Genomic DNA, 57,671 nt, shown 5'->3' with positions numbered 1-57,671 from the left:
TTACATCAAAGTTATTTGAAACGTACAGACTAATCTGGCTCATTTTGCTGTTTAATTTTTTGTGCCAAGCTATCTGGTCGAAACCATCGCCAAGGTTGTAAGGCACCCACTCCCATTCCAACTAAACCGACAACAATAGATGGGCTTAACGCCTCCCCTAACAGAGGTACGGCCAATATGGCTGCAATAAAAGGCGCTAAAGTGACAATGCTTCCTGTTTTAAAAGCACCTAAACGCTGAATCGCTGCCACATAAGTCAAAGTTGCAATAATAACGACAAACACACCATGGAAGATGCCTTGTATGGCTAAATGAACAGGACTGACTTCCATGAAATGCTTAGGCAAAAATAAAACATAGATGGGCAAATAAATAATTGCAGACCAAATCGCAACACTTGCCATTGAGTGCCATGCAGACAGTTTCCACTGTTTAAGTAACACAGTGAAAATCCCCCACCAAATCGCACTAATAAAAAGGAGTAGATCACCTATTCCAAAAGCAGAAGCATTACCTTGCAGCATCAAAACACTCATGAGCCCTAAAGCAGCGATCATGATTGCCAGACTAGCCCATGTATGTTTATCAAATGGTTGTCTAAATAAAATATATGCTGCGAACGCAGTACAAATTGGGATACAGCCATTTAAGAAAATTGCAGCATGAGCGGCGGGAGCATAGAGAAATGCGGTGTAGACGGTAAGACAATAAATGACCCCACCAATCAAGGCCAAAATAACCGCATGCTTACTCCATAAAAAAGCGAGATCTTTCTTATAGATCAAAATAGGCATTAAAATTAGGAAGGCTATAGCGAAGCGCAGTGCGGCAATATCCCAAGCACTGATGTGCCACTGTGCATTTAAACGGGCAAAAAGCGTAAACCCGCCCCAAATGCACATAGTCACCAATACAAAGAAATAACCTTGCTTACGGGGAGACATATCAAGATGACTTAAAACTAGAAAGGCAGCTAAATTATACCTCAGAACGCTGGCGGCAAGCCTCATAAAGAGCCATACCAGTCGCTACACTGACATTTAGACTTTGTAGATTTCCTGACATAGGAATATAAACTTTATGATCACACTGTGCCTGTGTAATAGGACGTAAACCGGTATCTTCAGCTCCCATCACAATCACAACTGGGCCAGAAAAATCGCACTTTTGAAGTGGCAACGCACTTTCATCAAGCATGGTGCCAATCACACGCACATGAGTTGTTTCTTTAAGATGAGCCAATGTACGAGCTAAATTTGTGACTTGAATGAATTTAACTTTCTCGGCTCCACCTGCTGCAACTTTACGAGCAGTTGGCGTTAAACTTGCCGCACGATCACGAGGCACGATGACCGCTTGCACACCCATCGCAGCGGCAGTACGAATACAAGCCCCTAAGTTATGTGGGTCTGTCACTTGATCTAATGCCAACAACAAGGCATCTGGAGTTTCACTTAAGATTTGATCAAGATCTTGCTCATTTAAGACAGGATGCGGACGCACTGCTGCAACTACGCCTTGATGAAATGGTAGACCTGCAAGTTTTTCAAGACTATCGCGGCTTGCTTTTTGTACACTGATTCCAAAAGGCTCTGCCAATTGCAAAATCTTTTGCAAACGCTGATCATCCCGTCCTTTTAAAGTAAACAGGGTTAGCACACGCTCCGGCTCAAGTTCTAGCAATGACTCCACTGAATGAACGCCATAATAATATTCCTGTTTTGCCATGCATGACCTCTAACAACGTTTGAGCAAAAAAATAAAAATCCTGCAAAGCCAACTTCACAGGATTTCTTTGGGCATAGTGTACCCGATTTGAACAGGAATTTCTTAGCCTTCTAAATGGCACACGTAATCGAGGACTTCATCAGTTTCGATTTTAAAAACACTATTTCCAGGCACGTAAAATGATTGGCCTGCACGGAACAATTCACTTTCATTACTGTCCGCAATTGTTACGCGACATTCGCCTGAAATAATTTCCATACGCTCAGGGACATGCGTTTCAAAAGTTAAGGCTTGCTCAGTCGGCAAAATAACACCTAGTGTTTTTTTCGTTCCATCTTCAAATTGCACGGTATGGCTGATACATGCTCCACCAAAATAAACGTTTGATTTTTTGATGACCGTTACATGATCAAATTGGTTTGTACTCATGCACATTCTCCAGATAATGCCATATTTATATAAATTATGATGAATGTAGTTTAATTGTGCCTAAATAACTAATCAATCAGTTTTCATACGGATAGACTTGTAATTTCCACTGCTCGGCCTGAATTTTTTTGGCAAAAGCATGAGGTAAATTAATCTCAATATTTCGACTATTCGACACAATTGCATCGTATCTGCAAACTTCGACCTGATTTTCATCTAGGAGTACCCAACACACTCTTTGTGCTGTTGGATGGGCAACTGCTGTAGCAACTACCGGTGAACCGTCATTCATTCCTACATGAAAATTTTCACTGTCATTTTGCATTAACGCCAGATCATACGCTGGAAAATCGATAGCATCTGAATCGAATTGCTGGCTATCGTGTATCAGCACACTCTGTTTTAAAGTCGGCCAAATACAATAACGCAAATAATGCTGATCCATCACCCGATTATCCAGATAACGTCCGGTGGCAACATAATCTCTGATATGTGCTTCAATATTATGAAAAATCCCCGTACATCCACCCCACATTCCAGCCAGAATTAGCTCAGTATGAGAATAGTTATCTCGCATTAAATGAAACCACTTATCACTCTTGAGCCACGCATCTACAGCCGCCTTTTCACGGTACGACACAATCGAGTCAGCATCACGTATAAGAAAGCGCTTAATTGTTGGATCATCCATCACAAAAAAACGCCAAAACAGCCCTGATAGTTGTTTTTGAGAGTCCGTCACTGGTACCACTTGCGCACCTTTCTCTTTTAAGCGCTGTTGTACAAGTACTGGTACGGTATCATCGACATAGAACCGACACGTCCATTCTGGATAAATTTGTTTGGCTAACTCAGTATTTAAAATAGAGGTTTCACAATAACGCGGGTTTGCTCCAAATAAAGAGAAAGCAATAATATTTTCTTGAGGGTTTGAACTAAACTCTGGGGCCGCATGATTGGGAATAGGCAAAACAGGTTCGTTCTTAGCCAATTCTTTTTTAGTTGTAATTGCCAAGCGTCCAAATTTGATTGTTTCTTCTTTTTTATTTAAATGATGACAAACTTCTGTTAATCCATCATATAAGTTTGTATTTACGTTAGATCCACTTGCCTGAATCGCTTGCAAATAGTGTTGATAGGCATCGTTATAACGGCGTAAGCGTAGCTCGGTATATGCCAAATCGGATAATGCTCCCGGATGCTTGGGAACTAAATTAACAGCCTGTTTAACATGTTGATAAGCTTTGGCATAATCTCCTTGTGCGGCTGCTTGTTTAAATGCATTAAAATGCTGATTTAAAATTTTATTCATTTCCGCAGGATTGTTTTTTTTATGGCGGTTGATCATCCCTATCGGTGGTTTCGGTAAGCTTAATGTTTTTTTCATTGTAAATATCCGCAATCTTGCTGTTCTATAATTTCAGTTAGAATAATAGATCACTTGTAGCAAATTCAAAACTTCTCTATCTTTAACCCATAATTTGGCGCGTTGGATGCGTTTATGCTCACACATTTAACTTTAATTAATTTTGCATTAGCTGATCATTTAGCTATTGATATAGAACAAGGATTTAATGTTCTAACAGGCGAAACAGGTGCCGGAAAATCATTATTACTGGATGCACTTTCTGCCTGTCTAGGGGAACGTACCGATACGAATTATGTCCGTTATGGTTCAGACAAAGCGGATATCACCGCTGTTTTTACCTATCAAAATAATAGCCCTGAAGAAAAATGGCTACAAGAACACGAGCTAGATGATGATTCTGGGGAAATTCATTTACGTCGCGTTATTTTTGCAACTGGACGTAGTAAAGCATGGGTTAATGGCCGCCCTAGCAGTTTGTCTGAGCTCAAAGAATTGGGCCGTTTGCTCGTTCAACTGTATAGTCAGCACAGCCAACAGCAGCTTCTTGAGCCACCATATCCAAAGCATTGGCTAGATCGTTATAACAATTTCTATGTTGAAGCGAATGATGTACGTGAAGCCTATAGTATGTGGCAACGCACAATTCGTTTGCACCAAGCTGCCTTAGATGCACAAGCAACACGTTTGCAGCGTATTGGTACTTTAGAGCATCAAATCGAGGAACTCGAAGACGTCATTCAAACCGATTACAAAGAAATTGAGCAAGAATTTGATCGTCTTAGTCATCATGAACATATCATGCAAGACTGTAGCTATAGCTTAAATGTTTTAGATGAAGCTGAGCAGAATATTACTCAAGAAATGTCTTCGATTATTCGCCGTCTAGAATCTCATGCCGGGCGTAGTGATCAACTTTCTGAGATTTATAATTCTTTACTGAATGCTCAAAGTGAAATAGATGATGCAACGGCGAACTTGCGTCAATTTATTGATCGTCAGAGCTTTGATCCAGAGCGAATGGAAGAGCTCAACTCGAAACTTGAGGTTTTTCATCGTCTGGCACGCAAATACCGGACTCAACCAGAAACACTTAAAGAAGAATATGAAGCTTGGCAACGTGAGCTTGAGCAACTACATCAACTCGAAGACCCAGAAACACTGGCAGAGCAAGTTGAAAAGTCGCATGAGGAGTTTTTAGAAAAAGCTCAGCATTTAGACAATATACGTCGTGAAGCTGCCGCTCCGCTTGCTAAACAATTAACTGAACAAGTGAAACCTTTAGCGTTACCAGAAGCACACTTCGAGTTTAAGTTCGAACCATTAGAACAACCAGGTGCAGAGGGTTTAAGCTTTATTCAACTTTTATTTACTGCCAATAAAGGTATTCCTCCACAACCACTGGCACGAGTGGCATCTGGTGGTGAGCTTTCTCGTATTGCACTCGTGATGCAAGTCATGAATGCTGAGAAAACCGAATCCGAAGTTTTGGTGTTTGATGAAATTGATGTCGGGATTAGTGGCGGCACCGCAGAAGTTGTGGGACGTTTACTTGCCGACTTAGCGCAACATGTCCAGCTCTTATGTATTACTCACCAAGCACAAGTTGCTGCACAATCTGATCAGCATTTATTAGTGAAAAAACAACAAACTGACCCAGCCAGCAGTACAATTGTAGAACTTGATGAAAATCAAATCATTTTTGAGTTAGCTCGCATGTCAGGTGGTGTTGAAATTAATGAAACAACCTTGCAGCACGCAAAACAATTACGCCAACTTAAATTTCAGGCTTCTTCAAATTAATAAAGAAAATGAGAGAAAAAGATTGGCGAAATCCGATTAACTCTTGTATGTTGATAAAAAGAACCTATATAGATAAAAGGGTCGAGAGGCCCTCTAGTGACATTTTTTGAGGGAGAACCGCTTAGGTGACCAAACAATACCTGACTCACCGTTGTCTGATTGCCCCGCCAGAAATGGCAGATGACTTTTTTGCAAACACTGTAATTTATCTTGCTCGTCATGATGAAGAAGGTGCTCAAGGCATTATTATTAATCGTCCTTCCGGTATTCAAATTAAAGAATTACTCAATGATCTCGACATTGAAGCTGACAATGTAAATCCACATGCGGTTTTACAAGGTGGTCCTTTACGTCCTGAAGCTGGATTTGTTCTCCATACGGGGCAACCAACATGGCATTCATCTATTGCTGTAGGTGAAAATGTTTGTATTACGACCAGTAAAGATATTCTTGATGCGATTGCTCATAACGAAGGTGTCGGTCGATACCAAATTGCATTAGGCTATGCAAGCTGGAGCAAAAATCAGTTAGAAGACGAAATTACGCGTGGTGACTGGCTCATTTGTGATGCTGATATGGATCTGATTTTTAACCTGCCTTATGACGATCGTTGGGATGCAGCTTATAAAAAAATTGGTGTAGATCGTGCGTGGCTAGCATCTGAAATCGGACACGCTTAATGACCGAAACACAATCAAAATCGATTATGGCTTTTGACTTTGGTACTCAAAAAATGGGAATGGCGATTGGTCAGTCTTCAATTGAAAGTGCCAACCCTCTCCCTCTATTTGTCATGAAAGATGGTATCCCGAACTGGGATCAACTCTTAAAAATCGTGAAAGAATGGCAACCTGATTTATTTTTGGTTGGCCTTCCCCTAAATATGGACGATAGCGAGTCAGAACTCTCTACACGTGCTCGCAAATTTGCGAGACGTTTACGTCATCAAACCAACATAGAAACCTTAATGGTAGATGAGCGTTTAACGACACGTGAAGCGAGAGAAGAGTTAGGTTTTTACCAAGAACAAGGTCGAGCAAAAAAGCTATCAGCAGATAGTTTTGCAGCTGCACTACTCATTCAGAGTTGGTATCGAAATCCAGTCGGTTTAACACCCTAAGAGTAAAAAAAAGAAGGAAGGCTAAAGCCTTCCTTCTTTTTTTACTTCTCAACAATATGTACGGTAGCAGTTCGTCCCGAGACAAAAGCAAGCTGATTCTTCGGTGTTTCATCTAACACGATCTTCACGGGTACACGCTGCGCTAAACGAACCCAGCTAAAGGTTGGGTTTACATTGGCAAGAAGCTTAGAGCTACTTGAACGCTCACGATCTTCAATTCCCGATGCAATACCTTGTACATGGCCTTTAATTTTTTGGTTATCACCCATTAACTGTACAGTGGCCTGATCACCGACATGAATACGATTTAATTTAGTCTCTTCAAAATAACCCACAACATAAAGTTGTTTACGGTCAAGTAATGCAGCAACCGCTTGGCCTACTTGAACATAGTTTCCTGGGCTCATATCAAAGTTAGATAAAGTACCATCAGCGGGAGCAATTACCGCAGCACGATGCATATTAAGCTCAGCCAAATGTAAACTGCTCGTTGCTGCCTCAATCAAAGCCTGCTGTTGCTTAACAGTTGCTTCTGCTTGCTCAATTGCTGCTTGTAGTTGCTCATGCTCTGCATGGGATTGATCACGTGTTGCAAAAACCTGATCTTGTTCTTGTTTTGAAATCGCCCCATCCATTAAGTTTGAATAGCGGCTCGCATTTTTTTCAGCTAAACGAATATTGGTATCTGATTTAATCAGGTTTGCTTTTGCTTGAGCTAAGCCTGCTTGTGATTGAGCAAATGCTGCTTTCGCTTTTGCTAAATCAGATTTTGCTTGCTCTACATCTAAAGCTCGACGAGACACATCAATTTTAAAGAGTACCTGCCCCTTCTTCACACTCTGGTTATCTTGAACCAAAACTTCTGTGACAAGACCCGCTACATCCGAAGATACTTGGATGACATCACCACGAACTCGACCATCTCGTGTCCACGGCGCTGCATTGTAGTAGTTCCACAAATGCACAATGGTATAGACCGCAACCATTAATGCGACAATCAAAATTACTGGACGGATGACTTTTTTCAAATCCACCTGATTCATTTCACTCACCTAACTCAATCTTTAATTTCGCAATCATCTCTATGCACCAACCCCAACAAAAATTTGATGTATCACCAAGAGCAATAAAAGGTAAAAACACAAATTAAAAATACTAGGTAATGCAATCCAGCCTTGTGCAATCCACTTGTTGGTTAAAACACTTAATCCACGGAAACATATATATGCCAAGAGGGCTTGAACGAGCAAAGAAGGCACGTAAATGCCATAAACATTAAACTCACCCATTTGCTGTGGCTCCTCTAAAGGTACTGTTTTCATTCATTTGATCTGATGAAACATGACACATGCTATAAGCAATATTGTTAAGTGAAATGAGTAATCTTTGTCGCATAGTCATATCGTCAACATTTGAAGCAAGCTGTTTTAGTTCAAATAAAGCTCGATGGATTTTTTCCACTAAAGCTACAGTATTGTCTGCATCATTTTCTTTAGCTCTAAACAGTTCATCCAGATTTTGTTGCAGATTTCCGATGTGATGAGCCAGTTCTGAATTTTGAGGGAACTGATTCGCCAGTTCTTGTAATCTACTTAAATCGACAATACTGCTCGACTCAATCAATGCTTGATGAATTGAGGTTTTAATCTCGCCTGATTGCACCATTTTGCTGTTTAGAATCCCTATCCGATCTAACATGCTGCGTAAGTGAACTTTAAAATCAAGACCATATGGCAAATAAATCGCCTGTCTCATTGCGCGATAATGCAAGGCCAGAATACGGCTTGCACTCGTGTCTGGTGACATTGCACGAACCACGTCAATGACAACTAAAGACACTAAGACGCCCAAGATCATGGCAAAAGAACCATCAAGATAAGACACTGCATCCATGCTATAAGCATTGTGCAGGTTTAGGCCCATCATGGTATTAATACCCAAAACCATACCCACTGGCATAAGCATCTGGTTAGCCATCATAGAAACTGCAAACAGGAACATAGGTAATAAAACCAGTCCAAGCTCCCAGAATGTGGTGACATGAGGGAAAATACCAAACGCGTAAACGAAGACTAAAACTGCTGAGGCGATACTGCCCCAGATAAAAATACGCAAAACTGGAACGGGGTTATCTAAGGCCGTTAAAATACAGGCCGTTACTGCGCCCATTTGCGCCATCATAAATCCAGCTTTCCAGCCTGAAATAATCCAGACCCCAGTCACAATAAATGTAATAAGGACTGCACTAATACCACCTCGTATAGCCACACCATGGTCACGGTGTAAACTCGGATATTTGGTGGTCATTGGAGTAATGTTGTCAGGAATTTCTTTATTACCTTGCTGAATTCTTTGCCACAAGACTTTAACCGCTAAAACATTGCTAATGAAATGGCGCACATCCATTTTCATGGCTGCGACCAAAACTTGCTGATGGGTAGAAGCCGATTCCATCAAACTTGCAAAATCACTTTCAAACTCATCAGGTAACTGCAAAATATTTTCATCAACAATTAGATCTTTTTGCTCCAGAAAATGTACAACATGGGCTGAGAGCTGTTGCAGTTTTTCTGAATGAGTTTCGATAAACCGAAGTTCTTGAAGCTGCTTAATACGCTCAGATAAAGCGACCAGATTAGCAACCACCATTGAGATTTGATGAAGCATTTCTTGCAAAGGTTTGGTCATGCCATGCAACTCACCCTTTTCATAACTCAAATGTACTGCCAAAGCATGAATATCTGTGGTGTCGCGAGTAATGGTCGCTAAAAGTTGAGTATTATTCTGCTGCGGGTCAGCAGTTAATAAATTAGCAAACAGATTCTCTGTATCTTTCAGCGTTTTGATGACGCGTTGCTTAATCGCAGAACCAATGTGCATTGGAAGAATAGTGGCAGAAACCACAGCACTTGAAATCACCCCAATCGAAATCTCTATGACCCGAGCTAAAGCAATATCAAAAATATTGTATTGATCAATATACGTAATCGCATTAAAGACAATCATGGCTGTCGAGTAACCCGCCAGCATAAAAGCATAACTGCGTGGAGTCCGGTCAAGTAAAGACACATAAAGCGCAAAACCTACCCACAACGACAACACCACAGTAAACAACCAAGGTGTATTAATTAGATGTGGCGTTAGCGTTAAGGCAATCACAGCCCCACCAATCGTCCCTACCACGCGGTAGACGCACTTAGAGGACACCATTCCTGAATAAGGATTGGCAATAATCAGGACCGTACCAATCGACCACATCGGATTAATCAGATCTAATTCAAATGAAACAAATAACGCCAACATTCCGGCAATAAATGTTTTTATTGCAAAGATCAGATCAAGCCTACTCGGGCGAAACGCCAGTATTTGCTTTAATAACATGAACTCATCTCAAATACAGATTTGAACTGATGAGCATGCCCTTCAATGTTAAATTGCCTTTCTAGAGACAACAAAACTGTGCCATTTGCCTAAAAGCGAATGAGATGAGGAGCATCCTTCAATACAATGATTTTTCCACATCCTGCCTGATTGGCCCAGATGATTTCAATTTGGACGTTATTTAAACGGCCAAACTTTGGAAAGAAGAGGCATCAAGAAATTCGCCTAGAATCGACCAATTTCTCGATTAGATATTTTGTTTGGCAATTTTTTCAAAATAAAGCAATTTAGTCAACTAAAATATCTCTATTTGATAATTTGATATATTTTTTGATAATCGTATATGATGTATAAGCCAAGAGAAGTTTTCTCTTTGTCAGAGTAAAATACTCAAATCAGGCATTTATTTTAGAATTGAGACAAATTTTCTTTTTTTCTGTTATAAGAACTCAAACATGACTCTTTGTTAAAGGATACGAACAAGACGCTATGGCAATTTCAAGTTTTGGCAAAATTTTAACCGTACTGGACCTATTTTCAGTTTCGCGTCCAATAATTAATGTCGATATTATTTGCGAAGAACTTGGCTTGTCTAAACCAACCAGTTACCGTTATCTGAAAGAACTGGTGTCTACCGATCTATTAAAACGCATTAATGGAACGTCTGGCGATTATACCTTAGGCTCAAAAATTGCAGTTCTTGACTATATTTCCCGAACTACTGATCCGTTAGTTCAAATCAGCACACCATTTATGCGAAACATTGTGGAGCGTACCGAACTGTGCTGCTTGCTCACCTATTTAAATGATGACTATTGCATTGATATTCACCATGAAATATTTAAAGACACCGAATTACTGTCATATGGCCGAGGCTGCCCAAGACCTATTTACGTGGGGTCATCTCCAAAAACGATGGTTTCGCATTTAAGTAAACAACGGATGCAAGACTACTATCATCGTTACCAGCAAGAATTAAAACAATCAGGTTTTGCTGAAGATGAACCAAGCTTTATTCAGCGTATGCGTAAAATTAAAAAACAAGGGTTCTATTTCTCACAAGGTGAGATTGACCCGAATGTTTCTGGCCTTGCCGTTCCAGTTCGTTTTTCGAACAAAGAGGTGCCTTTAGCTTTAACTTTAGTTGCTTCTAAAAATCGTTTTGATTTTTTAAATGTTGAAAAGCTCACCGAAATTTTGCAAGAAAATGCAGCACTTATTGAACAACGTTTTATGGAGTTATCTGAAAAAGGTGAAATTTAAAACCCGACTTTATGATAATTTAACCTTTTCTTACATTTTAATGCATTGAATAGATCACAATATTCTCATATTATGATTTTAGCTCTTATTGATGATTCTTTTCATCAGCAGCTCATCAATAGAAGCATCCCCCTCAGAGGAATAAGCTCATGTTGCCATCATGGGCTTTTTTCTTGCCCAATTTTTAATGAAAGTTATGAAAACTGAAACTGCCTGAAAGTAAGATTAATACGCGGCTGTAAAATCTTTGTTGAGCGATTTAAACGATGTTGCCAATGTTGTTGCGTTTCACCACGCATCACGATGAGTTGGCCGGGTTGTAGCCACAATTCAACTTTTTCTTTACTTTGAATGTGTCTAAAAGAAAATTTACGGGTAGCTCCAAAACTTAAAGATGCAATCGTTGTGGTTTTCGCTAAAGAAACATCCGAATCACTATGCCAAGCCATACCTTGTGTTCCATCTTCATAAAGGTTTGCCAAGCACGAGTTAAATTTTTCTGAAACTCGCTGTTCTACCAATTGTTTGAGTTTGGCAAGCGCTCGATCCCAAGGCAAAGAATCACGAATGACACCCGAATATTTATATTGATAATAATTATCCCCATACCATGCCACTTTTCGGGGGGTGATAAAGTGCTTGCCATACAACTTAGCCTCGTCATGTTTCCACGCGAGATGTTGGTAAAGATAGTGAAAATATTGTTCAGCTTCTTCTGGGCTTAAAATACAACCATAGTCCTGAACTTCACCATCGTAGGGTAATAAATTCTCACAAGGCTCTGGAGCAAATAAATCCAAGGTCATGCGGTCTCTCCATGTTGCTTTGACATCTCCCAGGCTAACAATGCCAATTTACGCCCCTTTTGCCAATGATATTCTCCGACCATACCCGTTGCACGAATCACCCGATGGCAAGGAATTAAATATGCAATCGGGTTTTGTCCAATTGCTGTAGCAACAGCTCTGACAGCCTTAGGCTTGCCAATTTGCTCTGCAATATCTTGATAGGTCCGCAATTGCCCTTCTGGAATGGTCAGTAACGCTTCCCAGACTTGCAATTGAAATGGAGTTCCAGCCAAATTAAGCGGAAGTTTCCGCTGTAAGTGTTCTGAGAAATCTTGATCAAACCACTGTGCAACTTGTTGATGCCAAATCGGCGATTGATTTTTTAATTGAGCTTTAGGGAACTGCTGTTTAATTATTTCTTCGATATTCTCACGAGTATTGATAAAGCGAACAGAACATATTCCCTTTTCGCTGCTTATAACCAACAACTCACCAAATGGGCTTGCCTCAATCGAATAATTAAGTATAACCCCTTCACCTTGCTGTTTATATTCACCAGGCGTCATGCCTTCAAGCTGAATAAACAAATCATGTAAACGGCCAGTACCAGACAAACCCGTGTTTAAAGCAGTCTCTAATAAGCTGCGTTGCTGTAATAAATAATATTTAGCCTGCTGCAAACTCATATATTGAACAAATTTTTTCGGGCTAATACCTACCCATTCTTGAAACTGGCGTTGAATATAACCTGAACTTAAATTCATATGACTCGCAACATCATCCAGACTAGGTTGCTGGTCCAGATGTTCATATAAATATTCAATTACAGTGGCAATTACAGCAAATTGCCGAGAAGAAAGCATTTGCATGTGTCACCTCCTTAGCACTTATATCTTACATTAAAGTACCTAAAGCTCGGTGACGACCCGATTCTTGCACTATCCGAAAATAAAAAAGCCTTTCATTATAGAAAGGCTTAATCATTCAATCTGAAATTAAGGTTGCTTTAAATAAGGCCAAGCGGCTCTTAGGTAAATAAACATTGACCATAAAGTAAGAATCACAGCGGTATATAACAAGGCATATGCCAGCATTTCTAAAGGCTGCCAATTAAGTAAAAACACACTGATGGCAATCATCTGAAAAGCTGTTTTATATTTACCTACTGTCGATACAGCCACACTCGTTCTTGCGCCAAGTTCTGCCATCCACTCACGCAAAGCAGAAACTGTAATCTCTCTTGAAATAATGACAATTGCAGCAAAAGCCATTGATATGGTCGGGTTCCATTGCACCAAAACAATCAGTGCTGCCGCCACCATAAGCTTATCTGCAACTGGATCTAAAAAACGGCCAAATGCTGAAGTCTGGTTTAAAGTTCGTGCCAAATAGCCATCAAACCAATCGGTAATAGCAGCAAACACAAAAATTGCAGTCAAGATAATATGACGACTCATACTTCCTTCATGCTCACCAATACCCATTGCAGGCGGCCAATACGCAATCACCAAAAATACAGGAATAAGCGCGATACGCGCCAAAGTTAGGATATTTGGGATATTCAGGATTCGCCCTGTGGTCATAAACACCGCCAATTTAGTCTTCAAGCATCTTGTAACAGACAAAAATACATTCTTCAATATTGTATCTATCTGTAACAGCCACTTTATACGAAATATATGAATCGAGGAAGTAGACTGCTTAGGTAAATACCGTAACAGTTTGCCGTAAAATTGCAATTAAATGATCATTTTGATCCCATAAATGCGCATATTCTGTGGAATAACCTTCACCAGCATATTCAGTTACCACTTTATATTTAAACCAGTCACATAGTTGATGCTGGATCGGATGCACATAGGTGATGTGCCAAGTTAAAGAACTTGCAGGAGCAACTTGTTTAAACATCGGCAATACACCAGGTGGCCAAATATCCATCAGAACAATTAAATCTGGCAAAGTCATTTGACGATTTTCATGCTTCTCTGGGGAAAATCTTGACCATCCTCCAAAGTCAGCATACTGACTTCCTGTAACAGGATAATGACCTTCTGCCCAGCATACATCAAAATGTTGATAGCATTCTGGCATTTGTCTAGCAAAAGGAAGAGGCTGTAAGTCTTCTGGCTGTGCATATACTGGAACCATAGGTTCTTGGCGTACTTCAATAGTCGAAGTGCGAGGCACACCAAAGCTTGCGACCAAAATAGTTTGTACCGCGCCATCTTGCCATAAACGGGTTTCAAGCGTAGTGACCGACTTTCCTTCCCTTAAAATTTCAATAGTCAATTGGGCAGGTCCCTGCTGTACAGGGCCAACAAAAGTAATACTACAACTTAATAATCTTTTATTTGGGTCGTGAATATTTGAACATGCTTTTTGCATCAACAACCCTGCAACAAAACCACCAAAAACCGTGCGGCCTTGTAACCATCCTTCAGGTATTTCAATCCATTCCTTTTCTTTTATTTCTTCAAATATTCGCAGTAATGACATTCCTTCCCCTAAAACGAAAGTGTTATTAGGAAATATCTTTCATCATTTTGATTGGAATGTGAATGGTCAATCATTTAGTAATTGGCGAATTATTTTGTCACTCACATTATTCGCATGATTATTCATGGAGAATTTTATAAATTGTTCTGGCCATCATCTCACCAAAACCAGGCACAAGTGTGAGCTCTTTTTCTGAAGCTTTCAAAACACCTTGGATCCCACCAAAATGAGTCAATAAATCTCGACGGCGTTTCGGTCCCAACCCCGGAATTGCTTCTAAAACTGATGTACTACGACGTTTATCACGTTTAGCTCGGTGTTTAGTAATTGCGAAGCGATGGGCTTCATCACGCACCTGTTGAATCAAGTGCAATGCTTTATTGTCTTCTGGTAATTGAATTTTCGTGCCATCAGTAAAATGTAGGGTTTCAAGCCCTGGTTTACGCCCTTCACCTTTCGATACCCCCACCATAAAAGCATCTAGCCCAAGCTCTTGCATGACATCCATCGCCATGTGGAGTTGACCTTTACCGCCATCAATCAACAACAGATCAGGCAATATGGCTTTTTTATAACGTCGTGTTAAGGCTTGGCGCATGGCAGCATAATCATCGCCACCAGTAATATCTTGAATGGCAAATTGGCGGTAATCACGCTTACGAGCACCACCTTGGTCAAACACCACACATGATGCAATTGGAGCTTCACCCATGGTGTGACTAATATCAAAGCATTCAATACGATCGACGGGTCGTCCAATCACTTGTTCTAACTGATGAAAACGTTCATTGAGTTCTAAATGATTACTCAACTGCCCCTTAATGGCATGTTGAACATTCATTTCAGCAAGCTCTAGCCACTCCGCACGAGTTTCTCGCACACTACTCTTAATTTGGACCTTCTTCCCAAACTGCTGTGCCAATGCTTCTTCTAACTCTTTACGGTCAGGTAAAGCAATATTCACAATGAGTTCATTTGGAACTTCATCTGCAACCTGAAAGTAAAAGTTAGCCATAAAGTCACTGAGCATTTGACCAAGATCATCGCCAAGCATGTCTGGGAAATAACTTTTACCTCCCAACATTCGCCCATTGCGTACATACATAATTTGTACGCATGTCACGCCAGCCTGATATGCAATTGCCAGAATATCCGCTTCACCTTTAACCTTAAAAACAGCTTGTTGTGCTTGAACTTCACGAAGCAAAGACAATCGGTCACGGTAAAAAACAGCTTTTTCAAATTCGAGTTCAGCCGCGGCTTGCTCCATTTTGGCAATGAGCTCTTGATTTAACTCTTTGGTGTCACCCTGCAAAAAGCGAATACTGTTATTAACGTCTTCTTTATAATCTTCGGGTGAAATCAGGCCTACACAAGGTGCAGAGCAACGCTTGATCTGATATTGCAAACATGGGCGCTTGCGCTGTGAGAAGTAGCTATTTTCACACTGACGAACATTAAAAAGCTTTTGTAAAACCAGTAAAGTATCGCGAGCGCTATAGGCGCTTGGATAAGGTCCAAAGAACTTACCAATTTGATGCTTCCCTTTGCCACGACCGCTCGCAAGTCGAGGATAGGGCTTATCTGACGAAACAAAAATATAGACATATGACTTATCGTCCCGCAGCATGATGTTATAAGGCGGACGATGTTGTTTAATTAGGTTTTGTTCTAAAAGTAATGCTTCGGTTTCTGAACGAGTCACCAAAGTTTCAATATTATAAATTCGTGCAACCAAAGCCTGAGTTTTAGGATGCTCAATCGTTTTAACAAAGTAACTCGATACCCGATTTTTTAGGTTTTTTGCTTTGCCGACATATAACAATTCGCCCTCTTTCCCTAGCATTTTATAAACGCCTGGAAGTTGGGTCATGTGGGCTAAAATTTTTTCAATATGGGGACGAGCGTTTTGATTCACTATCGGCAGACATGGCTTAATACTGAATAGCTAATGTGATGTTTTAACCACTACTTTTCAAGTGCTTTACTGTGCCAGAAGCCAAATTTGAAAAGAGATTTTGATAGGCCCCGACAGACTATGTCGTACTATTTTAAGAATCGAGACGATAGTAGCTATATTTCACATCTTTTTCTTTATAGACCGCATAGGTTTTTTGGCGAAAATCTGAGAACCAGCCATTACCCGTATAACCCGCAATATGACCATATGTGTGGCCACTTGTCCGCTCAATAATATAGATATCACCTTCTTGAGGACGGTTAAAAGCAGGTTTAATTTTCTTATAGCCATTCTTCTCAAGCGTATGCCCCCAATCAGAGGCAGCTACTGGGTGCTTAGACACATCGGCTCCTGCGGCTTGTAAAGCAATACGAATATTCTTGGCACATTTTTCTTTACTATGCTGTGCCGACATGCTTTCAAGCTTACTTGAAAACTTATGCAAATTAATATTTTGATCTTCAGATTGCTGTCTTTTAGCATCAGATTTTTTATGTTTTTCAGACGTCGGAGCTGCTTGTCTTAACATCACTTTCATTTTTAAATCATCTTGAGAGCTTTCTTCTTTTCTCTCTGCGATATGATGAACATGTGCATGAACTGCGTGATGAGCATGAGCCATTTTAAAACCTACTTGCGCTAACCAGTCTTCGGAAAAACCGCGTCATTGTAGAATCAAAATTGCTTATTGGTTTTTAATAGTTGTAACAAATTGCCAGTACTGTGAAATGAGTCACAAAATATATTAAGTACTGTACAGCATAAAAAACGCCCTTTCGGGCGTAATAAAACTATTCATTTATCTATAATTACTGGGTTAAAGCTCTCACTCATAAAAGTCAGAGTAATTACCTATAATTGGTCAATCCCATCCATTTTAAACACGATTGACCAAGTATTTATAGAGAGTTCCAGATTAATTTAAATTATTTAAATAAACCGTTCGCTCTATAGTTTTTTGGGTAAAGCACTGTGTATATTGCATCTCTTGGTTTTGCTGACGCATTTCAGCAGTCCAATAATTTGATTGTTTCTGATAAGTTTCTAAATCTTTTTCAGGAATATCATCAACACTCTTTTGTGCCAGTACCTTACACTCAACATCACGTTTTTCAAACCAGTCGGATTGATCTTGTTTAAATTGAGTTTTTTTCTCAGCACTCAATTTATCCCAATTCTGATTTAAACGTTCTACTTGCTTAGCTTTATCAGCATCCAATTCTTTTTTACGAACATCCATGGCTTTCTGTGCCAATTCAGTCTGTGCATTATAATTTTCTGCAGATTGCTTATCATCCTCTACACGACTTTTTTCATAACGTTGATTTTCTTCAACATAAGCCGCATATTGCACAGCTTTGGTTGCAACAAAAACCACTCCTTCAATCACAGTATTTTGACTTGGCAAATTAAACACCAAACCCTCTTTATCTGTTTTCGTGATGTTATAGAAAAAGTCACCTTTCAATTGATCATGTTCGAGGGTCAAAGGTGAATCACTATTAGAAAAATGGTCATTGAGTATATCTGATTCTTCATCAGAGTAGCGCTGTTCTTCAATATATGCTTTTTCCGCACGTTGTTGTAAACCTTTCGGAAATGAAACGACCAATTGGCTTTCACAACTTAATTGTGTATTTTTTTGACTATCGTCTTCTAAGGGTAAAGTGCGAATATTTTTAATTTCAAACTTCAACCCTTGATTAATTTTATTAAGGATATCCGCATCAACCTGATATTGACTTTGTCTTAAACTGCGTTCGATTTGTTTCAAATACTCTTTTTTCAATGAGGTTTGAATCTGATTCAAATTCTCAGGATGCGTACAGCTCCAATCCGAAATTGTCTCAACTTTATCTGTTTTTGATTTTGGCTCTGGCTTAGATTTTCCACATCCAGTCAATATTACTGCTGCGCTGAATGTAGTTATTACTAAAGCTTGTTTCATCACCGTATTCATTTATATTCCATGCAAATTTTTAAATTTATCAAGTACAAGAAAGGTATATATTTACCAGTTGCATTATCATCCCAATAATTAATATAAAATTCACCTAAAATTTTAAATAAAAATACTATCCGCTCTAATAATCATCTTTTTAAGTGCGAAAAAATAAATGCAAATTATTTAAATAATCAAAATAATCAAAATAAAAAAACGCCCTTTCGGGCGCTTTAATTAAAATACATATGGTCGAACAAAAATCAGGAAGAAAATCCCAAGCATCAGGAACCATTTTAAAAAGTAATATAATTTACGATTTTTAGCTTTTAATGCTTTGGCTTTAATACGAATTTGGTAAACATAACCAAAAGCTTTATTTAAACCGCCTGTTTGATCACCTGTTTCATTCGGTGAGCTTGCCGCGGTCATCACACTACGACCGAACCAATGGTTAAAACGTTCCATCCATTTCACTTTCATTGGACGTTCAACATCTGCAAAGAAAATGATACGGTTTTGATCTGTCTTATTTTCAGCATAGTGAATATAAGTTTCATCAAACACTACACTTTGGCCATCACGCCAAGAGTATCTTTCACCATCGACATCAATAAAACAACGGTCATCATTTGGTGTAATTAAACCCAAGTGATAACGTAATGAACCTGCATATGGGTCACGGTGTCTTACCAAACGGCTATCGGGTGCAAGCTCAGTAAACATTGCGGCTTTAATCGTCGGCAATGTTTTAAGAAGAGCTGTGGTCTTTGGGCAGAGCTCAGCAGCAGATGGATGACTTGATTCGTACCATTTTAAATAAAAACGTTTCCAACCTGTTTTAAAGAACGAGTTAAAACCTAAATCGTTATAAGTACTCGATGCTTTAATCCCACCTTGATCATATAAAGCTTTCGCTTCGTCACGAATCATTTCCCAATTTTCATCCAACACTTTTAAATCTTTAAAATGCTGGGTGTCGATATAAGGTTGATTCGGCACCTTTGAAAAGATGTACATTAAAAAGTTAATCGGTGCGAGCAAGGTTGAATGGTCAAAAAATTGACGATAAAACGAGTGACGCACTTTGCCGCGATGTTGGATATACAATGCTGATATCACAAAAATCGCTAATATGATCCACTTAATCATATTGCTACTCTTTTAAAAGATTGGGGCAACTTCACCTTATATTTAAGGTCATAGAAACCGGAGGTTTATTTAATTGGCGCAAATTTTAACAAAATTGACTTATAAAAAGCCAATGTAAAAAAATTAAGTCAAATGATAGAGATCATACTTTAAATAAAAAAAATAAATATACGTTATTTTTCCATAACTTTAAGAACTTAAAATTTATGCATATTCCTATTTTCTTTTATAGGCTATGACTTGAACAATTGACTTTTTTGACAAAAAGTTAAGCTTTAAAACTTAATCGTTTTTATATAAAAATTTGATAATTCCAATGCGTTATAAAGGAAAAATTAAATTAAAACAAATGACTTTAGTTTACATCTATCTTTATGATTTCTTTTATGCATTTACTAGAGATGAATTAAATAAAAAATAAGATGACCCTTGCGTCACGGCTTGATACAACTTGTCAGGTTTTTTTTAGATATAGTTATCGTAAGATTAGCGAAGCATAAATGTGTACCAAAGCTGTGCACACGCTTCATAACATCAATTTAGAAGTCCTCCAAAACCAAGGAGATCAGGCATGATCCACGCTGGCAATGCCATTACCGTCCAAATGCTTTCGGACGGAATTGCAGAATTCCGCTTTGACTTACAAGGTGAGTCGGTCAATAAATTTAACCGTGCAACAATTGAAGATTTCCAAGCTGCTATTGCTGCGGTAAAAGCAAATAATGATATTAAAGGCTTAGTTGTTACCTCTGGCAAATCAACATTTATTGTTGGGGCAGACATTACCGAGTTTGGTGAAAATTTCGCTCAAGGTGAAAAAGCGATTGTTGACTGGCTTATGCCTGTTCACGAAATCTTCAATAGCTTTGAAGATTTAGACATTCCAAAAGTTGTTGCTATTAACGGTATGGCGTTAGGTGGCGGTTTTGAAATGTGTTTAGTGTGTGACTATCGTGTGATGTCAGAAGCTGCACAAGTGGGCTTACCAGAAATTAAACTTGGTATTTACCCAGGTTTTGGCGGTAGCGTACGTTTAAGCCGTGTTATCGGTATCGACAACGCGGTTGAATGGATGGCGATGGCTGCTCCGAAAAAACCGGCTGCTGCACTAAAAGATGGTGCTGTAGATGCGGTTGTAGCTGCTGATAAATTACTTGATGCTGCAACTGATTTAGTTAAGCAAGCAATTTCTGGTCGTTTGAACTGGAAAGCAAAACGTCAAGAAAAACTTGATGCTGTGAAATTGAACCCACTTGAGCAAATGATGGCGTTCAACACAGCAAAAGGTGCAGTACTTGCTAAAGCGAATCCGGCTCAATACCCTGCTCCAAAACTATTACTTGACTCATTACAAGCGGGTGCAAGCCTTGCGCGTGACGAAGCATTAAAAGCTGAAGCTGAAGGTTTTGCTAAAGCAGCGATTACTCCACAAGCTGGTGCATTGATTGGTTTATTCCTCAATGACCAAGTTGTTAAGAAAACTGCTAAGAAACATGAAAAAGGTGCTCACCCTGTAAACCAAGCAGCTGTACTTGGCGCTGGTATTATGGGTGGTGGTATTGCTTACCAAGCGGCAAGCAAAGGCACACCAATTATCATGAAAGATATTGGTAATCCACAACTTGCACTAGGTATGTCAGAAGCGAACAGCTTGTTAACTAAACAAGTTGAACGTAAGAAAATGAAACCTGCACAAATGGGTGAAACCCTTGCACGTATCCGCCCTACTTTAAGCTACGATGAGTTTAAAGAAGTCGACATCGTGATTGAAGCGGTTACAGAAAATCCAAAAGTTAAAGAAATCGTTCTTGCTGACACTGAAAAGCATGTTCGTGAAAATACGATTATTGCGTCTAACACATCTACAATTTCAATTACACGTTTAGCGAAAGCATTACAACGTCCTGAAAACTTTGTAGGTATGCACTTCTTCAACCCAGTTCACATGATGCCGCTTGTAGAAGTCATTCGTGGTGAAAAGACTTCTGAAGAAGCGATTGCAACTACTGTTGTTCTTGCTCAAAAAATGGGTAAAACACCAATCGTTGTAAACGACTGCCCAGGGTTCTTGGTTAACCGTGTATTGTTCCCTTACTTTGGTGCGTTTGACCTTCTTGTAAAAGACGGCGCAGACTTCCAGCAAGTTGACAATGTAATGTCTAAGTTTGGTTGGCCAATGGGTCCTGCTTACCTCATCGACGTTGTAGGTATCGACACTGGTGTACATGGTGCAGAAGTGATGGCTGAAGGTTTCCCTGACCGTATGAAGCCAGACTACAAAGGTTCAATCCAAGCAATGTACGAAGCTAAACGTCTTGGTCAAAAGAATGACGTTGGTTTCTATAAATACGAACTCGACAAGAAAGGCAAGAAAGCAAAAACTGTTGATCCAACAGCGTATGAAATCATTGCTCCTTTCGTAACGGGTGAAAAACGCGAGTTTGATAACCAAGAAATCATTGACCGCATGATGCTTGCTTTCTGTAACGAAACAGTTCGTTGCTTAGAAGACAACATCGTTGCAACTGCAGCTGAAGCTGATATGGCAATGATTATGGGTGTAGGTTTCCCTCCATTCCGTGGTGGTCCATGTCGTTATATCGACCAAACAGGTGTTGCTGAATACGTTGCACTTTGCAACAAATATGCACACTTAGGTAAGGCTTATGAAGCGCCACAAATGTTGCGTGACATGGCTGCTAACAACAAAAAATTCTACGGTTAAGGAGCAACGTGAATGGCTACTTTAAATCCACGTGACGTTGTCATCGTTGATGGCGTACGTTCTGCAATGGGTAAAACCAAAAACGGTATGTTCCGCAATGTACGTGCTGACAGCTTATCTGCTGAATTAGTTCGTGCACTCGTTGCTCGTAACCAGTTTGATACCAATGAAGTTGAAGACTTGATCTGGGGCTGTGTAAACCAGACTCTAGAACAAGGTATGAACATTGGACGTAACATCGGCTTATTGGCTGACCTACCAAAAACTGTGGCAGGTCAAACTGTTAACCGTCTTTGTGGCTCTTCTATGCAAGCACTTCATACGGCTGCTGCACAGATCGCAACAAACCAAGGTGATATCTTCATTATTGGTGGTGTAGAGCACATGGGCCACGTAGGTATGATGCATGGCATCGACCTTAACCCAGAAGCATCTAAACACTACGCTAAAGCATCTAACATGATGGGCTTAACAGCTGAAATGTTAGGTCGTATGAATGGCATTAGCCGTGAAGAGCAAGACGCATTTGGTGTTGAATCTCACCGCCGTGCTTGGGCTGCAACACAAGAAGGTCGTTTCAAAAACGAAATCGTTGGTGTTGAAGGCCACGATGCAAATGGTTTTAAAATCCTTTGTGACATCGATGAAGTGATTCGTCCAGATGCAAATCTTGAATCATTCAAAGCATTACGCCCTGTATTCGATCCAAAAGGCGGTACGGTAACTGCGGCTACATCTTCAGCTTTATCTGATGGTGCTTCTGCAATGTTACTTATGTCTGCTGAGCGCGCACAAGCGTTAGGTTTAAAACCACGCGCTGTAATTCGCTCTATGGCAGTTGCAGGTTGCGACGCTGCAATCATGGGTTACGGTCCAGTTCCAGCAACTCAAAAAGCGCTTAAACGTGCTGGTTTAACGATGGCTGATATTCAAACTATCGAGTTAAACGAAGCATTTGCTGCTCAAGGCTTATCAGTAATGAAAGGCTTAGGCGTTTATGACAAGCAAGACATCATTAACTTAAATGGTGGTGCGATTGCTTTGGGTCACCCACTAGGCTGTTCTGGTGCGCGTATCACCACTACGTTGTTAAACGTAATGGAACAACAAGATACTCAAATCGGTCTTGCGACGATGTGTATCGGCCTTGGTCAAGGTATTGCAACGATTATCGAACGTGTTTAATTAACACCAAGATAAAAAAATCCCCGCTCAATGCGGGGATTTTTTTAATGGCCTTGAAGACCATCTTTAATTTTCTGCTGTAAATCTCTAATATCTTGAATATTCACTTTCATCGTACCCTCACGATAAGCATCGACATTACTTCGATTAATATTCAAATCTCTTAACATTTCAAAGATACCATTGGTTGGATCAGAAGATTGTATTCCACCTGCTACCGCTAAAATGTATTGTTGCAAGAATGGAGAAAATTGAGACAAATCAGGCTGTGCCATAACTGGCTGATAATCTACCGTAGTCATACCTTCAGGCACCAAAGCATTCTGTATATCGTAATGCGTTTTATACTCATGATGTTGCAGAGCTTGACGCACTTTTTTATCTTCTTGAAAGGGTACAAATCCCACCTCTTCACGTAACTCAGATTCAGCCATAACGCGAATTGTTGGTAAAGTAGCGACCTCTTCAGCTTGAACAGTCGGCAACCCTATAAAAGCAAATACAGCAATGAAGGCTGATTGTTTTAGAAAGTTCATAACTTGCTCCAAAAATCAGTCACCCTATTCAAATTAAAAAGATGATGATTAAATTAAAAGTATATATAAATAGGCTACAACAAAGTCGAATTTGATTCAGTAAGGCTCAGATAAACGGTAAATATAATTAAAAATTTTAATGTAATAGTAAGGTTCTTTTATTTATTAGAAGAGTCCAATTATATAAATGCACTCTATAACTTAAACAAAAGTGTCCAGATTATAGAGTGCGATTTATCTTATAAATTTTATTCCCTCTCTAACATCTCTTTTAAAGAATTCACGACTTGCGGAAATGTTGTATAACCTTCCCGCCCTAAAAAATGCCCGCCATTAGGCACTGTAATGTACGGCGCATCAATTTCTTTAGCCAATTGAATCGTAAGTTTTGGTGGAACCAAATCATCATTATCAGACAAATAGACAAGCTTTTTCTTTATGTCATGAAAGTAACTCGTATCGACTTTGCTTTTTGTTATATAAGCATCGAGTGGGGAAAAATCTGAAATAGGTCCAGAAAATCCGGATACTAAAATCATTCCTCCAATATTTTGGTAATCATGTCTTTGCAGAAAGTGCAGTAACGTAATTACCCCTAAACTGTGTGCAACAAAATAGGTATTTTCATCCACAGTAGGGATATGTTGGTCTAAAACCTTCTGCCACGCATCTACATCTGGATGTTCAGAATCTGGAAATGGAATTAAAGTAACGGTTGTATGTTCATCTTCTATTTGATGTTTTAGGTCTAAAAACCAGTGATCATCTATAGAGGCTGAATAACCATGAAGTACAAATATTTGACGCATGTTGTTCTCCCGAAGTTCAATTATTTTGGCATTTGCAACAAATGACATGAAGCCGAATAACACCAATAAAATGAGTTTTCTAATCATGGAACAAGTACCATTTTGAAAGATATAAACATGCTAAACTATGACACCACTGTTAAGGTCAACCCTATTTTATGAACCTTGCCAAAGTTGCCGAACTCACAAAAGTAAGCCCTCGTATGCTGCGTTATTATGAGAGTTTAGGGCTTATACAACCTCTTCGGGCGAGTAATAACTATCGAAGTTATACGCAAAAAGATATTGAAAATATTAAGAAAATTAAAATATTAAATGATGCAGGAATGAATCTAAAAGACATTCAGGCTTTGCTACCTTGTTTTGATTTAGATGAACGCGTATTTACGCTATGTTCAGTAGTTCAAGAAAAGCTGCAAACTGAGCTCATGCACGTGTCCCAGCAGTTAATCAAACTACAATCTTCTCAAAGTTTATTACAATCTTTTTTAACAAAAGGGAAAGCTGAGAGCACCAATCTATAAATTTTGATGCTCACGTTCAATTTATTCTTTTAAATCTCCCTCTAATGCAGCTACGTTCCTTTTCTTAATTTTTTCAACTTTTGCATTCAGCTTTAAAACATCTTGGTAAAGCTGGTTAAATTTTTTGACCTGAGCATTTTCATGAAAAAGAATCATTTGGTCTTTCTTTTGCCATGGATAGTTTTTTAGAAGTTTAAACATTTCTTCTGCTTTATCTAAAATTTGCAGTTCAATCATAAAAATTGCGTGATCTTGATCAGCCTTTTGTTGAGACCCCAATTTCATTTCCAGCAGTTGTCTCATCTCTGCATCCACAGATAATTCCTGAACTTTTGCTAAGAAAGTTTTATGAATTTTTTCATATTGAGTTTGATATTTATCTGAAGCCGTACGAACATCGGCTAACATTTTTTCTGTTTCCACATACTTCTGTTTTTTATCAAGATCTAAACGATCAACATTTAAAAAAGTATCCCACTTGGCTGCTTTTAATTCTCTTAAATATTCATTACGCGCATTTATATTTTGAATCCAATAACTTAAGAGAAATTCTGAAATTTGCTTATAGTGACCTGCTAAACGTTTATCGTGAATATCGAGCTGGACGGGTTTAGACCAGTCTTGTGCTTGGTCATAAAGCTGATTCATTTTTTCAGTCATGACCACATCAAACATTTGGCTACTGTCTTTGGCCTGTTGTTGTTTGATATGTTGATAGGTGAAAAAAATAATACTCGTGATAACAACCAGACTTGCAATTGCAATCAAAACTCGGCGCATACACACCTCCTATTTCCCTTCTTATAGTTTTGCTCTTTATAGTTATGAAATAGAGCTTATATCTTCTTTATATGCCATTTATTTCACAATACGCAACACTCTATTCGCTATTCAAAGCTTTAAATCCTTATCCATCATCCCTATTATGATGGGTAATTAAAATTTATGAGATTCTCCCATGCGTGTTGATGTCTGGTCTGATGTAGTTTGTCCTTTCTGTTATATCGGCAAAAAACGCCTTGAACATGTAGCTGCTGAAGCAGGTATTGAGCTTGAAGTTCACTGGCATAGCTTTGAATTAGATCCTGATGCGCCAGCAAAACATGACACATCAAATACAGAACGTTTGGCTAAAAAATACGGCCGTACCTATGAAGAGATGGAAGAAATGGAGCGCAATATTGCAGCCATGGCTGCCTCTGAAGGTATTGATTTCCAATGGCAAAAGGCTAACTCTGGCAATAGTTTCAATGCACACCGTATTATTCACCTTGCGCAAAGCAAAGGTTTAGGCAACCAAGCAAAAGAAGCTTTTTTCCATGCTTATATGACCGAAGGCCTGGCAATTGGCGAACGTGAGGTTGTTGAAGAAATCGCTTCTCGTATTGGCCTTGATAATGCCGAAGTTGAATTTGTATTAGATACAAATGAACTATCTGACTTTGTTCGTCATGACGAAAAAATTGCGAAAGAGCAGTTAAATGTTACTGGCGTGCCATTTTTTGTATTTGACCAAAGAATTGCGCTCGCAGGGGCTCAACCACGTGACGTCTTTTTAAACGTCTTAGAGCAAGCACAGCTCAAAGCAAATGCTGAAGAAGTTGAACAGGATGATGCGGCTGTTTGTAATGATGAATCATGTGATATTCCACAGAAATAAATCAACACAATTAAAAGTGTGATTAAATCGTATGTTTTATCACCATTTTAGCAATAGAGCGTTCTAAAAAAAGAACTATCCAATTGTTTAAAATCAGTTTATCATTGCCGCTTAGAATATTCGCGCTGTAATGTTCTGTTTTTTATGTGTTTAATGATCGGAATTTGAAGTTTCCTTGATCTATCATCCCCCTTAAATGGGGGATTTTTTTATGTAAAAATAATCGCTACTAGCTTAAACTTTTTAATTTATTTCAAATATGTAAGAAAAGTTAAATTTACTTAACTTTTGTGTCGCCCTCTTGATTTTATTAGAAAAATCAACAAAAGTGGAAACAACAACAAAACATAAAGATAGATATGAAAACATTTCACGTAATTCCTTATCGGCAGCTTTTTGCACTTTTAACGCTTGGGTTTGGTTCGGTGTGCATAACTCATGCAGAGGCAACTCATACTTCTTCAACTCAAATGGTAGAAGGTTCAAGCTCTGGAGTACAAACAGAAGCCACAACGGATGAGAATCTTCTAGATCAGATCCCACGTTGGGTGGACGCGACCCCCACCATTTTTCCAGAGCAGTCCAATCAACCTATTGTTCCACCTACCGAACAAACAGAAGATCAAACATGGGTTGACCGTAAACAAAAGAACATTCGTAATTGGGCCGATCGTACTTCTGAAAAAATTGACAACTGGTTTGGTGAAGTTGATCCAAAGAAACCTGCGACAGCAACTATTCGCGTAATGGTCGATAACTATTGGAATGAATACGATAACTTTGAAATTAAGCCCAGAATTCGCGGTAGGATTAAGCTACCTACTCTAGAAAAACGTCTAAGCGTGGTATTTGGTGATGACTCTCTAGATAACGAATTTGATAATAGCCCAGCCAATATTAACCAAAACCCGAATCAAGATTCAAATAAGAAGCTAGATGGTAAGCAAACTCGAGATGACAACAGTTCAATCGCATTACGTTGGTCAGATTTCTCAAAAAAATTGCCTTTTGAAACAGATGCTGACTTAGGTATTCGTTCTGGAGACGATATTTACGTTCGTTTAAAAGCATCGAGAGATTGGCAATTACGTAATGATTTTAAATTTTATGCAGAGCAAATTTATCGTTATGGCATAGACAGTGAAAACTACTTACGTACTAATCTTGAACTTACACATGCTAGACCAAACCAACCGATTTTATCGAATCAGTTCAGCCTGACCTACGCCGATGATCAAGATGATGATCTAGCTTGGGAAAACCGTACTTTCCGCGAGCATAATTTCTTTGCAAATAACCGTTTTAACTATGGTATTTATACCAGTGGTTATTACAACGACAATGACTTACGTTTAAATAGCTGGGGGCCTTTTGTTTCATGGCGTCAACCCGTTTTACGTGAATGGTTCTTTGTTCAGGGAGATGTAAATTACTTTAATGACCACCGTGAAGATCGCAACCATTTCGTCAGCACATTCTTACGTCTAGAAGCACTTTTTTAAGCCTACAAACATCACCTTGGAACCTTCATCCAAGGTGATGAATAATAAAACACTTTTAAATAAAAATTTAAGCTTAGCCTCGTAAAATATTATTCTAATTTTTGATTCTTTTTTATTCTGAACGATGAATCAATTCTCTTCTTTTTCATTTCACTACAGATCAACTGTCTTAGTTTGTATTTATAGTCTGGGCGTATTGGCTTTACTTCCACATACTCAATTTTTTTACAGTTCTATAAAGCACCAACGTTCAAGACGACATTCCTACTCGTCGAACCAACTCAGCAAAGTAAAAAGACTATCTCTGCCATTTGCACTCTCTCCTTGTGAAATAGAGACAAATAATGCTTTACCCGATGTAACCTTAATTCAAGAACTTATGGCTGTATTTGGAAATGATACGTTATGGAAGCGTGCAACCCAGCCTGAACACCCTTATAAAGCCTTAGGTAAGAAAAAGAAGAAAGCATCATCAAATCAAATTGAACCAACTAATCCACTCACTGCAAGCTGGACCACCATTTCAACCTGGATGCCTTTTGAAAATAATCTTGATTTAGGTTCAAACTCAGAAAGTGATGTCTATGTACAATTTTTGGCCAAAAAAAAATGGAATTTAAGGCATAACATTAGTTTGGATACAGAACAGATATTTCGTTACGGTTCGACCAGCCGGCACTACACTGAAACCACCTTAAACCTAACGCAGAAAATGCAAGATAACACATTATTTTCTAATAAATTTAATGTAAACAAGGGCGAAAATGAAGATTACAACTGGGGAAATTGGACTTTTCAACAATTTGAGTTTGTAAAAGATAATAGTCTGACTTACGGCGTTTATAGTGGTGGCGTATATACCAAAAATGATATGCGACTAAATAGCTGGGGACCTTACATTTCATGGCGCCAGCCTTTGTGGCGAAATTGGCTTTTTATGCAAAATGACCTTAATTTTTTTAACCATATTGATGATGATCCGAGACATCAACTCAGCGTTCAAATGAATCTAGAAGCTAATTTTTAGTCAAAAATTACCAAATTGTGGATAACTCTTTCTTTATCCACAAAAAAGCCCCTGAAGGTTCAGAGGCTTTTTTTATACTGAATTATTTCAGCAATAAGCTGTTAATACGTTTTACATAAGCTGCCGGGTCTTCAGGCAAACCGCCTTCAGCAATAACGGCCTGATCGAAAATCACATTTGCCAAATCATCAAAATGTTCTGAACCTTCAAGTTTTTTCACTAATGGATGTTCAGGATTAATTTCTAAAATTGGTTTGATTTCAGGAACTTCTTGCCCCGCTTGTTTTAACATGCGAATAAGTTGAGGTGATAACTCACCTTCGCTTGTTACTAAACACGCAGGAGAGTCGACCAGACGCGTGGTTACGCGTACTTCTTTGGTTTTCGCTTTCAATGAATCACTTAGCTTATCAACAACAGGTTTGAATTGTTCAGCTGCTTGCTCAAGTGCCTTTTTCTCTTCAGCATCTTGCAAATCACCTAAATCAACCGCGCCTTTAGAAACATTCTTTAATGGCGTACCTTCAAACTCTTGAACAAAGTTCATTGCCCATTCGTCAACACGCTCTGCCATTAATAAGACTTCAATGCCTTTTTTCTTGAACAACTCAAGCTGAGGCGAGTTTTTCGCTGCCGCTAAACTGTCAGCAGTCACATAGTAGATGGCTTTTTGGCCCTCTTTCATACGTGCCTTATAGTCAGCAAAAGAAGTCGTCACTTCATCATTTGTTGAAGTCGCGTAACGTAATAATTTTAAAATACGTTCGCGGTTACCAAAGTCTTCGCCCAAGCCTTCTTTAATGACTGAACCAAACTCACTATAGAAGGTCTTGAATTTTTCTTGGTCTTGTTCATCTTCCGATTTAGCTAAACCATCAAGCACAGTTAATACACGGCGTGCATTACCTTCACGAATCGTTTTTACATCACGACTTTCTTGTAGCAACTCACGGCTTACATTAAGCGGTAAGTCGGCACTATCCACCACACCTTGAACAAAACGTAGATAATTTGGAATTAAATTATCTGCATCGTCCATAATGAACACGCGTTTCACATAGAGCTTAATGCCCGCTTTGGCTTCACGAGTAAAAATGTCATGTGGTGCTTTGCTTGGAATATAAAGTAACTGTGTATATTCGGTACTACCTTCAACGCGGTTATGCGCCCAAGCTAGTGGTGCACCAAAGTCATGAGTTAAGTTTTTATAGAACTCAATATACTGCTCTTCAGTCACTTCACTTTTGTTGCGTGTCCATAAAGCACTGGCTGAGTTAATCGCTTCCCACTCGCCAGTTTTAACCATTTGACCGCCTTTAGACTCTTCGCCTTCAGCCGCCTCTTCTTCCTGCCAAACTTCTTTTTGCATTTCAATTGGCAAGCTAATGTGGTCAGAGTATTTATTAACGATCTGCTTAACTTTATAAGATTCTAAATAATCAAGCGCATCATCACGCAAGTGAAGAATGATGTCAGTACCACGTGAAGCCTTATCAATTTGCTGAACTTCAAACTCACCTGTACCGCCGCTAATCCAACACACCCCTTCAGATGCATCTAGACCTGCACGGCGTGATTCCACCGTAATTTTATCGGCAACAATGAAACCTGAGTAAAAGCCAACACCAAATTGACCAATCAACTGAGCATCTGCTTTTTGATCACCAGTCAATTTTGACATGAAATCTTTAGTACCCGATTTCGCAATCGTACCCAAGTTATCAATCGCCTCTTGCTGGTTTAAACCAATACCGTTATCAGAAATCGTTAACGTTTTATCTTCTTTATTTAAAATGACTCTTACATGTAAATCTGGATCATTTTCATAATATTCAGGATGATTAATTCCTTCAAAGCGTAACTTATCACATGCATCTGATGCATTAGAGATAAGCTCGCGTAAGAAAATCTCAGGGTTAGAATAGAGAGAATGCGTCACTAAATGTAAAAGCTGTGCAACTTCCGCTTGGAAACTATAATTTTGTGATGCTTGTTCACTCATAAATCACTCCTTAAATTTTGAAGTCTGTTTGTTCTCGAATGCTTTATGAATGGAGTACTTCTAGAATTTTTCAATCCTGAATATTAAAAATTTTTACTCTAATTAAAATGGACCATGGCTTAGCACTCTATCTTGCAATATTGTGTCTAACTGCTTTTGACGTTGTTGATAAGCTTTAGCAATACAACTTACACCAGCCGCACAAGCATTTCTTTTTTTCAGCCATTGCTGCTGAGCATCTTTTTGATTATCACGTCCGCCCATTGGTAAAGCATGCAGAACAATTTGATAGGTTGTTGCCATTTTTACATCTGCATCATTTAAGGAACGGTTTTTACAAATACTTTTTTCCGTTTTCGTTTTTGCAGCATCACACGAGAAACTTGCGGCTTGCAAACTCTGTGTAAAAGCAATACCACTAAAAACAGCCAAACATATCGCTAATTTTTTGTTCATGATTTTATTTCCATGTTTTGTAATGAATAAAAATTAGTTTAGAAAAAAATATGCATAAGATGTGTAGAAAACTGTCTGTTTTATGCTTTTTTTAGTGCAAGTAAAACTCATAAAAAAACCTCACATAAAATATATGTGAGGTGCCTGAGTCGAGGTTTATTATTATATTGTTCTATTTATTATTATGCTTAAAATTTATAGCTATAACCTAAAGTGTAAACAAACGGATTAATATCTAAATCAAACTTATAATTAGCAACTGAAGGATCAATTGTTACTTCAGGACTAATATCCATATAACGAACATCTACAAATACTCCCCAGTTTTTAGCATCAGCAGGTTGGAAGTTAAAACCAACTTGTCCCGCTACACCAAAATCTTCTTTAACTTTTACCGCTACCCCTTCTTCATCCCAAGGAATAAATGCTGTAGCACCAACACCAATATATGGTGTGAAACGTGTCGAGTTTTTAAAATGGTATTTGGCAGTAATCGTTGGCGGTAACTGTTTAATACGCGCTACATTTTTCCCATCTAGCAATACATCATGATTAATAGGTGTTGCTAATAATAACTCTGCCGAAAATGGAGATTGACCAAAAAAGTATTCTACTGATGGCGTAAATGCATATTCATTATCTGCTTTTACCACACCCAAAGGAGTTGTTGTGTCTTCTGAGGGAGCAATAACACTCCCACCAAATTTAACTTGCCAGTTACCAGCAAAAGTAAAAGAAGACATCCCCATTAATGCAACAACCAAAGTTTTTTTGAACACTTTAATATCTCCAAACTTATTTATATTTATAATAAACATGTATTTTAAAATCATGCAATACTCATTATAAAATTATTTTATCGTTTATTTTTAAATATCTGTTTTAAATAAAATTATATATTAACCAACCATTTCAATTGGTTTTAAACCCAACCCTATTAATCAAGATTATTTTATATTACCAACCATTTTAATATACTTTTTAATTCTGAGTATTTTAATATAATTTATTTTAAATACATCTTTCATTTAATCAATAAAAAACCTTCTTAATTTAAATCTAAAGATCATCATTAAGAAGGTTAATCATTCAATATTTTATAAAAAATTTATAAAACCATTGCAGCAATCCAGCCAAAAATTAATAGCGGAATATTAAAATGAATAAATGTAGGTACAACCGTATCCCAAATATGATCGTGTTGCCCATCTACACCTAAACCAGCTGTTGGTCCTAAGGTTGAATCAGAAGCTGGTGAACCTGCATCACCTAATGCTGCTGCAGTCCCAATGAGGGCAATAGTCGCTAACGGTGAAAATCCAAACTGTACGCATAAAGGTACATAAATGACAGCAAGTACAGGTACACTTGAGAAAGATGAACCAATACCAATTGTGACAAATAAACCAATGCATAGCATTAAGAAAGCTGCGAGTGCACGATTATCTCCAATAATATCGACTACACCGTTCACTAGCTGATTAATATCTCCCGTATGGGTCATCACTGATGCGAAGCCCGCAGCGGAAATCATAATGAAACCCACCAAGGCCATCATCCGCATGCCTTGTACAAAGACATCATCTGCATCTTGCCACTTAAAAATTCCAGCAGTAGATAAAACAGCAAAACCGACTAAACCGCCCAAAATCATTGACCCGGAATAGAGCTGTGCAGCGAGTGTCAGACCGATTGCAAGGAGTGCCATAAAAATGGTTTTCTTTGCAATCACTGGTGCCTGCTCTGCCTCATGCTTTAACTCTTCAGCATCTGCTTTTAAGTCAGCTGTTTCGACTTGAGTAGTTGCACGAAGAGGCTTATCTAAATCAATCGTTGTAGTTGGCGTAATAGCGCGATCGGCATAAATCCTTGGTTTACGGTAGCTAATAAATACAGCAACCAAAGTACCTAAAACCATTCCTAAAACTGGAATGGCCATGCCAACTGACATCATCCCACGCTCTACATGTAAGCCGTACGCTGCACCGACCTTGTTAATATTTCCCATCAAAATTTGTTCAAGGAAAATTGCACCAAACCCAACCGGAAGAAAAATATAAGTTCCGACCAAACCTAAAGTAAGCACACAGGCTGCGGCTCTACGGTCTAACTTTAAATGGTTCATTACCCGTAATAATGGCGGAACGAGTACAGGAATAAAGGCAATATGAACCGGAATAAGGTTCTGAGAGAAAATAGCTGAAATAAGTAAAATACCTAATAGTAGATATTTCACTTTAGTTTGACGGCTTTTTCCCGCTTCCATTCCCAACAAACCAATAAGTTTATGAGCAAGTAAATCAGGTAAACCAGATTTTGAAAGTGCTAGAGCGAATGCTCCTAGCACTGCATAGGCAAGTGCGACTTCAGCACCATCACCAAGACCAGCGTTAAAGGCATCAACGGTTTGAGAAAGGCTTAAACCTGCTACGAGGCCGCCTACAATGGCAGAAACCACTAAAGTCAGTACGACAGAAACGCGTGCCAGTGATAATAAAAACATCACTGCAATCGCAATAACGACAGCATTCATGAATAAATTCAGAGCAAAACAAAAGGCGACATTCTACCAGATTCAGATCTATGAAGCCGAAAATATCGCCGAATTAACTGTTTTATGCAGTCACTCAATCATTAAGCTTGAGCCTTAATAAACTGACGAATATGATCTGCAATTTTTGCAGGCTCACTCAGAATTGCCCAGTGATTTGCTTCAAGCTCTACATATTCAAATTTTTCTACCCACTCTGGCATAGCCTCAGTGATATATTCAGGGCTCACAAAAGTATCATATTTTAAAATAACTGCTTTAACTGGACATTGCGCATAACGTTGACGTGGGCCAGTTAAACGAGGAATAAAATTGGCACGATATAAATTAATGCCATATTTACCATCAGCATTAATATTATTATTTAAAGGTAAATTACTTTTCCTCTCTAACTGAGTCAGCACTTTCCCCCATTTTTCAGGGCTAAAAAGAGACCACACTGTTGGTGCTAGTAATGGGAGATGGAATGCACCGATATACCAAGATTTGGTTAATATTTTTAAGATTTGACCTGGTGAAGATTTAAATTTATCACGTAAGAACAAGGCTGCATGATCAAGACATGGCCCAGAAATTGTTGTATATGACAATAAACGCCCTTTAAATTTAGGCTCTGTTGCCGACTCCCAAGACTGGATAGAACCCCAATCGTGCGCAGCCATATGAAATTGACGATTTGGTAATAATTCATCAACGACTTCTTGTAAGTCTAGAGATAAACGCTCTAAACGGTAATCACGAATACGTTTTGGTATAGATGACAAACCCGCCCCACGTACATCATAGGTGACAATGTAGAAGTCATTGATTAAATGCTCAATGATTGATTCCCATACTTCTTGATTGTCAGGATAACCATGTACTAAAACCAACGGTGTATTTTTTTCGTCGCCCCATGTCTTGGCACAAAGCGTTTGTTGGTCACTTGTTGTTACTGTATGAACTTTTGGCTGCATAATCATTTCCTATCTTGTTTTTCAATCGATCATGTCGTTAGTCGGATAGAGCATTGCCATCAATATAAAAAAGATGATACTTATCTAGTATGAATACTGTTTCAATAAAAAAAATTGACTATTATGGCTATTTTAAGAAGACTTCAGAACAATCCTACGATTTCAAAATTTCTATTTAATCACTACCCTCCTTATCGCGGAGCAGGGATTTATATTGAAATCATGAATTTAGAACTTTGTCATGTACGAGTAAAAATGCCTCTGACTTGGAAAAACCAAAATTTGGTTGGAACGCATTTCGGGGGCAGTATTTATTCAATGGTTGATCCATTTTATATGATGATTCTGCTGCATCATCTCGGATCAAAATATATTGTTTGGGATAAAGCTGCTGAAATTAATTTTCTTTCCCCTGGTCGAAGCACTGTGCATGCAGATATTCGAGTCGACTTGGCTGAAATTGAGCAAATTCGTAAACTTGCCGACAACTTCGAACCTGTTTTAAGAACCTATCATTTAAACATTTTTGATGAAACTGGAGTAAGAATTGCTGAAGTTCAAAAAACGCTTTATATCAGACGTAAAAAAGCAAAACCCTTTCAACAATAAAAATAAGCGCTGAATAAGCGCTTATTTTTATTCAATCAATAGGGTGTTATCTTTTTTCTTCAATCGCTGCACCAGCACCACCACCGATCGCACCGCCAATTGCAGCACCAGAGTCACCACCCAATATTGCTTTACCTACCACAGAACCGATACCCGCTCCGATCGCACTCTTAGTCGTGGTTTGCTTACTACCGCCTTGGCTATTTGAACCAACACCAGCACCTACTGCTGCACCTAAGCCCGCACCAACACCACCGCCTACATGGTTACCTAAGCCACCACCTAGTGCTCCACCTGCTGCTGCTGCACCAATACGCTGGTCAGATGGACTCATATTTTGGCAACCCGTAAGCATAAGTGTAGAAAGCATCACAGCAGAAACTAATCCAATTGTTTTTTTCATGACCATACTCACTATTATCTCTTCTAATAAAAAGCATAATCCTCTTTTATGAGGAATTTGATCAGATTGTGTTATTCGTCTGTCCTAATCGATTGATATTTTGTAAAGCTCTTCCTTTTATACCTATTCACTGAAATTTTAATTATAAAAAAGGCCATAAAAAAGAAGTCTCTAATAAGATAAAGACTTCTAAGGTTTAAACATTATTAAGGGTACTTTTAGTACTTCCCTTTCTTCTCTTCATAGGCTGCGCCTGCACTACCACCTAGTGCTCCGCCTGCAGCAGCACCAGTATCGCCACCAATTATTGCCCCACCTAACACGGCACCCACACCGGCACCAATTGCACTATTACGTACTGTTTTACTATTGGACCCTTTTGCATTAGCTGCAACACCTGCACCAAGTGCCGCTCCTAAACCTGCACCAATATTACCGCCCACATGTTTTCCTACAGCCCCGCCTGCACCACCACCAATCGCAGCTGAACCAATACGTTTACTTTCTGGGCTTGCATTTTGACAACCAACAAGCAAAGTTGTTGACATCAGGCCAACACTAACAATCATCATCATTTTTTTCATTAGATTTACTCCAGTCTTCATAAGCATGTAGCCTAATACGTTTTTGTGGAGGGTTTATCCCGCTTAAGTAATGAAATAATGGCTCTTCAATATGTTTTTGTAATTACCACTTTTAATTGTTATAAATAAAAAAGGCACCCTTAGGTGCCTTTTTTACTGCCAGTCTAAACTTAGAATTGTTCTGAGTTTAATGCTTGGCTGAATGCTTGGTCTACTTCGCTGAAGTCATTGTGAAGCTCATGTTCAGCAGCTTCTGCTTCTTGACGACGACGTTCTAGGTGATATGCAAGACCAGTACCAGCTGGAATCAAGCGACCTACTACAACGTTTTCTTTCAAGCCACGTAAATCATCTTCTTTACCTGTTACAGCCGCTTCAGTTAACACACGAGTTGTTTCCTGGAACGATGCAGCAGAGATGAACGAGTCAGTAGAAAGCGATGCTTTAGTGATACCCATCAATAGACGTTCGAACTTCGCAGGGAACTTGTTCTGAGCCAAGACAGCTTGGTTCTCTTGAACAACGCGGATGTAATCCACTTGCTCGCCTTTGATGAAGCTTGTATCGCCACCATCAGTGATATCAACTTTACGCAACATTTGACGTACGATAACTTCAATATGTTTGTCGTTGATTTTTACACCTTGGAGACGGTATACGTCTTGAACTTCGTTCACGATGTAGTTAGTTAAAGCAACTTCACCTTTCAAACGTAAGATGTCATGCGGGTTTTGTGGACCATCAGAAACAGTTTCACCACGGTTCACATGCTCGCCTTCGAACACGTTGATTTGACGCCATTTTGGAATCAACTCTTCGTAGATCTCAGAACCATCATCAGGGCTAATTACAAGACGGTTTTTACCCTTAGTCTCTTTACCGAAGCTTACAACACCTGAAACTTCAGCAAGAATTGCATGTTCTTTCGGCTTACGTGCTTCGAACAAGTCAGCTACACGCGGAAGACCACCGGTAATATCACGAGTACGTGATGTTTCTTGTGGTACACGACCAATAACGTCACCCACACCAATCGTTTCGCCATCGCGAACAGTTACGATTGTGTTTTGTGGCAAGAAGTAGAACTGTTCGCCGCCATCTGTGGTATCCAACACGATTGCAGGACGTAAATCTTTACCAGAAGCAGGACGAGCTGTTACAGGCAAGATTTCAACGGTAGTCATACCAGTTGCATCATCAGTTTTTGATGTTGCAGTTACACCATCAGCGATTTGGCTGAAACGTGCTTTACCAGCAACTTCTGTAACAAGTGGATGCGTATGCGGATCCCAAGTCGCCACAATACCGCCAGCTTCTACAGATTCACCATCTTTCAACAAGATGCTTGCACCGTAAGGAAGTTTATAGCGCTCGCGTTCACGACCTAAATCATCGGCAATACCAATTTCACCTGAACGAGAAACTGAAACCAAGTGACCTTTTGCATGTTGTACAGTTTTCACGTTATGGAAACGTACAGTACCTTTGTTACGTACTTGAACACTGTTTGCAGCAGAAGTTCGGCTCGCAGCACCACCAACGTGGAACGTACGCATCGTTAACTGTGTACCTGGTTCACCAATAGACTGTGCTGCCATTACACCTACTGATTCACCTGGGTTAACCAAGTGACCACGTGCAAGGTCACGGCCATAACATCTAGCACATACACCAAAAGCAGATTCACAAGCAATTACTGAACGTACTTTGACTTCATCCACACCCGCTTCTTCAAGATGAGCTGCGATTTTTTCGTCAATTAACGTACCGCGAGGTAATACAACTTCATCATCAGACGCACGACGTACATCTTCAGCAGTTACACGACCTAATACACGGTCACGTAATGGCTCGATAACATCGCCACCTTGAATGAATGGAGTCATTACTAGACCACCCGCTGTACCACAGTCAGGCTCAGTAATTACCAAATCTTGTGCTACGTCTACAAGACGACGTGTCAAGTAACCAGAGTTCGCAGTTTTTAATGCTGTATCGGCCAAACCTTTACGCGCACCGTGCGTTGAAATGAAGTACTGAAGTACTGTCAAACCTTCACGGAAGTTCGCTTTAATCGGCGTTTCGATAATCGAACCGTCTGGTTTTGCCATCAAACCACGCATACCAGCAAGCTGACGAATCTGTGCCGCACTACCACGGGCACCAGAGTCAGACATCATATAGATGCTGTTGAATGATTTTTGCTTCTCGTCTTCACCTTGTTTGTTTTTCACAACGGTATAAGACAAGTTATCCATCATTGCTTTAGCAACTTGGTCGTTTGTACGCGCCCAGATATCGACAACTTTGTTATAACGCTCACCAGCAGTTACGAAACCTTGTTCGAACTGTTGTTCGATTTCACGAACTTCTGTTTCTGCTTTATCAATAATTGTGTGCTTAGTAGGTGGAATTAACATGTCTTCCATACCTACAGATACACCTGAACGAGTCGCTTGACGGAAGCCCAAGTACATTAATTGGTCAGCAAAGATAACTGTATCTTTCAAACCAAGTTTACGGTAACAAGAGTTGATTAACTTTGAGATATTCTTTTTAGTCATCTCAAGGTTGATCATGTCAAAGCTTAAGCCTTGTGGAACAACTTCCCAAAGCAAACAGCGACCTGGTGTTGTCTCAACAATAATAGTGCCGTGTTCACGTTCACCATCTTCATTGATAACAGTTTGATGTACACGTACTTTAACACGAGCATGAATCGCAACCTGACCAGTTGCAAGTGCACGGTTTACTTCGTGAGTATCAGCAAACACCATGCCTTCGCCTTTAGCATTTACTGCATCACGTGTGATGTAGTAAAGACCCAAGACAACGTCCTGAGAAGGAACGATGATCGGCTCACCATTTGCTGGTGACAAGATGTTGTTTGTTGACATCATCAATGCACGAGCTTCTAACTGTGCTTCAAGTGTCAATGGAACGTGTACCGCCATTTGGTCACCATCGAAGTCGGCGTTAAACGCAGCACAAACGAGTGGGTGAAGACGGATTGCCTTACCTTCAATAAGAATAGGTTCAAATGCTTGAAGACCTAAACGGTGAAGTGTTGGCGCACGGTTCAACATTACTGGATGTTGACGAATTACAGAAGCAAGAACGTCCCAAACTTCTGGAGTCTCACGCTCAACCATTTTCTTCGCAGCTTTAATGGTTGTTGCCTGACCTGAAGCTTGTAGTTTCGCGAAAATGAATGGCTTGAATAATTCAAGTGCCATTTTCTTCGGAAGACCACATTGGTGAAGGCGTAAAGTAGGACCTACAGTAATTACCGAACGACCAGAATAGTCAACACGCTTACCAAGTAAGTTCTGACGGAAACGACCTTGTTTACCTTTGATCATATCTGCCAAAGATTTTAATGGACGTTTGTTAGAACCAGTAATTGCACGACCACGACGACCGTTATCAAGCAATGCATCTACAGACTCTTGTAACATACGTTTTTCGTTACGTACGATAATGTCTGGTGCTGCAAGATCAAGAAGGCGCTTCAAACGGTTGTTACGGTTAATGACACGACGATATAAATCGTTCAAGTCAGAAGTCGCGAAACGACCACCTTCAAGTGGAACTAATGGACGTAAATCAGGTGGAAGTACCGGAAGTACATTCATCACCATCCATTCTGGCTTATTGTTTGAATCGTTGAATGCTTCCATCAATTTCAAGCGTTTAGACGCTTTTTTCAACTTCGTTTCAGAAGTTGTTTGAGGAATTTCTTCACGTAAACGTGCGATTTCAGCTTCAAGATCGATATCTTTTAATAAGTCCTGAATCGCTTCTGCACCCATTTTCGCAGTGAATTCATCACCGTGTTCTTCAAGTGCATTGAAGTATTCTTCGTCTGTTAAAAGTTGATACTTTTCAAACGGAGTCATACCAGGATCAGTTACAACGTATGATTCGAAATACAATACACGTTCGATATCACGAAGCGTCATATCAAGTAATAAACCGATACGAGATGGTAACGATTTTAAGAACCAGATATGTGCAACTGGAGAAGCAAGTTCAATGTGACCCATACGTTCACGACGAACTTTCGCTGTAGTTACTTCAACGCCACATTTTTCACAAATGACGCCTTTGTATTTCATACGCTTGTATTTACCACACAAGCATTCGTAATCTTTTACTGGACCAAAAATTTTGGCACAGAACAAACCGTCACGTTCTGGTTTGAAAGTACGGTAGTTAATTGTCTCAGGTTTTTTAACTTCACCATGAGACCATGACTTAATCATTTCTGGTGACGCAAGACCAATACGGATACGGTCAAACTCAATTGGTGCATGACCATCTGAGTCCGTTTTCTTACGCATGATATCGAGCAAGTCTTTCAATTTTTTTCTCCGTGTGTCGGGAAGCAACGCTTACCCGACTGGGTCACAAATATTGTTTTTTCCTAAAAAATCGTGAGTCTTACGACTTAGTCACCATTTTTCAGTTCAATGTTGATACCTAAAGAACGGATCTCTTTGGTCAATACGTTGAACGATTCAGGCATACCCGGATCCATATAATGGTTACCATCTACAATATTCTTATAGATGCGTGTACGACCTTCAACGTCATCCGACTTAACAGTTAACATCTCTTGAAGTGTATATGCTGCGCCGTAAGCTTCGAGTGCCCAGACCTCCATCTCACCGAAACGCTGACCACCGAACTGTGCTTTACCACCAAGCGGTTGCTGTGTAACAAGTGAGTAAGAACCAGTTGAACGCGCATGCATTTTGTCATCAACCAAGTGGTTCAATTTGAGCATGTACATGTAACCTACAGTTACAGGACGATCAAATTGTTCACCCGTACGACCATCAAACAATACTGTTTGACCTGTCCGCGAAATATCAGCTAATTCAAGTAAGTCTTTAATTTGGCTTTCTTCAGCACCATCAAATACAGGAGTAGCTAAAGGCACACCAGCACGTAAATTGCCTGAAAGTGCTAAGACTTCAGCATCAGTTAAGCTATCAAGATCTTCTTGCTCGCCGCCGACTTTGTTATAAATCTTGTCTAAGAATTCGCGAAGTTCTAAAACTGTACGCTGTTCTTTCAACATTTTTTCGATTTTATCACCAAGCCCTTTAGCTGCCATACCCAAGTGAGTCTCAAGAATCTGACCCACGTTCATACGAGATGGTACACCCAATGGGTTCAATACGATATCTACCGGTACACCGTTAGCATCGTGTGGCATGTCTTCAACAGGCAAAATGTTAGATACAACACCTTTGTTACCGTGACGACCAGCCATTTTATCACCAGGCTGAATACGACGTTTAACTGCTAGGTAAACTTTAACAACTTTCAGAACACCAGTTGTTAACTCATCACCAGTCGAAAGCTTACGTTTCTTCTCTGCAAACTTCTCATCAATTTCTGCGCTCTTCTCTTTCAAGAACACTTGAATTTGAGATAAACGTTCAGCAATTGCTTCGTCTGTAGGTTGGATTTCAAGTAAGTCAACAAGCTCTAAACCAGACAACATATCTTCAACGAGTTTGTCGCCACGTTTAGTCGAACCACCACCGTTAGACTCTTGGCCGTTAAGCAAACGAATTACACGCTCACGAGCTGCTTCTTCAAAGATCTTGTATTCTTCTTTCAAGTCTTTACGGTAAGCGTCAAGCTGTGCTTTTTCAATTGCCATCGCACGGTCATCTTTCTCTAAGCCATCACGCGTGAAGACTTGAACATCGATAACTGTACCTTTAGTACCAGATGGAACACGTAAAGATGAGTCTTTAACATCAGCTGCTTTCTCACCAAAGATAGCACGAAGCAATTTTTCTTCAGGAGTTAACTGAGTTTCACCTTTAGGCGTTACTTTACCAACAAGGATGTCACCAGCAGTAACTTCCGCACCGATATAAACGATACCTGACTCATCAAGTTTAGAAAGTGCAGCTTCACCTACGTTAGGAATATCGGCAGTAATTTCTTCTGCACCTAACTTGGTATCACGCGCTACACATGATAATTCTTGAATATGAATAGAAGTTAAACGGTCTTCTTGAAGTACACGCTCAGATAATAAGATCGAGTCTTCGTAGTTGTAACCATTCCACGTCATGAACGCTACACGCATATTTTGACCAAGCGCAAGCTCACCCATATCTGTTGACGGACCGTCTGCCAGAATGTCACCGCGAGCAACTTTGTCGCCTAAATTCACGATAATATTTTGGTTGATACAAGTGTTTTGGTTAGAACGTGTATATTTAATGAGGTTGTAAATATCTACACCAGCCTCACCTGCAATCATTTCATCTTCGTTTACACGAATAACGATACGAGAAGCATCTACATATTCAATCGCACCACCACGGTTCGCGATCACACATACGCCCGAGTCACGTGCAACGTTCGCTTCCATACCTGTACCTACAAGCGGTTTATCCGCACGTAGAGTAGGAACCGCCTGACGTTGCATGTTTGAACCCATCAATGCACGGTTCGCGTCATCGTGTTCAAGGAATGGAATAAGTGATGCAGCTACAGATACAACCTGCTGTGCAGATACATCCATATGCGTCACTTTTTCAGGTGGCATACGTACAAAGTCACCTTGGTGACGAACAGAAACAAAATCTTCTGTTAAGTTACCATCTTTATCTATCGCAGAATCGGCCTGTGCAATAACAGTACCTACTTCTTCAATAGCAGAAAGGTATTCAACAGCATCAGTTACTCGGCCATCTACCACTTTACGGTAAGGTGTTTCCAAGAAACCAAAATCATTCGCTTTTGCATAAACAGAAAGCGAGTTGATCAAACCAATGTTTGGACCTTCCGGCGTTTCAATTGGACATACACGACCATAGTGAGTTTGATGTACGTCACGCACTTCAAAGCCCGCACGTTCACGCGTTAAACCACCAGGCCCAAGCGCTGAAACACGACGTTTATGTGTAATCTCAGATAATGGGTTGTTTTGATCCATAAACTGAGACAATTGGCTCGAACCAAAGAATTCTTTGATTGCAGCTGCAACTGGTTTTGCGTTAATGAGATCTTGCGGAGATAAATTATCTGTTTCTGCTTGGCTTAAACGCTCTTTAACAGCACGTTCAACACGAACCAAACCAACACGGAATTGGTTTTCAGTCATCTCACCAACAGAACGTACACGACGGTTACCTAAGTGATCGATATCATCGACTTCACCTTTACCGTTACGGATCTCAACTAATGTACGTAATACATCGATGATATCTTCGTGCGATAAAATACCTTCTACTTCACGTGACTTCTGGTCAGTACCAACTTCGTATGGGCGCCCCAAACGACGGTTGAATTTCATACGACCTACTGGAGATAAGTCATAACGTTCAGAAGAGAAGAATAAGTTATTAAATAAGTTTTCAGCAGCTTCTTTTGTTGGTGGCTCGCCTGGACGCATTACTTTATAGATTTCAACTAATGCTTCTTCACGACCAGATGTTGTGTCAGCACGTAATGAGTCAGCAACAAATGAACCACGGTCAATATCGTTCGTAAACAAGATATTGAACTGTTTAACACCGCCTTCTGCCAGTTTCACCATAACTTCATGGCTTAACAATGTATTTGCAGGAATCACATCACCATTACGTAAAGTAATATCTTCGGCAGTGATACGCTCATACAAGTACTCATCAGGAACTGATAGCTTAGCTAAACCAGAAGCTTCCATTTGACGTACGTGACGTGCATTAATACGTTTACCTTGCTCAACAATGATTTTGCCATCATTGTCTGCAATATCAAATTGCGCCATTTCGCCACGCAGACGATCTGGAACGAGGTCAATTTGATAGCTACCCATATCAAGATATACAGGCACTTTTTCATAGAACAAATTCAAAATTTGTTCATTGTTATAACCCAATGCACGCAACACAACAGTTGCTAATAATTTACGACGACGGTCAATACGTACATAAACTAAATCTTTTGCATCAAATTCGAAATCTAACCATGAACCACGGTAAGGAATAATACGTGCAGAATAAAGTACTTTACCACTTGAATGTGTTTTGCCTTTATCGTGATCAAAGAACACACCAGGTGAACGGTGTAATTGAGATACGATTACACGCTCAGTACCATTGATCACAAAGGTACCATTGTCTGTCATGAGTGGCATTTCACCCATGTAGACTTCTTGTTCACGTACGTCTTTAATAGATTTAGTTTCGCGATCTTTAATAATCAAACGAATTTTTACGCGCATTGGTGCCGCATAAGTCGAACCACGTAAAATACATTCACGCACATCAAACTCAGGCTTACCAAGGCTATACTCAACAAATTCTAAAGCAGCATTGCCAGAATAACTTTCTATAGGGAAAACTGAACGAAATGCGGCTTGGAGACCGATATCTTCGCGGTTTTTTGGAGATTTGCCACCTTGCAAGAACGTTCTATACGAATCGACCTGGATCGAAAGTAAGTACGGTGCTTCCATTACTTGGGGCAATTTACCAAAATTCTTACGGATCCGTTTCTTTTCGGTATATGAGTATGCCATCTGGAGTCCTCGGAAAGTAAACCAAGCCCGCCTGCAGAACGGGCTCAGAAGGAATTACACAGGCCGATATGGCCACCACTGTTTACAAATGCTGCAATTTTTAGTGGTATTAAAACGCTTAACAATATTTTTTAAAAAGAAAAATATTGGTAAACATTTGAAATTACTCTGATTATTCTAAAACACGACAATTATTGTACAGAACAAACAAAAATCGAGCCGATTATTGTAACGCAAAAAGGCTGATGACCCAAGAGCCATCAGCCATTTTATGGAGCCGATTTAAAAACCGACTCCTTTTACAATTACTTAAGTGTAACTGTAGCACCAGCTTCTTCAAGTTTCTTCTTAAGTTCTTCGCCTTCTTCTTTAGAAACGCCTTCTTTAAGAACTTGAGGAGCACCTTCAACTAGGTCTTTAGCTTCTTTAAGACCAAGGCCAGTTGCTTCACGAACTGCTTTAATTACAGCTACTTTGTTAGCACCAAAAGAAGTCAACTCAACGTTGAATTCAGATTGTTCTTCAGCAGCAGCAGCAGCAGGAGCAGCAGCTACAGCTACAGCAGCAGCAGATACGTTGAATTTTTCTTCAAAAGCAGAAATAAGTTCAACAAGTTCAAGAACAGTTTTTTCAGCAACTGCGTTTAGGATTTCTTCGTTTGTTAAAGCCATGAGATTAACTCCAAATGGGTATTGAATGGTGTGGAAGTAGATTTAAGCTTAAGCAGCTTCTGACTCGTTTTTCTCTTGAAGCGCTGTAAGTAAGCGACCCAATTTCGAAATAGGAGCTTGAAGAACAGATGCGAGCATAGTAAGCGCTTTTTCTTGGTTTGGAAGGTTTGCGATAACGCTAACTTCAGCACCTTGATAAAGTTTGCCGTCAAATGCAGCAGCTTTTAATTCAAATGCTTTGTTAGTTTTAGCAAATTCTTCAAACAAGCGTGCAGCTGCACCCATATCGTCTTCAGAAGTTGAGAATGCTAAGATTGTTGGGCCAACAAGGTTGTCATTCAAGATTGCAAATTGCGTATCTTGAAGAGCACGTTTAGCCAAAGTATTACGTACAACACGTGTAGCAACACCTAGTTTACGAGCTTCAACACGAAGAGCAGTTAATTGCTCAACAGTTAAACCTTGATAGTCAGCAACAACGGCAGCGAACGCTGTAGAAGCAGTTTGAGCCACTTCAGCAACGATCTGTTTTTTGCTTTCAATAAGAAGAGCCATTGTAAAACCTCCTAACGGTGATTTATGTACTCAAAAAAGTACACTCCCAATTCGCAAGTCAACAAAGGTTTGACTTACACGCGGAGGAGGAATAAATCACACCACCGCGTCTACGCAGGCTGGGCTATTAAGAAGATATTCAAAAGAAGTCTCTTCGCCTGTGGTCTTTGACGCTGATAAATTTACATTTATCAATTCAAAGTCCGCCTGATGAGTGAGGAAACAAAGCATTACTTTGAATGAGTATAAAAAATCTATGATTTTTTATACTCTGCCCTCAATCAGGACTTTAAAATTCTTGACTAAATTTTAAACTTAGTTAGAAACGTTGCTTACATCAACAGTAAGACCAGGACCCATAGTTGAGCTCAAAGTGATCTTTTTGATGTATACACCTTTAGAAGTTGCAGGTTTTAACTTTTTCAAGTCAGCAACTAAGGTTTCAACGTTTTGACGGATAGCAGCAGCATCAAAGCCTAACTGACCGATCGCAGCATGGATAATACCCGCTTTGTCTACACGGTAACGAGCCTGACCAGATTTAGCATTTTTAACAGCATTCGCTACATCAGGAGTTACAGTACCAACTTTAGGGTTTGGCATTAAACCACGTGGACCAAGGATTGTACCGAGCTTACCAACAACACGCATAGCGTCAGGAGCAGCGATTACAACATCAAAGTTAAGGTTTCCACCTTGGATGCTTTCAGCAAGGTCATCAAAACCTACGATGTCTGCACCAGCTTCTTTAGCAGCTTCTGCTTGCGCGCCTTGAGCAAATACCGCTACACGTACAGTTTTACCAGTACCAGCAGGTAATGTAGTCGCACCACGAACAACCTGATCAGATTTACGCGGGTCTACACCAAGGTTTACAGCTACATCTAAAGATTCTTTGAACTTCGCAGCAGGTAAGCTGTTAAGAACTTGAACCGCTTCTTCCAAAGTGTAAACTTTGTTTGCTTCAACAGCAGCAGCAATGGCTTTTTGACGTTTAGTTAACTTTGCCATGTCTTATAGCTCCACTTCCAAGCCCATAGAACGTGCAGAACCAGCGATGGTACGTACACGTGCGTCTAAATCAGCACCAGTTAAATCTGGTTCTTTAGTAGTCGCAATTTCTTCTAACTGAGCACGAGTCAACTTACCAACTTTAGTTTTGTTTGGTACAGGTGAACCTTTTTGGATACCAGCAGCTTTCTTAAGAAGAATAGAAGCTGGTGGAGTTTTCATGATGAATGTGAACGACTTGTCGTTGTACACAGTAATCACTACAGGAATTGGAAGACCTGGCTCAACTTTTTGTGTAGCAGCATTGAATTCTTTACAGAATGCCATGATGTTTACACCACGTTGACCTAATGCAGGACCAATTGGTGGAGATGGATTTGCTTTACCAGCTGGAACTTGCAGCTTGATATAGCCGTCAATCTTCTTAGCCATTTTAAATACCTCTGGGTACAAACGCCGCTAGGCTCCCCAATGTTTACGCTACACTTTTATTACAACAACAATGCCCGATAAAATCGGGCGTTTTTCAACCAATTAAGATTAAATCGTTTTTTCGACTTGGCGAAACTCGAGTTCAACCTGAGTTGGTCGATTAAATACGTTAATCGTCAACGTTAAACGCGACTTCTCATATTGAACTTCTTCCACCACACCTTTAAAGTCTGTGAATGGACCGTCAATAACAAGTAATTCTTCACCTGGTTCAAACATCGTCTTAGGACGTGGTGCTTCACCAGTATTACGTACACGCGCAAGAATCGCATCCGCTTCACGCTGAGTGATTGGTGCTGGTTTTTCAGGTGTACCACCGATAAAACCTAGAACCTTTGGACATTCTTTAACGATATGCCAAGTATCATCATTCATTTCCATTTCAACTAACACATAGCCAGGAAAGAATTTGCGCTCAGATTTACGTTTCTTACCATCCTTCATTTCTACCACTTCTTCGGTAGGAACAAGGACATCACCAAAGCTATCAGCAACAGCGCTACGCTGGATTCGTTCTGTAAGTGAACGTAACACTTGTTTTTCATAGCCAGAGTAGGCATGAATAATGTACCAACGTTTCATAGCTCTTTTACCCGATAATCAACTTAATTAACCAACCCAAACCATAGTCAAAACACCATAAAACCAATGATGCAACAACTACAACCAATAGAACCTGCCACGATGTAGTGACTGTTTCTTGTTTTGTTGGCCAAGTTACTCGACGCAATTCGACTCGTGCATCTTTTAGCAAACGAACGAAGCCTTTACCTTGATGGGTGGCGTATAATAAACCTAAAGCCACAACGATACAAGCAAAAATTGCCCCAACGCGCACCCAAATATTGTTTGCAGGTGCCCAATGCGCTGGTAAATACTGATTCGCCATAACAGCTAAAACCAATAATGCAATCGCAATCACGCATAGAACAATATCTAGAGGCGAACCAGAACGAACAACTTCAGCAGAATTATTTCTTTGAGGAATTGGCGCGTCGCTCAATGCGTCACGCGATTTATCATTCGACATTTTTGTACTCGTCGTAGAACTCGCGACTTATTATATGAACAACTAAGCCAGCATCAAGCTTTTTATTTGAAAATATGGCAGGCCAGGAGGGACTCGAACCCCCAACATTCGGTTTTGGAGACCGACGCTCTACCAATTGAACTACTGACCTATAATGCAAGTTGAGAGCCAAAGCCCTCAACCTGAGACGTAATCCGTCACTATATTATGCTTATGCAGTTACTTTCGCAACAACACCAGCACCTACAGTACGACCACCTTCACGGATCGCAAAACGTAGACCTGGGTCCATTGCGATTGGGTGGATTAATTCTACTGACATTTCAACGTTGTCGCCTGGCATAACCATTTCAACGCCGTCTTGTAATTGGATTGCGCCAGTTACGTCAGTTGTACGGAAGTAGAACTGTGGACGGTAGCCATTAAGGAATGGAGTATGACGACCACCTTCTTCTTTAGAAAGTACGTATACTTCTGCATCGAATTTAGTGTGCGGCTTGATTGTACCTGGTTTAGCAAGTACTTGACCACGTTGTACGTCTTCACGCTTAGTACCACGTAGAAGAACACCACAGTTCTCGCCTGCACGACCTTCGTCAAGCAATTTACGGAACATTTCTACGCCAGTAACTGTAGTTGTTTGAGTATCACGGATACCAACGATTTCAACTGATTCGCCTACTTTCACAATACCAGCTTCTACACGACCAGTTACTACTGTACCACGGCCAGAGATAGAGAATACGTCTTCGATTGGCATTAAGAATGCTTTGTCGATAGCACGTTCTGGTTCTGGAATGTAAGAGTCAAGCGCTTCAACAAGAGCAAGAACTGAAGGCTCACCATATTGACCAGCATCGCCTTCTAACGCTTTAAGCGCAGAACCACGGATAACTGGAGTGTCATCACCCGGGAAGTCATAAGTAGAAAGAAGTTCACGAACTTCCATTTCTACTAATTCAAGTAATTCTTCATCATCAACAAGGTCACACTTGTTCAAGAATACGATGATGTAAGGTACACCAACCTGACGAGAAAGAAGGATGTGTTCACGAGTTTGTGGCATTGGACCATCAGTCGCAGCACATACAAGGATCGCGCCGTCCATCTGAGCAGCACCAGTAATCATGTTTTTAACATAATCGGCGTGGCCCGGGCAGTCTACGTGAGCGTAGTGACGGATTGGAGAATCGTATTCTACGTGTGAAGTATTAATTGTAATACCACGTGCTTTTTCTTCAGGTGCTGAGTCGATTTGTGAGTAATCTTTCGCTTCACCGCCGTAAGTTTTTGCACAAATAGTTGCAATCGCAGCAGTTAAAGTTGTTTTACCATGGTCAACGTGACCGATTGTGCCCACGTTTACGTGTGGCTTATTACGTTCAAACTTAGCCTTAGCCATGTTTATAGTCCTCGTTTACGTCGAACACAATTCTGAGTAAGACCCAGCATCGACATATCGCCTAAAAAATCAAACACCCAATACTTGAAAAGCAGACTAATAAGCCTGCTTTTTAAATCTTTGTAGAAAATCTACTAAACTGTATCTGGAGCTCTTATCGAGATTTGAACTCGAGACCTCTCCCTTACCAAGGGAGTGCTCTACCACTGAGCTATAAGAGCGATTATCCTTCGATGGAGCGGGAGACGAGGGTCGAACTCGCGACATGCAGCTTGGAAGGCTGCCGCTCTACCAACTGAGCTACTCCCGCACGATGCTGGTATACTTAGCACTTCAATCGAAGTTAATGGTGGTGAGAGAAGGATTCGAACCTTCGAAACTTTCGTAGCGGAGTTACAGTCCGCCCCCTTTGACCGCTCGGGAATCTCACCACTTCACACTTATTTCAGTGTTATTCCTCACTCAACAACTTCACACTTTTAGATGGTGCCGGCACACGGATTCGAACTGTGGACCTACTGATTACAAGTCAGTTGCTCTACCAACTGAGCTATGCCGGCGCTTCTTAGTGTTTCGTACGTTTCGTATCGGAACGGTGTGCAGTTTAGCAAAACTTCCAAACGATGCAAGTGGTTTTTTTAAAAAAATCGCTAAAAACTCATAAAATCAATCCGTTTGACGATAATTCAACCGCTTTGATCACTGCGCGAGCTTTTATTTGTGTTTCATTCCATTCTGATTCAGGATTTGAGTCAGCAACTAGGCCCGCTCCAGCCTGCACATACACTTTTTTATCGCGGATAACACACGTACGGATTGCAATCGACATGTCCATTTCACCATGCCATCCTAAATATCCCACTGCCCCACCGAAAACGCCTCGCTTAACAGGCTCAACTTCATCAATGATTTCCATTGCACGAATTTTCGGTGCGCCAGATAGAGTACCTGCTGGAAAGGTTGCCTTAAATACATCTAAGGCATCGATATCATCACGAACTTCACCTTGTACATTTGAAACAATGTGCATGACATGCGAATAGCGCTCAATCACCATTTGATCAGTAACTTTGACCTTACCAATTTTAGAAACTCGACCAACATCATTTCGACCAAGGTCTATTAACATTAAATGCTCTGCGATTTCTTTTTCATCAGAAAGTAAATCTTTTTCTAAAGCGATGTCTTCTTCTTTAGTTTTTCCACGCGGTCTTGTACCTGCAAGTGGGCGGACTGTCGCAATACCATTTTCTAGTCGAGAAAGAATTTCTGGTGATGAACCTACAATATGGAATGGTTTATTATCTGTAATTGTTTGACCCTGCACCAAAAACAAATAAGGTGAAGGGTTTAAATGACGTAAAGCACGGTAAACTTGCAAAGCCTCACCATCAAAGTCCGAAACCATACGCTGGCCCGGAACAACCTGCATAACATCGCCCGCTCTAATGTATTCTTTTACCTTCTCGATTGTTTCAAGAAACTTAGCTTTACCCGTAATCGATTCAAAATGAGGCGGTGTATGCGGCTTAGCTTGCAAACTCACTGGTGTAGCTAATAACTGCTCTAATTGATCTAACTTTTGCTGAGCATCTTCATAAGCATCTGGCTGCGTTGTATCAGCATGGACAATTAAAAATAAAGTATCTTTAAGGTTGTCGAAAACAATGACTGTCTTTGATAGCATCAACCACAAGTCTGGTAAAGCAATTGGATCAGCAGCAGGTACATTCTTTAAGCGCGGCTCAATATAACGAACTGCATCATAGCCCAAATAACCAACTAGCCCGCCAGTAAAACTTGGTAATGCAGGCAAAAGCTCAGCTGGTGGCACTGTAAATTGCTTCTGAAATTCACGAATATATTGAAATGGATCTAGGCAATCTTCTTGTGTGATCGAACCATCAGCATGCTGTATAGACAAGACCCCTGCATTACATGAAAAAACTGTCGATTCGCCTAAACCGATCATGGAATATCGCGCCCAGTTTTCACCACCTTCGACCGACTCAAATAAATAAGCTTGTTTTTGGTCCTTAAAACGAGCAAAAACTGATAAAGGTGTTTCCGTGTCTGCTAAACGCTGGCGATAAACAGGAATCGTGTTGTAACCTGATGCCTTAAGTTGTTCAAATTGCGCTAATGTAGTCATGAATTTTTCTCTAATATGGTTTTCGATTTAAAACGGTGTTTTTCTAGTTTCGATTTAGACACGCCATCGAAAAACCATACGCTTATTCATGCTGATCTCCATTTCACTCATTAGATAATTAACTCAGCCAAACTATCAACCACTTGCTGAGGTTGGCAATCATAGATATTTTCTCCATGATTATAGCCATAGCTAACCACAATACAATCAATTCCCGCGCGCCGTGCAGCCTCAATATCATTACTTGAATCGCCAATCATTAGCGCGTGCGAAGCAGATATCTTTAAACTTTGCATACAATGCAACAAAGGCAATGGATGTGGTTTTCTCTCTGGCAAACTATCTCCCCCAAGTACAACTTGAAAATAAGAAGAAAGTTCTAATGCATCCAGCAACCCTTGAGCAAGTTGCACAGGCTTATTGGTAACACATGCCATATTTATATTCAAAGCTTTACAATGCTTTAAAAACTCAGTTACTCCAGGATAAATTTGAGTATTTACGCAAAGCTCCGCACCGTATACATCTACAAATTTTTGTAATAAAACTTTATGTTGTTCGGTGTCTAATTTTCCAAATATATGAAGCAAAACACTTTCACAAAGTTTTGAAGCTCCTTTACCCACCCATTCTCGTATTTGTGCTTCAGTTACCAATGGCCAACTTAGCGCTTGTAAACTTAAATTCATGGATCGATATAAATCAGCTGCAGAGTCAACTAACGTTCCATCTAGGTCAAATAAAATTAAATCGCGCTTATTTAGTTGTGCAACAGACATCTTCTTATACTCAAAATTAAAAAGGCATGCGTTTAGCATGCCTTGATTGTAAAAGCACCAACGAATTATTTAAAGAATAACCATGCCAATAAAGCTAAGATTACTAAAATAATAATAGTGATCAAACCAACTGAAGCATTCTTCTGTTGCTCTTTTTCTTCAGCAACACGAGAAACAGGCTCATCAAAGGCAACAGGTGTCTGTTGTGGTTGTACATTAACATCTACACCTTCCGGGATCGGTGCAGGTTTTGGAATAGAGATATTTTGCGGCATACCATCGCGACTGACTTCTATTTCAGCAGCACGCTCTGTAAGACTCGGCATTCCTTGATCACTTAAATCTTGCAATGGGGCCGTATTTACAGGCTCTACTTCAATTTCAGGCAAATCGTCTATTTCCTGCACAGGCGCTAATACAGAAAATTTAAAGCTCGCAAATTGAACAATATCACCATCATGCAGCTGTTTTTCTTGCTCAATACGAATATCATTTATGAATGTGCCATTCGATGAATTAAGGTCTTGCACCCATAGCAATTGATCTTTTAAAAGCAATGCAGCGTGGCGACGTGAAATTTCAGCAGCTTGTAACAACACATCAGCATCTTGATGGCGCCCTACCAGCATATCACGATCAATACTAATTTCTTGGCCAGTAATTTCGCCAGTAATTGCTTGTAATTTCCAAGTCATGCGTATGTCCTATTTCACTTTTTATCAATCATAACATGCTACTACGGCGCTGTGCTTGGACGCAGTGTCGTTGTTGTTACTGTATTTTTAGTACGATTAATTTCAGGCTCAGGCAACTGTAAGGTTTGCTTTCGAACCGCAGGCTCTACCGCTACGGGTGTGGTTACTGTCGAGCTTTTTCCACCCGAAGGAACCTGTTGATAATTTTTTGGCTGAGAGGTAACACTTGGCAGTGTCATCTTTTGATTATAGACATCATCAACCTGCTCAGGCAGTTTGGCAAAATTGCCATTTTGATCCATCGCCAATTGCAAGCTATAAAGCTGATTATAGCGCTGCTGAGACAAACGGCGCACATCATTCGCATCACCCACAATTGTTGGATGAATAAAGACAAGAAGATTACGCTTCGTATTACTTCTGCTGTCTGAACGGAATAACCTACCTAGGTATGGAATGCTGCTTAACCCAGGAATACCTTGACGACTGAGTTCAACATCATCAGACACCAACCCCCCTAAAACAACTGTTTGTCCATGCTCGGCCAATACAGCAGTTTTAATAGCACGTTTATTAGTAATTAAATCGGCTGCCTGACCTTTACTGGTCTGAACATTCGAAACTTCTTGCTCAACTTCGAGACGAACCGTACCACCTTCACCGATATGTGGAACAACTTTTAATGTCACCCCGACATCTTTTCGTTCAACAGTTGTGTATGGATTGATACCTGTACTATTCGTAGTGACCGACCCTGTTACAAATGGAACGTTCTGACCTACAACAATATAAGCCTCTTCATTATCCATAGTCACAATGGATGGTGTCGAAAGTAAATTTGATTTGGTGTTAGCTTTGAGTGCTTGAATTAATGCACCATAAGCCTTACGGGAATTCTCAAAATTACCTACAGCAAAAGTTGCACCATTACCTTTATTGGCACCACCAGCAATAGCGGATGCCGCTCCAGCCGAACCACCAGACAAATAACCAGCAGCAATAGAAGATAAACTTGCACCCACATTACTGAAGCTAAGCAAGCCTATTCCACTAGATAGATCACCTAGCGCCCATTGAATTCCGAGTTGATCTGCATCATCTCCTGAAACTTCAATAATGGCAGCTTCAATTAAAACTTGCTGACGGCGAACATCGAGTTGCTGGATAGCAGATTCAATTTCACGCATTAATTGTGGATCAGCCTTAACCACTAACGAGTTTTGGGCATTATCCGCGATAATGCTCACACCATTTTGGCTAAAGCTAGAGATACTGTTCTGATTGTTGTTATTTGAATTACCATTTAGGTTAATAGATGGAGTAGAAATTGAGCTACCATTTGAACCAGATGTATTTGAGCTCGAATTCTGGTTATTACCCATCAAATTATTAATCGGATTCGATGAGTTAGAAGAATTATTATTACTATTTGACGAAGAAACCGCCTGCCCTGTTACGAGACCTTGTAAAATCTCTGATAAATTTTTTGCACTTGCATATTTCAATCGGAAAACTTTTAAGCCGCCTAAACGGTCTGCCGAAGGCACATCCAGCATCTCAATCATGTGGCGAATGCGTTTACGCGTTTCAGGGTCACCCTTTACCAAAATACGATTCGTTCGGTTGTCTGCAATAATACGAATACGTGCGCCACTAAAATCTTTCGATGCGCCTGTTGCACTCATTGCCTCAAGTTGAGTAATGATTTCTTCTGCCTGACTCGATTGCAAGCTAATAGCTTCAATATCATTTTGTCCCGTACCATCAAGGTTACGAATGATATTTTCAAGTTGGTAGATATTCGCAGCTCGGTCAGAAACAATCAGCGCATTAGTGCCTGCTATCGCAGCCATATGTGCAAATTGCGGCATTAAAGGGCGAAGTGCTGGAATTAAGTCATTTGGATTGGTATTTTCAAGCCAAATCACTCGGGTGACAATTTGATCACCACGCAATCTATTTCTAGAATCGTAAGGAATTCCCGAATTTTTAACATTGCTATCTGGCACCAATTTGATGGTGTTCCCAGAAGGAATTGCCACCACCCCATTGACATTTAAGACCCCAAGAAACAGATCATAAACTTCATTTTTATTGAGTGGTTTATTCGATATTACTGTGACATTGCCACGCACTCGCGGATCTACTGCAAAATTTTTCCCCGTGATATCTGCAACTTCATTAATAAATGCAGTTAAGTCAGCATCACGTAAATTGATCTTCCATGTCTGGGCATAGACGCTGCTGCTCACTGTCGCAATCAATGGGGCTGCTGCAAGTAATGCCCAAAGTGGACGTTGATGATTCAATAAAGCCATAACTTGCGATAATTCCTAACTCTTATGGTGACGTGTTATCACTAAAAATTTTGTTGTATGGTCATCATTTGATCACCACGTTTTATTTCTATTTTCACTTGCCCAGCTCGACGAGCTTGTTCAAGTAACTGCACATCCGTTTGTCCTTGCCCAACCGTTTGACCATTTAAAGAAACAATCCGGTCACCAGGCCTTAAACCTAACTTATTTCGAAGTGCGGTGGGTGTACGTTCTGTAACTTCAAAACCTTCACTTGAGTTACCGCTTACGCCCATATCACGTAGATATTGTTCACGGTTCCCTTGCATTTGCTGAATAGCCTGTCCAAGCGCTTCTTGAGTCGTATTAACAGGTGCCGATGGTTGAGACGCTGTAGCAGCTGGTTGTGAGGCATCTGGCGTCATGGGCTGATATAAACCGTTTGGCAAACCTTTGAACTGAAGTTCACGAGTACTGCCATTACCTTGACGCAATATAACGTGATCCCAATAAACTTCTACCAACTGATAAGATGTAGAGCCTATTGTTTCCCCCACCCGATATCGGTCAGCAGTATTATCAAGCTTAATAACTGCTGAGGAAAAACGGTTCGGATAGCCCACCATCACACCCTGCAATTCTAGGTTGACATTTTCCTGAGCTGCATTGGCTGAAGGTTCATTAAAAATCGAAAAAGTACTAATGTTAGGAATTTGCGGCTGCTGTGATCCCAACTCTACCCGATCGAATTGCATCATTTGGGGAGGGGCAATGACCCACCAAAATAATGAGGCTAATTTCCAACACAGCCATAAAATTAAAAAGGCGAATACGACAACACTTAACCGATCTAATTTTTGCCATTGTAGTTGCTGTAATTTTTCAATCCATACCTTCATTAGTTACCCCCTTGTATTAAGGGTTGGCGAGAACTAATGACAAAAGTATCTAAACCAGCTTTTCCATCATAAGACGGAATATTCAGTAATAATCTTTGTGTAAGCTGCACATCAAGCATCATATTGGCATCTAATAGAAGATTTGCCATTTTTTGACTGCGTTGATCACGTATATCAACCTGTAATTGACCA

General features: G+C 39.9%; 53 protein-coding genes, 5 tRNA genes and 1 pseudogene (2 of these 59 only partly in view). 12 read left to right on the top strand and 47 right to left on the bottom strand.

Annotation, left to right across the window (positions count from 1 at the left end):
- On the top strand, positions 1–33 hold the 3' portion of the coding sequence (gene coaE, locus ACPF64_RS05955; protein ID WP_426455808.1) for a dephospho-CoA kinase. It extends 564 nt beyond the left edge of the window; 33 of the gene's 597 nt are visible here — the last part of the coding sequence; its start codon lies beyond the left edge, outside the window; its stop codon occupies positions 31–33.
- Here coaE and ACPF64_RS05950 read toward each other — a convergent pair.
- From ACPF64_RS05950 to ACPF64_RS05935, 4 genes are all read right to left on the bottom strand, one after another.
- Positions 30–944 (bottom strand): DMT family transporter, encoded by a 915-nt coding sequence (locus ACPF64_RS05950; RefSeq protein WP_004640840.1) that lies wholly within the window; start codon positions 942–944, stop codon positions 30–32. The genes coaE and ACPF64_RS05950 overlap by 4 nt on opposite strands.
- Before the next feature lie 34 nt (positions 945–978).
- Positions 979–1,728 (bottom strand): 23S rRNA (guanosine(2251)-2'-O)-methyltransferase RlmB, encoded by a 750-nt coding sequence (gene rlmB / locus ACPF64_RS05945; RefSeq protein WP_005037200.1) that lies wholly within the window; start codon positions 1,726–1,728, stop codon positions 979–981.
- Positions 1,729–1,830: 102 nt separating this feature from the next.
- Positions 1,831–2,157 (bottom strand): pyrimidine/purine nucleoside phosphorylase, encoded by a 327-nt coding sequence (locus tag ACPF64_RS05940; protein WP_003654567.1) that lies wholly within the window; start codon positions 2,155–2,157, stop codon positions 1,831–1,833.
- A gap of 76 nt (positions 2,158–2,233) precedes the next feature.
- Positions 2,234–3,544, bottom strand: coding sequence for a tetratricopeptide repeat protein (locus tag ACPF64_RS05935; RefSeq protein WP_426455807.1), 1,311 nt, complete (start codon positions 3,542–3,544; stop codon positions 2,234–2,236).
- A 114-nt stretch (positions 3,545–3,658) separates the two neighbouring features.
- Between ACPF64_RS05935 and recN the strand changes: the two genes are divergently transcribed.
- From recN to ruvX, 3 genes are all read left to right on the top strand, one after another.
- Positions 3,659–5,326: a DNA repair protein RecN gene (gene recN, locus ACPF64_RS05930; RefSeq protein WP_127493313.1), complete on the top strand. Its 1,668-nt coding sequence runs from the start codon at positions 3,659–3,661 to the stop codon at positions 5,324–5,326.
- Positions 5,327–5,451: 125 nt separating this feature from the next.
- The gene (locus ACPF64_RS05925; RefSeq protein WP_003654562.1) at positions 5,452–6,006 is read left to right on the top strand and encodes a YqgE/AlgH family protein; all 555 of its coding nucleotides are present in this window, start codon (positions 5,452–5,454) and stop codon (positions 6,004–6,006) included.
- A complete protein-coding gene (ruvX, locus tag ACPF64_RS05920) occupies positions 6,006–6,446 on the top strand; it encodes a Holliday junction resolvase RuvX (protein ID WP_002115066.1) in 441 nt (146 codons plus the stop codon). Before ACPF64_RS05925 ends, ruvX begins: the two co-directional genes overlap by 1 nt.
- 41 nt (positions 6,447–6,487) lie before the next feature.
- On the opposite strand, the gene ACPF64_RS05915 is transcribed toward ruvX, so the two are convergent.
- The 4 genes and pseudogenes from ACPF64_RS05915 to ACPF64_RS05900 form a co-directional block, all read right to left on the bottom strand.
- Positions 6,488–7,489 carry an HlyD family secretion protein gene (locus tag ACPF64_RS05915; protein ID WP_003654559.1) on the bottom strand — a complete coding sequence of 334 codons (1,002 nt, stop codon included), beginning with the start codon at positions 7,487–7,489 and terminating at the stop codon, positions 6,488–6,490.
- Positions 7,490–7,528: 39 nt separating this feature from the next.
- Entirely contained in the window at positions 7,529–7,735 is a 207-nt protein-coding gene (locus ACPF64_RS05910; RefSeq protein ID WP_004640831.1) for a DUF1656 domain-containing protein, read from the bottom strand.
- Complete coding sequence (locus ACPF64_RS05905; RefSeq protein ID WP_426455806.1) at positions 7,728–9,827, bottom strand: FUSC family protein; 2,100 nt, start codon at positions 9,825–9,827, stop codon at positions 7,728–7,730. The genes ACPF64_RS05910 and ACPF64_RS05905 overlap by 8 nt, the downstream gene beginning before the upstream one ends.
- Positions 9,818–9,949, bottom strand: a pseudogene (locus ACPF64_RS05900) (hypothetical protein). The gene ACPF64_RS05905 and the pseudogene ACPF64_RS05900 overlap by 10 nt, the downstream one beginning before the upstream one ends.
- A gap of 367 nt (positions 9,950–10,316) precedes the next feature.
- Between ACPF64_RS05900 and ACPF64_RS05895 the strand changes: the two are divergent.
- Positions 10,317–11,090, top strand: a complete 774-nt coding sequence (locus ACPF64_RS05895) for an IclR family transcriptional regulator (protein ID WP_003654555.1) — start codon at positions 10,317–10,319, stop codon at positions 11,088–11,090.
- 194 nt (positions 11,091–11,284) lie between these two features.
- On the opposite strand, the gene ACPF64_RS05890 is transcribed toward ACPF64_RS05895, so the two are convergent.
- The 9 genes from ACPF64_RS05890 to lpxO all read right to left on the bottom strand — a co-directional run bounded on the left by ACPF64_RS05890 (position 11,285) and on the right by lpxO (position 19,428).
- Complete coding sequence (locus ACPF64_RS05890) at positions 11,285–11,896, bottom strand: alpha-ketoglutarate-dependent dioxygenase AlkB family protein (protein WP_426455805.1); 612 nt, start codon at positions 11,894–11,896, stop codon at positions 11,285–11,287.
- On the bottom strand, positions 11,893–12,747 hold the full coding sequence (locus ACPF64_RS05885) for a methylated-DNA--[protein]-cysteine S-methyltransferase (protein ID WP_426455804.1): 855 nt from the start codon (positions 12,745–12,747) through the stop codon (positions 11,893–11,895). Before ACPF64_RS05885 ends, ACPF64_RS05890 begins: the two co-directional genes overlap by 4 nt.
- Before the next feature lie 126 nt (positions 12,748–12,873).
- Positions 12,874–13,461 (bottom strand): CDP-diacylglycerol--glycerol-3-phosphate 3-phosphatidyltransferase, encoded by a 588-nt coding sequence (pgsA, locus tag ACPF64_RS05880; RefSeq protein ID WP_005037212.1) that lies wholly within the window; start codon positions 13,459–13,461, stop codon positions 12,874–12,876.
- A 118-nt stretch (positions 13,462–13,579) separates the two neighbouring features.
- Entirely contained in the window at positions 13,580–14,374 is a 795-nt protein-coding gene (locus ACPF64_RS05875; protein WP_426455803.1) for a thioesterase family protein, read from the bottom strand.
- Positions 14,375–14,492: 118 nt separating this feature from the next.
- Positions 14,493–16,292 (bottom strand): excinuclease ABC subunit UvrC, encoded by a 1,800-nt coding sequence (gene uvrC, locus ACPF64_RS05870; RefSeq protein ID WP_004640818.1) that lies wholly within the window; start codon positions 16,290–16,292, stop codon positions 14,493–14,495.
- A 133-nt stretch (positions 16,293–16,425) separates the two neighbouring features.
- Positions 16,426–16,956, bottom strand: a complete 531-nt coding sequence (locus ACPF64_RS05865) for a CHAP domain-containing protein (RefSeq protein WP_198079120.1) — start codon at positions 16,954–16,956, stop codon at positions 16,426–16,428.
- Positions 16,957–17,250: 294 nt separating this feature from the next.
- Positions 17,251–18,294, bottom strand: coding sequence for a DUF1311 domain-containing protein (locus tag ACPF64_RS05860; protein ID WP_198079121.1), 1,044 nt, complete (start codon positions 18,292–18,294; stop codon positions 17,251–17,253).
- Positions 18,291–18,413, bottom strand: coding sequence for a hypothetical protein (locus ACPF64_RS05855; RefSeq protein WP_426456108.1), 123 nt, complete (start codon positions 18,411–18,413; stop codon positions 18,291–18,293). The genes ACPF64_RS05860 and ACPF64_RS05855 overlap by 4 nt, the downstream gene beginning before the upstream one ends.
- 100 nt (positions 18,414–18,513) lie before the next feature.
- Entirely contained in the window at positions 18,514–19,428 is a 915-nt protein-coding gene (gene lpxO / locus ACPF64_RS05850; RefSeq protein WP_003654540.1) for a lipid A hydroxylase LpxO, read from the bottom strand.
- Positions 19,429–19,999: 571 nt separating this feature from the next.
- Here lpxO and fadB point away from each other — a divergent pair.
- Together fadB and fadA are read left to right on the top strand one after the other, a co-directional pair.
- On the top strand, positions 20,000–22,153 hold the full coding sequence (gene fadB / locus ACPF64_RS05845) for a fatty acid oxidation complex subunit alpha FadB (protein WP_017388496.1): 2,154 nt from the start codon (positions 20,000–20,002) through the stop codon (positions 22,151–22,153).
- A gap of 12 nt (positions 22,154–22,165) precedes the next feature.
- Entirely contained in the window at positions 22,166–23,338 is a 1,173-nt protein-coding gene (fadA, locus tag ACPF64_RS05840; protein WP_004640802.1) for an acetyl-CoA C-acyltransferase FadA, read from the top strand.
- Positions 23,339–23,382: 44 nt separating this feature from the next.
- Here the strand turns inward: fadA and ACPF64_RS05835 are convergent, their stop codons facing one another.
- Positions 23,383–23,874: a hypothetical protein gene (locus tag ACPF64_RS05835; protein WP_426455802.1), complete on the bottom strand. Its 492-nt coding sequence runs from the start codon at positions 23,872–23,874 to the stop codon at positions 23,383–23,385.
- Between the two features lie 248 nt (positions 23,875–24,122).
- Positions 24,123–24,770 carry an RBBP9/YdeN family alpha/beta hydrolase gene (locus ACPF64_RS05830; protein ID WP_426455801.1) on the bottom strand — a complete coding sequence of 216 codons (648 nt, stop codon included), beginning with the start codon at positions 24,768–24,770 and terminating at the stop codon, positions 24,123–24,125.
- 71 nt (positions 24,771–24,841) lie between these two features.
- On the opposite strand from ACPF64_RS05830, the gene ACPF64_RS05825 reads away from it, so the two are divergent.
- Positions 24,842–25,207: a MerR family transcriptional regulator gene (locus ACPF64_RS05825; RefSeq protein WP_426455800.1), complete on the top strand. Its 366-nt coding sequence runs from the start codon at positions 24,842–24,844 to the stop codon at positions 25,205–25,207.
- A 21-nt stretch (positions 25,208–25,228) separates the two neighbouring features.
- On the opposite strand, the gene ACPF64_RS05820 is transcribed toward ACPF64_RS05825, so the two are convergent.
- On the bottom strand, positions 25,229–25,987 hold the full coding sequence (locus ACPF64_RS05820) for a hypothetical protein (RefSeq protein WP_311085318.1): 759 nt from the start codon (positions 25,985–25,987) through the stop codon (positions 25,229–25,231).
- Between the two features lie 178 nt (positions 25,988–26,165).
- On the opposite strand from ACPF64_RS05820, the gene ACPF64_RS05815 reads away from it, so the two are divergent.
- The 3 genes from ACPF64_RS05815 (at position 26,166) to ACPF64_RS05805 (ending at position 29,396) form a co-directional block, all read left to right on the top strand.
- Entirely contained in the window at positions 26,166–26,867 is a 702-nt protein-coding gene (locus ACPF64_RS05815; protein ID WP_017391393.1) for a DsbA family oxidoreductase, read from the top strand.
- 359 nt (positions 26,868–27,226) lie between these two features.
- Positions 27,227–28,369: a hypothetical protein gene (locus tag ACPF64_RS05810; RefSeq protein WP_231764193.1), complete on the top strand. Its 1,143-nt coding sequence runs from the start codon at positions 27,227–27,229 to the stop codon at positions 28,367–28,369.
- 124 nt (positions 28,370–28,493) lie between these two features.
- Positions 28,494–29,396 carry a selenocysteine synthase gene (locus ACPF64_RS05805; protein WP_426455799.1) on the top strand — a complete coding sequence of 301 codons (903 nt, stop codon included), beginning with the start codon at positions 28,494–28,496 and terminating at the stop codon, positions 29,394–29,396.
- An 82-nt stretch (positions 29,397–29,478) separates the two neighbouring features.
- On the opposite strand, the gene htpG is transcribed toward ACPF64_RS05805, so the two are convergent.
- The 5 genes from htpG to ACPF64_RS05780 form a co-directional block, all read right to left on the bottom strand.
- Entirely contained in the window at positions 29,479–31,398 is a 1,920-nt protein-coding gene (gene htpG / locus ACPF64_RS05800) for a molecular chaperone HtpG (protein WP_426455798.1), read from the bottom strand.
- A 102-nt stretch (positions 31,399–31,500) separates the two neighbouring features.
- Positions 31,501–31,854, bottom strand: coding sequence for a lysozyme inhibitor LprI family protein (locus ACPF64_RS05795; protein WP_426455797.1), 354 nt, complete (start codon positions 31,852–31,854; stop codon positions 31,501–31,503).
- A gap of 188 nt (positions 31,855–32,042) precedes the next feature.
- A complete protein-coding gene (locus ACPF64_RS05790; RefSeq protein WP_426455796.1) occupies positions 32,043–32,633 on the bottom strand; it encodes an OmpW/AlkL family protein in 591 nt (196 codons plus the stop codon).
- A gap of 329 nt (positions 32,634–32,962) precedes the next feature.
- Positions 32,963–34,387: a Na+/H+ antiporter family protein gene (locus ACPF64_RS05785; RefSeq protein WP_426455795.1), complete on the bottom strand. Its 1,425-nt coding sequence runs from the start codon at positions 34,385–34,387 to the stop codon at positions 32,963–32,965.
- A 101-nt stretch (positions 34,388–34,488) separates the two neighbouring features.
- Positions 34,489–35,367 (bottom strand): alpha/beta fold hydrolase, encoded by an 879-nt coding sequence (locus tag ACPF64_RS05780; RefSeq protein WP_426455794.1) that lies wholly within the window; start codon positions 35,365–35,367, stop codon positions 34,489–34,491.
- A gap of 117 nt (positions 35,368–35,484) precedes the next feature.
- Here ACPF64_RS05780 and ACPF64_RS05775 point away from each other — a divergent pair, with 117 nt between their 5' ends.
- Positions 35,485–35,970 (top strand): DUF4442 domain-containing protein, encoded by a 486-nt coding sequence (locus ACPF64_RS05775; RefSeq protein WP_198079129.1) that lies wholly within the window; start codon positions 35,485–35,487, stop codon positions 35,968–35,970.
- A gap of 46 nt (positions 35,971–36,016) precedes the next feature.
- Here the strand turns inward: ACPF64_RS05775 and ACPF64_RS05770 are convergent, their stop codons facing one another.
- From ACPF64_RS05770 to gspN, 22 genes are all read right to left on the bottom strand, one after another.
- Positions 36,017–36,373 carry a hypothetical protein gene (locus ACPF64_RS05770; RefSeq protein WP_045436909.1) on the bottom strand — a complete coding sequence of 119 codons (357 nt, stop codon included), beginning with the start codon at positions 36,371–36,373 and terminating at the stop codon, positions 36,017–36,019.
- Positions 36,374–36,591: 218 nt separating this feature from the next.
- The gene (locus tag ACPF64_RS05765; protein WP_004640753.1) at positions 36,592–36,957 is read right to left on the bottom strand and encodes a hypothetical protein; all 366 of its coding nucleotides are present in this window, start codon (positions 36,955–36,957) and stop codon (positions 36,592–36,594) included.
- A gap of 170 nt (positions 36,958–37,127) precedes the next feature.
- Positions 37,128–41,321, bottom strand: coding sequence for a DNA-directed RNA polymerase subunit beta' (gene rpoC, locus ACPF64_RS05760; RefSeq protein ID WP_017391399.1), 4,194 nt, complete (start codon positions 41,319–41,321; stop codon positions 37,128–37,130).
- An 86-nt stretch (positions 41,322–41,407) separates the two neighbouring features.
- Positions 41,408–45,496, bottom strand: coding sequence for a DNA-directed RNA polymerase subunit beta (rpoB, locus tag ACPF64_RS05755; RefSeq protein ID WP_005037255.1), 4,089 nt, complete (start codon positions 45,494–45,496; stop codon positions 41,408–41,410).
- 305 nt (positions 45,497–45,801) lie between these two features.
- The gene (rplL, locus tag ACPF64_RS05750) at positions 45,802–46,167 is read right to left on the bottom strand and encodes a 50S ribosomal protein L7/L12 (protein ID WP_005037257.1); all 366 of its coding nucleotides are present in this window, start codon (positions 46,165–46,167) and stop codon (positions 45,802–45,804) included.
- A 48-nt stretch (positions 46,168–46,215) separates the two neighbouring features.
- Positions 46,216–46,722 carry a 50S ribosomal protein L10 gene (gene rplJ / locus ACPF64_RS05745; protein ID WP_005037259.1) on the bottom strand — a complete coding sequence of 169 codons (507 nt, stop codon included), beginning with the start codon at positions 46,720–46,722 and terminating at the stop codon, positions 46,216–46,218.
- Between the two features lie 315 nt (positions 46,723–47,037).
- Positions 47,038–47,733: a 50S ribosomal protein L1 gene (rplA, locus tag ACPF64_RS05740; RefSeq protein WP_003654501.1), complete on the bottom strand. Its 696-nt coding sequence runs from the start codon at positions 47,731–47,733 to the stop codon at positions 47,038–47,040.
- A gap of 3 nt (positions 47,734–47,736) precedes the next feature.
- Positions 47,737–48,165, bottom strand: coding sequence for a 50S ribosomal protein L11 (gene rplK / locus ACPF64_RS05735; RefSeq protein ID WP_005037262.1), 429 nt, complete (start codon positions 48,163–48,165; stop codon positions 47,737–47,739).
- A gap of 108 nt (positions 48,166–48,273) precedes the next feature.
- A complete protein-coding gene (nusG, locus tag ACPF64_RS05730; protein ID WP_003654499.1) occupies positions 48,274–48,807 on the bottom strand; it encodes a transcription termination/antitermination protein NusG in 534 nt (177 codons plus the stop codon).
- Between the two features lie 7 nt (positions 48,808–48,814).
- Positions 48,815–49,255, bottom strand: coding sequence for a preprotein translocase subunit SecE (secE, locus tag ACPF64_RS05725; RefSeq protein ID WP_426455793.1), 441 nt, complete (start codon positions 49,253–49,255; stop codon positions 48,815–48,817).
- 75 nt (positions 49,256–49,330) lie between these two features.
- A tRNA-Trp gene (locus tag ACPF64_RS05720) sits at positions 49,331–49,406 on the bottom strand.
- 60 nt (positions 49,407–49,466) lie between these two features.
- On the bottom strand, positions 49,467–50,657 hold the full coding sequence (tuf, locus tag ACPF64_RS05715) for an elongation factor Tu (RefSeq protein ID WP_004640736.1): 1,191 nt from the start codon (positions 50,655–50,657) through the stop codon (positions 49,467–49,469).
- Positions 50,658–50,803: 146 nt separating this feature from the next.
- Positions 50,804–50,878, bottom strand: a tRNA-Thr gene (locus ACPF64_RS05710).
- A 13-nt stretch (positions 50,879–50,891) separates the two neighbouring features.
- Positions 50,892–50,967 (bottom strand) — tRNA-Gly (locus tag ACPF64_RS05705).
- Between the two features lie 37 nt (positions 50,968–51,004).
- Positions 51,005–51,088: transfer RNA gene (locus ACPF64_RS05700), tRNA-Tyr, on the bottom strand.
- 53 nt (positions 51,089–51,141) lie between these two features.
- Positions 51,142–51,217 (bottom strand) — tRNA-Thr (locus tag ACPF64_RS05695).
- A 98-nt stretch (positions 51,218–51,315) separates the two neighbouring features.
- Positions 51,316–52,809 carry an anthranilate synthase component I gene (trpE, locus tag ACPF64_RS05690; RefSeq protein WP_005037269.1) on the bottom strand — a complete coding sequence of 498 codons (1,494 nt, stop codon included), beginning with the start codon at positions 52,807–52,809 and terminating at the stop codon, positions 51,316–51,318.
- A gap of 110 nt (positions 52,810–52,919) precedes the next feature.
- Positions 52,920–53,588: a phosphoglycolate phosphatase gene (locus ACPF64_RS05685; RefSeq protein WP_426455792.1), complete on the bottom strand. Its 669-nt coding sequence runs from the start codon at positions 53,586–53,588 to the stop codon at positions 52,920–52,922.
- Between the two features lie 65 nt (positions 53,589–53,653).
- Complete coding sequence (locus ACPF64_RS05680; protein ID WP_426455791.1) at positions 53,654–54,283, bottom strand: FHA domain-containing protein; 630 nt, start codon at positions 54,281–54,283, stop codon at positions 53,654–53,656.
- A 41-nt stretch (positions 54,284–54,324) separates the two neighbouring features.
- On the bottom strand, positions 54,325–56,601 hold the full coding sequence (gene gspD, locus ACPF64_RS05675; protein WP_426455790.1) for a type II secretion system secretin GspD: 2,277 nt from the start codon (positions 56,599–56,601) through the stop codon (positions 54,325–54,327).
- A 41-nt stretch (positions 56,602–56,642) separates the two neighbouring features.
- The gene (locus ACPF64_RS05670; protein ID WP_426455789.1) at positions 56,643–57,479 is read right to left on the bottom strand and encodes a type II secretion system protein N; all 837 of its coding nucleotides are present in this window, start codon (positions 57,477–57,479) and stop codon (positions 56,643–56,645) included.
- Positions 57,479–57,671, bottom strand: the 3' portion of a protein-coding gene (gspN, locus tag ACPF64_RS05665; protein ID WP_005037277.1) for a type II secretion system protein N. It continues 551 nt past the right edge of the window; the window shows 193 of its 744 coding nt (coding positions 552–744); the start codon falls outside the window, past its right edge; the stop codon is at positions 57,479–57,481. The genes ACPF64_RS05670 and gspN overlap by 1 nt, the downstream gene beginning before the upstream one ends.

It is taken from the genome of Acinetobacter sp. KB005 (assembly GCF_049949095.1).
Taxonomy (GTDB): Bacteria; Pseudomonadota; Gammaproteobacteria; order Pseudomonadales; family Moraxellaceae; genus Acinetobacter; species Acinetobacter calcoaceticus.
The sequence above is the reverse complement of the archived record's forward strand: the minus strand, read 5'-3'. Positions and strand labels throughout refer to the sequence as shown.

What these genes read in the sequence shown, in the direction of transcription:
- ACPF64_RS05875 (WP_426455803.1), bottom strand. Translation starts at nt 14,374, where the DNA reads ATGTCATTACTGCGAATATTTGAAGAAATAAAAGAAAAGGAATGGATT.
- ACPF64_RS05895 (WP_003654555.1), top strand. Translation starts at nt 10,317, where the DNA reads ATGGCAATTTCAAGTTTTGGCAAAATTTTAACCGTACTGGACCTATTT.
- htpG (WP_426455798.1), bottom strand. Translation starts at nt 31,398, where the DNA reads ATGAGTGAACAAGCATCACAAAATTATAGTTTCCAAGCGGAAGTTGCA.
- ACPF64_RS05905 (WP_426455806.1), bottom strand. Translation starts at nt 9,827, where the DNA reads ATGTTATTAAAGCAAATACTGGCGTTTCGCCCGAGTAGGCTTGATCTG.
- secE (WP_426455793.1), bottom strand. Translation starts at nt 49,255, where the DNA reads ATGTCGAATGATAAATCGCGTGACGCATTGAGCGACGCGCCAATTCCT.
- ACPF64_RS05780 (WP_426455794.1), bottom strand. Translation starts at nt 35,367, where the DNA reads ATGATTATGCAGCCAAAAGTTCATACAGTAACAACAAGTGACCAACAA.
- ACPF64_RS05885 (WP_426455804.1), bottom strand. Translation starts at nt 12,747, where the DNA reads ATGCAAATGCTTTCTTCTCGGCAATTTGCTGTAATTGCCACTGTAATT.
- ACPF64_RS05825 (WP_426455800.1), top strand. Translation starts at nt 24,842, where the DNA reads ATGAACCTTGCCAAAGTTGCCGAACTCACAAAAGTAAGCCCTCGTATG.
- ACPF64_RS05940 (WP_003654567.1), bottom strand. Translation starts at nt 2,157, where the DNA reads ATGAGTACAAACCAATTTGATCATGTAACGGTCATCAAAAAATCAAAC.
- ACPF64_RS05670 (WP_426455789.1), bottom strand. Translation starts at nt 57,479, where the DNA reads ATGAAGGTATGGATTGAAAAATTACAGCAACTACAATGGCAAAAATTA.
- ACPF64_RS05890 (WP_426455805.1), bottom strand. Translation starts at nt 11,896, where the DNA reads ATGACCTTGGATTTATTTGCTCCAGAGCCTTGTGAGAATTTATTACCC.
- ACPF64_RS05685 (WP_426455792.1), bottom strand. Translation starts at nt 53,588, where the DNA reads ATGTCTGTTGCACAACTAAATAAGCGCGATTTAATTTTATTTGACCTA.
- ACPF64_RS05935 (WP_426455807.1), bottom strand. Translation starts at nt 3,544, where the DNA reads ATGAAAAAAACATTAAGCTTACCGAAACCACCGATAGGGATGATCAAC.
- ACPF64_RS05765 (WP_004640753.1), bottom strand. Translation starts at nt 36,957, where the DNA reads ATGAAAAAAATGATGATGATTGTTAGTGTTGGCCTGATGTCAACAACT.
- rpoB (WP_005037255.1), bottom strand. Translation starts at nt 45,496, where the DNA reads ATGGCATACTCATATACCGAAAAGAAACGGATCCGTAAGAATTTTGGT.
- ACPF64_RS05795 (WP_426455797.1), bottom strand. Translation starts at nt 31,854, where the DNA reads ATGAACAAAAAATTAGCGATATGTTTGGCTGTTTTTAGTGGTATTGCT.
- trpE (WP_005037269.1), bottom strand. Translation starts at nt 52,809, where the DNA reads ATGACTACATTAGCGCAATTTGAACAACTTAAGGCATCAGGTTACAAC.
- ACPF64_RS05950 (WP_004640840.1), bottom strand. Translation starts at nt 944, where the DNA reads ATGTCTCCCCGTAAGCAAGGTTATTTCTTTGTATTGGTGACTATGTGC.
- recN (WP_127493313.1), top strand. Translation starts at nt 3,659, where the DNA reads ATGCTCACACATTTAACTTTAATTAATTTTGCATTAGCTGATCATTTA.
- lpxO (WP_003654540.1), bottom strand. Translation starts at nt 19,428, where the DNA reads ATGATTAAGTGGATCATATTAGCGATTTTTGTGATATCAGCATTGTAT.
- rplL (WP_005037257.1), bottom strand. Translation starts at nt 46,167, where the DNA reads ATGGCTTTAACAAACGAAGAAATCCTAAACGCAGTTGCTGAAAAAACT.
- ACPF64_RS05775 (WP_198079129.1), top strand. Translation starts at nt 35,485, where the DNA reads ATGGCTATTTTAAGAAGACTTCAGAACAATCCTACGATTTCAAAATTT.
- ACPF64_RS05910 (WP_004640831.1), bottom strand. Translation starts at nt 7,735, where the DNA reads ATGGGTGAGTTTAATGTTTATGGCATTTACGTGCCTTCTTTGCTCGTT.
- gspD (WP_426455790.1), bottom strand. Translation starts at nt 56,601, where the DNA reads ATGGCTTTATTGAATCATCAACGTCCACTTTGGGCATTACTTGCAGCA.
- ACPF64_RS05815 (WP_017391393.1), top strand. Translation starts at nt 26,166, where the DNA reads ATGCGTGTTGATGTCTGGTCTGATGTAGTTTGTCCTTTCTGTTATATC.
- pgsA (WP_005037212.1), bottom strand. Translation starts at nt 13,461, where the DNA reads ATGACCACAGGGCGAATCCTGAATATCCCAAATATCCTAACTTTGGCG.
- ACPF64_RS05830 (WP_426455801.1), bottom strand. Translation starts at nt 24,770, where the DNA reads ATGATTAGAAAACTCATTTTATTGGTGTTATTCGGCTTCATGTCATTT.
- ACPF64_RS05835 (WP_426455802.1), bottom strand. Translation starts at nt 23,874, where the DNA reads ATGAACTTTCTAAAACAATCAGCCTTCATTGCTGTATTTGCTTTTATA.
- rplK (WP_005037262.1), bottom strand. Translation starts at nt 48,165, where the DNA reads ATGGCTAAGAAGATTGACGGCTATATCAAGCTGCAAGTTCCAGCTGGT.
- ACPF64_RS05820 (WP_311085318.1), bottom strand. Translation starts at nt 25,987, where the DNA reads ATGCGCCGAGTTTTGATTGCAATTGCAAGTCTGGTTGTTATCACGAGT.
- rplA (WP_003654501.1), bottom strand. Translation starts at nt 47,733, where the DNA reads ATGGCAAAGTTAACTAAACGTCAAAAAGCCATTGCTGCTGCTGTTGAA.
- ACPF64_RS05770 (WP_045436909.1), bottom strand. Translation starts at nt 36,373, where the DNA reads ATGAAAAAAACAATTGGATTAGTTTCTGCTGTGATGCTTTCTACACTT.
- ACPF64_RS05805 (WP_426455799.1), top strand. Translation starts at nt 28,494, where the DNA reads ATGAATCAATTCTCTTCTTTTTCATTTCACTACAGATCAACTGTCTTA.
- rlmB (WP_005037200.1), bottom strand. Translation starts at nt 1,728, where the DNA reads ATGGCAAAACAGGAATATTATTATGGCGTTCATTCAGTGGAGTCATTG.
- ACPF64_RS05915 (WP_003654559.1), bottom strand. Translation starts at nt 7,489, where the DNA reads ATGAATCAGGTGGATTTGAAAAAAGTCATCCGTCCAGTAATTTTGATT.
- ACPF64_RS05865 (WP_198079120.1), bottom strand. Translation starts at nt 16,956, where the DNA reads ATGGCTCATGCTCATCACGCAGTTCATGCACATGTTCATCATATCGCA.
- nusG (WP_003654499.1), bottom strand. Translation starts at nt 48,807, where the DNA reads ATGAAACGTTGGTACATTATTCATGCCTACTCTGGCTATGAAAAACAA.
- rplJ (WP_005037259.1), bottom strand. Translation starts at nt 46,722, where the DNA reads ATGGCTCTTCTTATTGAAAGCAAAAAACAGATCGTTGCTGAAGTGGCT.
- ACPF64_RS05680 (WP_426455791.1), bottom strand. Translation starts at nt 54,283, where the DNA reads ATGACTTGGAAATTACAAGCAATTACTGGCGAAATTACTGGCCAAGAA.
- fadB (WP_017388496.1), top strand. Translation starts at nt 20,000, where the DNA reads ATGATCCACGCTGGCAATGCCATTACCGTCCAAATGCTTTCGGACGGA.
- ACPF64_RS05785 (WP_426455795.1), bottom strand. Translation starts at nt 34,387, where the DNA reads ATGAATGCTGTCGTTATTGCGATTGCAGTGATGTTTTTATTATCACTG.
- tuf (WP_004640736.1), bottom strand. Translation starts at nt 50,657, where the DNA reads ATGGCTAAGGCTAAGTTTGAACGTAATAAGCCACACGTAAACGTGGGC.
- ACPF64_RS05810 (WP_231764193.1), top strand. Translation starts at nt 27,227, where the DNA reads ATGAAAACATTTCACGTAATTCCTTATCGGCAGCTTTTTGCACTTTTA.
- ruvX (WP_002115066.1), top strand. Translation starts at nt 6,006, where the DNA reads ATGACCGAAACACAATCAAAATCGATTATGGCTTTTGACTTTGGTACT.
- fadA (WP_004640802.1), top strand. Translation starts at nt 22,166, where the DNA reads ATGGCTACTTTAAATCCACGTGACGTTGTCATCGTTGATGGCGTACGT.
- ACPF64_RS05860 (WP_198079121.1), bottom strand. Translation starts at nt 18,294, where the DNA reads ATGAATACGGTGATGAAACAAGCTTTAGTAATAACTACATTCAGCGCA.